Here is a 55,062-nt window from a genome sequence, read left to right as displayed (position 1 = left end):
CGAGCTCCTGGGTGATCAGCACCAGCGCTCCCGCAGGAATAGTCACGGGCGTGCCGAGGGGAATCAGCACTGCATCGACATCGCGTGTGGTTGTAATCATATCGCCCGCTCTGTTCATTCTGTCCTCGCCACCTCGCTGGAGTCCTCAACCGCCGACTTCATCGTGTGCCAGCAGAGTACGGCGCACTTGATGCGACTGGGGAATTCGCGCACGCCGGAGAGCACAGCCAGCTTGCCTAGCTTCTCGGTATCCGGCTCCTCGGAAAGATCGGCTGTTACCATATGCTGGAACGTGTCGAACTTCTCTTTGAACTCAGCAACAGGCGTGCCTTTCAGCGTCTCGGTCATCAGCGATGCAGAAGCGACCGAAATGGCGCAGCCTTCCCCTTCGAAGGAGACTCCATCAATAATCCCCTCATCGTTGATGTTAAGATAGACATGCAGCCTGTCGCCGCAAAGCGGGTTATAGCCGTCGGCATCGTGATTGTAATGCTCCAGTTTGCCGAAATTGCGCGGAGCCTTGTTGTGATCGACGATCACCTGCTGATACAGATCCCTTAACTCGAACATTAGCCGAAAATCTCCTGCGCTTTTTTCAGGGCCGTGAAGAGCGCATCCACTTCGGCCTCGCTGTTGTAGATCGAGAATGAAGCACGCGCAGTGGCCGGAACTTTGAAAAACTGCATCACCGGCATGGCGCAGTGGTGGCCGGCGCGGATTGCCACCCCCTCACGATCAAGAATAGTACCGAGGTCATGCGGATGCACGCCTTCGAGCACAAAGGATAATACACACGCCTTCTCTTTCGCCGTGCCGATCAGACGCAATCCTTTAAATGCCTCTGCCTGGGAAGTGGCGTAGGCGAGCAGCTCTTTCTCTCGCGCATGGATCGCATCGAATCCAATCTCACTGATATAATCGATCGCCGCACCAAATCCGATGGCGCCGGAGATGTTCGGTGTTCCCGCCTCGAACTTATAGGGGAGATCATTAAACTCGGTCTTCTCGAAGGTGACCATGCGGATCATGTCGCCGCCGCCCTGATAGGGAGGCATGGCATCAAGCAACCCCTCTTTGGCCAGCAGCACGCCAATGCCGGTCGGACCGTACATCTTGTGGGCACTGGTGACATAAAAGTCGCAGTCGAGTGCCTGCACGTCCACGGCAATATGTGCCGCCGCCTGTGCCCCGTCCACCAGCACCTTTGCACCCACAGCGTGAGCCCGCTCAATGATTTCGGCCACCGGGTTGATCGTGCCGAGCGCATTGGACATCTGCACAACACCCACCAGTTTCGTGCGGCCGGAGAGCATCTCGTCGAGCGCCTCCATGATCAGCTCGCCCTTCTCGTTGATAGGGAGAACCTTGAGCGTTGCCCCGACATGGTCGCAAAGCATCTGCCACGGCACGATGTTGGAGTGGTGCTCCATGTGGGTAATCAGTACCTCGTCGCCATGACGCACATTGACGCCGCCCCAGCTGTGCGCCACCAGATTGATCGCCTCGGTGGTTCCACGCGTGAAAACCACCTCGCGCACGCTTTTTGCATTGAAGAAATCGGCAATCTTCTTCCGCGCCCCCTCGTAGGCAGCGGTTGCGCGCTCGGATAGCGCATGCACGCCGCGGTGCACATTGGCATTGTCGCGGGTGTAATAATTCGTGATCGCATCAATTACACACTGCGGCTTCTGGGTCGTCGCAGCATTATCGAGGTAGGCCAGCGGCCTGCCATAAACCTGCTGATCCAGAATCGGAAAATCGGCGCGCACTGAGTGGATATCGATCGTCATACCAGTAACCCCTCAAGGCCGGAGATATTGGGCAACTTGGCAAACGCGGCGCGCTCGATATAGCGGCGCACGGAATCGCTGCCCATTCTGGCCAGAATCGCATCGGCAAAAGCGAACGTAAGCAGCTGTTTCGCCTCTTCCTCTGAAAGCCCGCGCGATTTCAGATAGAAGAGCTGGTTCTTGTCCAGCTGGCCCACCGTCGCACCATGCGCGCACTTCACATCATCGTTGTAGATCTCAAGCTCCGGCTTGGTATCGATCTCGGCACGGTTCGAAAGCAGCAGGTTGGCATTGGATTGTGCCGAGTCGGTCTTGATCGCCCCTTCGGCCACCACCACCTTGCCGTTGAATACGCCGTGCGAACGTCCATCAAGCACAGTGCGATAGTTCTCGCGGCTTCGACAGTGCGGCACCTCGTGTGCAATACGGGTGTGGTGATCGACATGCTGGCGACCGGAGAGCACGAACAGGCCATTAAGCTCGCTCTCGGCACCGGGCTCGTTAAGATCATTCACTACATCGACGCGGGAGAGCTGCGAACCCAGCTCGACTGCATGCATGGTGTAGTTTGAGTCACGCTTCTGATTCACCTCGACACGCCCGAGATGCCACTGTTTGGCACCTTCAAGCTGCAGGCGATAATGCTCACATTTGGCCCCGGCAGCCAGACGGATCGCCGTTACACTGTTGGTCACACCTTCTGCAACGTCACTGCCGGCAAAATGTTCGATGATCTCAACTTCGGCGTAGCTGCCGACAGTGATGCCGGTTCTGGTATGTGATGCACCGCCACTGCTCAGATGCAGAATATGGATCGGCCTGTCCAGCTTCAGGCTGTCGGGCACACAGATACAGCAGCCATCTGATGCTCTGGCGCTGTTCAAGGCGGTAATGCCACTGGCAAACGGTGCATCACGATCATCCAGCATCAATTCAACGACCGCATCGGGATCATCCTGCAGCAGCGATGCCAGCGGGGTAATGGTGATCGCATCCGGGATTACAGATGCGCCAAGATCGACCACGCCGTTGCAGATCACCAGACGGTAGGCATCAAGACCGGGAATGGTAACGCTATCGGCATCGACAACGGCTTTGCCTGCAGACTCCCACCACAAATCGCCCTGTACCGCTGTGATGCGTGACAGGTCGGTATATTTCCAGTCCTCATCGCGGCTAGAGGGCATCCCGTCGGATGCAAAAGCCCGCCAAGCCGATTCTCGGATTGCATTCAACACACTGCTCATGCAGCAGCCTCTTCGCGAACCCAGTCATATCCGCGCTCTTCCAGCTCCAGCGCCAGAGAGGCATCGCCGGTCTTGAGGATTTTACCGTCTGCCAGCACGTGCACGACATCCGGTTTAATGTAGTCGAGCAGGCGCTGATAATGCGTCACCATAACAATCGAGCGATCTGCCGCACGCAACGTATTCACACCCTTGGCGACAATACGCAGGGCATCGATATCAAGCCCAGAATCGGTTTCGTCGAGCAGCGCCAGTGATGGCTCAAGCACTGCCATCTGGAAAATCTCGTTACGTTTCTTTTCACCGCCGGAGAAACCCTCATTCACGCCGCGTGACAGGAATGACTGATCGAGCTCGACCAGTTTTGCCTTCGCTTTCACCAGCTGCATGAAATCGATCGCATCGAGCTCCTGTTCACCCTGATGCTTGCGCTTGGCATTAACGCCCGCCTTGAGCAGATAGGTGTTGTTCACGCCGGGAATCTCGACCGGATACTGGAAGGCGAGAAACACGCCCTCCCAGGCGCGCTCTTCCGGATTCATTTCCAGAAGGTTCTTGCCCTTATAGGTGATCGTGCCCTGGGTGACTTCGTAGCCATCACGGCCGGCTATCACATTGGAGAGGGTCGATTTTCCGGAACCGTTCGGCCCCATGATGGCGTGCACTTCACCGGCACCGATCTCCAGGTTAATCCCCTTGAGGATCTCCTTGCCGCCCACTGATGCGTGTAAATTCTCTATTTTGATCATGTTCATTCCTTGTTATCCCACTGCGCCTTCTAGGCTCACTTCCATCAGCCGGTTCGCTTCAACGGCGAACTCCATCGGCAATTCGTTAAACACATCCTTGCAGAAGCCGTTGACGATCATGTTGACGGCATCCTCTTCAGAGATGCCGCGGCTCTGACAGTAGAAGAGCTGATCCTCTCCGATCTTTGAGGTGGTAGCTTCATGCTCCATCGTTGCTGTTGCATTCTTCACTTCGACATAGGGAAAGGTGTGCGCTCCGCATTTGTCGCCAATCAAAAGCGAGTCACACTGGGTGTAGTTGCGAGCGTTCTCGGCATCCTTGCCGATGCGAACCAGACCTCGATAGGACTGGTTACCGCGCCCAGCAGAGATGCCCTTGGAGACGATCGTACTTCTGGTGTTTTTTCCAAGATGAATCATCTTGGTGCCGGTATCTGCCTGCTGGCACATCTTGGTCAAGGCCACGGAGTAGAACTCGCCAACCGAGTGATCGCCTTGCAGCACGCAGCTCGGATATTTCCATGTGATGGCACTTCCTGTCTCCACCTGCGTCCAGCTCACCTTGGAGCGATGGCCACGGCAATCGGCCCGCTTGGTGACGAAGTTGTAAATACCGCCCACGCCGTTTTCATCGCCCGGATACCAGTTCTGCACTGTCGAATACTTGATCTGCGCATCATCGAGTGCCACGAGTTCAACGACCGCAGCATGCAGCTGGTTCTCGTCGCGCTGCGGTGCTGTGCACCCCTCCAGGTATGATACATACGAACCCTCATCTGCAATGATCAGCGTACGCTCGAACTGGCCTGTATTCATTGCATTGATGCGGAAATAGGTCGAAAGCTCCATCGGGCAACGCACCCCTTTCGGGATGTATACGAACGAGCCATCGGTAAACACTGCCGAGTTGAGCGCGGCAAAATAGTTGTCACCGGTCGGAACCACGGTGCCAAGGTACTTCTGCACCAGTTCAGGATAGTCACGAACGGCCTCGGAGATCGGGCAGAAGATTACACCCGCCTCCTTTAATTTGCCTTTGAAGGTGGTTGCTACTGAGACCGAATCGAACACCGCATCGACTGCAACGCCGGCCAGCATCTCCTGCTCTCGCAGCGGAATACCGAGCTTGGCATAGGTCTCCAGAAGCTTGGGGTCAACCTCATCGAGGCTCTTGGGGCCATCCTTCTTCGATTTCGGCGCGGAGTAATAGGATACGGCCTGGTAGTCGATCGCTGGATAGCTCACATGCGCCCAGTGCGGCTCGGTCATGGTCTGCCAGTGGCGGAATGCCTCAAGCCTCCAGTTGAGCAGCCATTCGGGCTCCTCTTTCATCATGGAGATATGGCGAATCACATCCTCGTTCAGCCCCGGCGGCAGGGTGTCCGCCTCGATATCGGTAACGAAGCCCGCCTCATATTCGCGGCCTGTAAACTCTTCCGGTTTGCGCTCCTGCTTAATGTCACTCATCAGTGCACCTTCGAGATGGCAATGCCACGCTGCAGGCGGAAGATGGGCACGAAATCCTGCTCGGTCATGTCTGCCAGAGATATATCCTGCAACGCCTGACGCACCGCCTGGTTGATCCGCTTCCAGTTGTTGCTGGTGGAGCAGACATCATGCTGATCACATGAACTGTTATCGAGGTTGCACTCGGTCAGCGCAATTGAACCTTCAAACACATTGATGATGTCGCGCACGTTGATGTCAGTGGATGGGCGGGTAAGTCGATATCCGCCTTTGGCGCCACGGGTGGAATCAAGCAGCCCTTCATGCAGCAGCATCTGCAGGATTTTGCTGACAGTGGGGGACGGAATGCGGGTAATCTCGGCAAGTTCGCCCGCGGTGAAACGCTCCTGGCTTGATGCCGCCATATGCGTCATCAGAAGGATGCCGTAGTCCGTCAATTTGGTCAGTCTGAGCATGGCCACCTCTATAGAGCGACTTGCAAACAGAGCGCTCCGATTTAAAGGCGACCATTCTAGTCCGGTTTATAAACCGGAACAATATAGTATGATTTAGGGTTATTCAGAAAGCATGAAAAAAACAGTGGCGCCATAACGCCAGTTGTCCTCATCCCAGTCATCCTCATCGTCGGGGCCAAGCGGAGAGAAACAGATCAAAAACTCCAGCTCGGTAACCGGAATATGCGCATTGCGCTCGCTGACCCATTTCATGAATTCATAGCGTGCAGAAGATGGGTCCAGTGTTAGGGGAGCCATACTTATCTCCTTTTCAATCAAGTTGATGCGAATAATGGAAAGAAGTGTGGCACCGCTATGTCAGCAATATGGCAAACCCGTGACGCGCCCGTGAGAAAGAGAAGGGGGTGGCTAAATCCCTATTTCAGCTCGCAGGATACCAACTTTTGCGTTAGCCAGTGCGGGATCACCTGAGGGTGAAATGATATACTGGAAAGCCGGCTGGATAGCCAGCCAGTCAAATAACTGGGCTCGATAGGTCAGCTCGATAACAGTCTCTGCTTTTTTGAAGCCGGGATTGATCGTCCTGTAATTACTGGAAAAATCAGCCCTCGCCACAGCAATGCCGGCTTCATCATCGCCGCGCCCCGGAATCAGGCCGCTGATATGCAAGCCGCCCCCTATATAATTCTTGATACTTTCAGCAGAGCGCTGTGCAAGGCCGTACTGCAGGAACATGCCGAGCTCACCCCCGCCCCACTCCATCAAGGGTTGATCGATCACAATGTAACCGCCCGCCAGGCCGGCACCTCCGCCCTGCACTGGGGCCTTGGTGTGCCTCCAGGCACCGATTTTGTAGGCTCCTCCTGCAGTGGCATAGGCCGCTTCAGCTATATACACATAGCCCTCTGCAGCACTCAGGCCGCGCGTTGCAGGGTCACCGTCATAGCCGGCAACACGAAAAGATGCCTGATCATCCAGCTGAATAGCGACCCGGGAAGCCAGCCCCGCCTCAGGCCACAGCGAAGTACCTACATTACCACTGATTTCCGGACCGATGCCGAATGATGAGTTGGTGAAAAGCCCGCCATACTCGGAGACATAAAATTCGGAATTCAAATCATGTGCGCCAACCAGAACTGCAACCATATCATCCAGGAATCGCTGTTCTATCCATGCCTGCTGCAGTCGCGTGCGGTTGCCGTCGGCAATGTTACTGGCTGTCTGGAAGTCGCCGATAAGTGAACCACTGGGATCTCTTCCGTGGTTGACGATGAACTCAACATAAGCCGTTGCGCCACTCCAGCCGGCAGCCTTTTCAAGATCAACAGTTGCAGCCAGGGTGCCCGCCGCTTCATTTTTCACCCCTTTCTGCAATCCGCCGGAGAAATTGCGCACACTCTCGGCGATATAGCTGAGCTCTGCTGTAATGGCGCTATCGCCATCTTCAGCCAAAGCAGGAGCGGCAGCAAAACAGGCGATAATCAGGCAGGCCAGACCATGCTTTTTCATGTTTGAATTCATAAGACAACTGCTCCTGAGCCGGGATCGGCATTGACTACCAGATTGAGGACACTGGCAACACCTTAATAAAAATTATGATCACCCGGTGCCGCATATTTACCCATGCACCGGCAGGCCACCTGTCAAGAAGATCACCTGCATGTTTCCAGTCAAAGTCCTTATATCTTCACACTTACTTCATGGGTGTTCTTTTCGAAGCCCCGAAATGTAATCAATTTATCACTGGAGTTAAGAAAAAATTGAGCTGTGTCGGCGGATATGTTGTTCGACCGCCTCACGGCTGACTTCAGCGCCCAGCTGCCACATCGATGTAACAGGGCTATCCGCCATGCCGCAGGCGACAATGCCTGAAAAGTGTTTGAGGTTAGGGTTGATGTTCAGCGCTATGCCGTGATACGTGATCCACTTTCTGCAGCGCACACCGACAGCGGCAATTTTTTTGCCCTCAACCCAGACGCCAATACCGCGCTCGCTGCGCTCACCCTCGATAGCAAAATCGGCCAGTGTGCGAATCACCATCTCTTCCAGACGCCAGACATGTTTATGAAGATCCTGCCTTCGGCGCAAATCGGCAATCACATAACAGACCAGTTGGCCTGGGCCATGGTAGGTGACTTCGCCGCCACGTCCGGTCGGGAACACCGCTATTTTCTCACCGTCAATTTCGCAGGCCAGCACATCGCGCTCCGAGCCTGAGGTGCCGATAGTATAGACCGGTGCATGCTCAGTAAGAATCAGCGATGGTTCCGCCTTACCGGCCAGCACGGCGGCCACCAGGGCCTCCTGCTCGGAGACAGAATCGGTATATTCCTGCCTGTCGTGGTGAATAATCTGCATCTTCGAAGCCTAGCCGGCCTTATACGCATTGACCAAGGGGGATAGGCTCCTAGAATCGGCAATCCCCTTCCGGGGAAAGGAGCGGCCAGTTGTGAGCACCGACAAAGACATTAGCAACCTCTCATTCGAACAGGCTCTGGAGCAGATGACCCGCCTGGTCGAGAAGCTTGAGTCCGGCGAACTGCCGCTGGAAGAGAGCGTGGCCGCTTTCGAGAAGGGTGTAAAACTCTCCCGTCGCTGCGAAGCCTTGCTGGATCAGGCCGAGCAGCGCCTGCAGGTACTGGGCAACAGCGAAGACGCCAGCTGATGCAGGCTCCGGAATTTCTCGCTTCCCATGCGGCGCATGTGGAAAAGGCACTGGCCGACATGCTCAAAACCCATGGCTCGGGTGTATCCGAGCGCTTGTTTGAGGCAATGTCCTACAGCCTGCTTGGCGGTGGAAAGCGTATCCGGCCTGGCCTTGTGATCGAATGCTTCCGCGCCTGCGGCGGAAAAGATATCGGCACAGCCTTACCGGCTGCCATGGCGATCGAGTGCATTCACACCTATTCGCTGATTCATGATGACCTTCCCTGCATGGACGATGATGATCTTCGGCGCGGCAATCCGACCTGTCATACTAAATTCGACGAGGCAACTGCAGTACTTGCCGCCGATGCCCTCCAGACGCTCGCCTTTGAGCTTCTGGCCACGCCATCGTCTCCCGCCGAACTGCGTTGCGAACTGATTCGCACCCTGGCCATTGCATCTGGTGCCCAGGGCATGGTCGGCGGTCAGATGCTCGACATCCAGAGTGAAATTGACAGCTCCGGCATTGATCTTCTGGCTATTGAGCGTATCCACCTGCACAAAACCGGGGCACTGCTGCGCTGGTGCTGCGAAGCAGGGGCTCTATTAGCCGGCGCGAGCAGTGCCCAGTTCGATGCCTGCTCCCGTTACGGTAAGGCGACAGGGCTTCTATTCCAGATTGCCGATGATATCCTTGATGTTACGGCCAGTTCCGTTGCACTTGGCAAAAGTGCCGGCAAAGATGAAGCACAAAACAAGGCGACCTATGTGTCGCTGCTAGGCCTGAAGCAGGCCAGGGAGCTTGCAGAGGAGATGCGAGAGATCGCCATCAATGCCTGCGAACTATTTGATAGTGATGGCGCACAACTGAAGGCGCTGGCCAACTATATCCTGGAGCGTGACAGCTAATGCAAGAACTCCTGAGCAGAATCCACGGCACGGCTGACCTCAAAGCGCTCTACCCCGAGCAACTGCCAACGCTTGCCAAAGAGATGCGCCACTACCTGATCGAAACACTGGCCCCTATCGGAGGCCATCTCGGTGCAGGACTCGGTGTGGTCGAACTTACCATCGCGCTGCATTACCTGTTTGACTCACCCCGCGACAAGATCGTCTGGGATGTTGGCCATCAGGCTTATCCGCACAAGATCCTTACCGGCCGCCTAGACCGTATGCCAAGCATTCGCCAGTACGGCGGCCTCTGCGGTTTCACCAAGCGCGCCGAATCCGAGCACGACCCTTTTGGCGCCGGTCATGCTTCCACCTCGATCTCAGCGGCCTACGGCATTGCTGCGGGCCGCGACCTGAACAATGAGCATTATAATGTCATCGCAGTCATCGGTGACGGCGCCCTGACTGGAGGCATGGCATTCGAAGCACTCAACCATGCCGGTGCCCACAACAAGCGCCTGCTGGTGATCCTCAACGACAATGAGATGTCAATCGCGCCCAATGTCGGAGCAATGTCCTCTTATCTTGCCCGTATCATTACCGGCAAGCCCTATACGCAGGCCAAAGACACCGCCAAACGTATTCTTGAAAAGCTGCCCGGTGCTCTCGATGCAGCCAAACGGCTGGAAGAACATGTTAAAGGCATGATCACGCCCGGCACACTGTTTGAGGAGATGGGCTTTCGCTATATCGGACCGGTCGATGGCCACGATTTCGACCACCTGCTGCCGACGCTTGCAAACTGCAAGTATCTGGATGGGCCGATACTGCTGCATGTGGTCACCAAGAAGGGCCTTGGCTTCTCGCCCGCTGAGGAAGACCCTGAAACATGGCACGGCCTTGGCCCCTACAGTGTCGAGACCGGCATCCCGCACAAGAGCAACGGCAAACCACCCACTTACACCCAGGTGTTCGGCGACACGCTTGCCGACATGGCTGATCATGATGATCGAATTGTCGCCATTACTGCCGCCATGCCGGCTGGAACGGGAGTCTCCCGCTTTGAGAAACGGCATCCGGAACGCTGCTTTGATGTCGGGATTGCAGAACAGCATGCCGTCACCTTTGCCGGTGGTCTGGCGGTTGCAGGCAAGCGCCCTTATGTAGCGATCTACTCAACCTTTATGCAGCGCGCCTATGATCAGATCATTCACGATATCTGCATCCAGAATCTGCCTGTCACCTTCTGCATGGATCGTGCGGGCATCGTCGGTGCTGACGGGGCAACACACACAGGCATGTTCGACATTGCCTTCATGCGAAACCTGCCGAACATGACAGTCATGGCGCCGAAGGATGAGGCAGAGTTCAAGGCGATGCTCATCACCTCTGCCACGATCAACGGCCCGGTTGCCATTCGCTACCCGCGCGGCAACGGCTACGGTGTAGACATCTCTCAACTGCCAGCGCCGCTCTCTGTTGGCAAAGCTGAAATACTCGAAGCCGGGAATGATGGCCTGGTAATTGCCGTCGGTACCCGCGTGCGTGATACGCTGGCAGCTGTCGAAAGATTGCGCCAGGAGGATGGCAAGGCAGTGACCCTGTTAAACCTGCGCTTTATCAAGCCGCTTGATCTCGAAGCCATTCTCAAGCATCTGCAGCAGGGTAAGCTGTTGGCAATAGTCGAAGAGGGCGTTGCACAGGGTGGCATTGGTCAGGAGATCGCAGCTTTAGCCCTGAAGTCCGGCTGGAGCGGGCCATTTGTCCACATTGCCATGCCCGATATATTCCCTGCCCACGGCACCCAGCCTGAGATCCTGCGCGACCTCGAACTGGACGCGAACGGTATTCTCAAACAGCTGCGAGGCTGCTGAGCCTTGGCAAAAGCCAGAAAATTGCGGCTGGATCAGATTCTTTTTGAACGCGGTCTCTGTGATTCGGCAGATATTGCTTCCCGCCAGATTATGGCGGGGCTCGTCTATGTTGCCGGCCAGAAAGCAGACAAGCCAGGCATGCAGTTTCGCGAAGATGCCGAGATCGAGGTGCGCGAGCTGCTTCCCTATGTATCCCGTGGCGGACTGAAGCTTGAGAAGGCGCTCAAGGATTTCCCCTTTTCGCCCAAGGGCGCCATATGTCTCGATGTAGGGGCCTCAACCGGCGGCTTTACCGATGTTCTGCTGCAGAACGGCGCTGAAAAGGTCTACGCTGTCGATGTCGGCCACGGCCAATTGCACTACAAACTCCAGAACGATGCGCGTGTGATCAATCTCGAAAAAACGCATGTTCGCAAACTCACCTCCGAACTGATTCCGGAACCGATTGATGCCCTGGTGATCGACACCTCATTCATCTCCCTGACCAAGGTGCTGCCCTGCGCATGGCCATTCGTGAAAGCCGGGGGCTGGTGCGTAGCACTGATCAAGCCACAGTTCGAGGTTGAGCCGAAATATCTTGATCGCGGCGTAGTCCGCGAAGAAGAGCATCGCCAGGCAGCGATAGCGCGTGTCACAGCAATGGTCGAAGCTGAGTTGGACAGTACAGAGATCATAGGCATCACCGAATCGCCTATCCACGGCCCCAAGGGCAATGTCGAGTACCTGCTGGGATTAAAAAAGAGGTCGCCGCTTAATTAGGCCTGCGCCTCCAGATGGTCGAGCAGCTTGCCGGCGTTCTCTTTGAGCATCCAGTAGGCATCCTCGAAGCCGTCAGGCCCGCCGTAGTAGGGGTCCGGCACATCCGGGATAAATCTATCGTTCTCAAACTGTCGCATCATCAGCAGCCTAGATTCGGGCACCCCCATACGCAGCAGGTCGGAACGGTTGCTGCTGTCCATGGCGACAAACCAGTCCCAGCTATCGACATTGCGCGGCGTGATCTGCTGCGCACGATGGGCGGAGAGATCGAGCCCCTTCTCCTGTGCCTTGGCGGCAGAACGGGGATCGGCGGGGCCGCCGACATGCCAGCTACCAGTGCCTGCCGACTCGAAGTGGAACTGATCGATTCCCCGCTCCCTGGCTACGCTTTTCACCACGACCTCGGCCAGCGGCGACCGGCAGATATTGCCGAGACATACAAACAGCACCTTCGCTTTCTTACTTTCAGACATGGACATTCTTCTCCGCTTGTGAACGTTGCAGATAAACCGGATCGGGGTAACGTGGCAGCATAGCGACGTTTGCCATGTCCATTTCCGCCAGTGTTGCCGCCAGCAGAGCTTTGGCGCGAGAAACCGTAAGCGGCAGTCGCTGCCAGCCGGTTAAACTCCCCTGTGGTTCACTGTGACAGACATAGAGTCCCGGTATTATCTCAGATGCCACCTCGGCCCAGGTCAGACAACGATCTTCATCCAGTGCAACTTCTGCCTGATAGTGGCCGATAAAGGCTTCACCGGCTCGCGCATCCTCCAGCACCCAGATCGGATCGCTGCTTTCGGCCTGCCGTGCAGTAATCGCCAGCGATGAAAGATGCAGGATCGGCAAGTTCATACCGCTGTTGATACCGGCCAAAGTGGCGGCCGCGATGCGCAGGCCTGTAAATGATCCCGGCCCGGCACCAAGCGACAGAAGGTCTAACTCCTTCCAGCTCAGCCCTGCCTCGGAGAGGAGCCCGTCAAGCATCGGTATAATGCTGACAGAACGGGTTTTACCGTGATCGGCAGGCATCGCTGCCAGAAAGTCTCCCCTGGCCGTGTGGATAGCAGCCGATATCTCACCGAACGCCGTATCCAGCGCAAGAACATTCGAATCTTGATTCACAGCTGTTTTTTCAGTGCCCGGCGCAGTGATTCGCCATATTCGGGGTGCTGCAGACCGAGCACGGCGTTAGCCAGCAAAAAGCCGCCCGGATTGCCCGCATCAAAACGCTGTCCTTCGAGCAGGACGCCGTAGACCGGCTCCTCTTTTGCCAGCATGGCAATTGCATCGGTGAGCTGAAACTCGCCACCCTTGCCAGGCTTCACCTCCTGAAGCAGATCCATCAGACGCGGCGTAAAGATATAACGGCCAATCATTGCCAGGTGCGATGGTGCCTCATCAACATCCGGCTTCTCGACCATGTCGGTCAGGCGCAGCAAGCCGTTCTCTTCGGCCTCAAAGGCGACAATGCCGTATTTTGAGACGTCACTCTCAGCAACCTGAATCAGGCCGATTACTGAGCAACCGGTCTGTTCATGCACTTCGCGCAACTGCTGCATAGCGCCTGTCTCATGGATAATCAGCTCATCGGCTAGCGACACACCGAAAGGCTCATCACTTACCCAGTGGCTGGCACATAGAACAGCATGACCCAGACCCAGCGACTCTTTCTGGCGCAGGTAAACCACCTCCGCCATGCGCGCTACACGGGAGACCTCCTGATAGAGATCACTCTTACCCGCAGCCTTCAGATTGGCTTCAAGCTCTGCCGAAATATCAAAATGATCCTCAATGGCGCGTTTGCCGCGTCCGGTTACCATGATGATCTCATCCATGCCTGCGGCAAGCGCCTCTTCAACGCCGTACTGAATCAGAGGTTTATCGACAATGGTAAGCATCTCTTTGGGGCTCGCCTTGGTTGCAGGCAGAAAACGCGTGCCCATTCCGGCGGCCGGAAAGATAATTTTGCGCAACGGTTTCATGAAAGACTCCCTCTCAACTCAAACTGTTACGCAAGCATAGCATAGTTTTGTGCCGATCAGCTTAGGCGGCCGTAGGAGTGCAATCCGGAAAGATACATGTTCACACCCAGGAAGCAGAATATGGTTACGAGGAATCCAGCCACAGCCCACCATGCCAGAGCCTTACCGTGCCAGCCATGTGAAACGCGGGCGTGCAGGTAGGCGCCGTAAACCAGCCAGACGATCAGCGCCCAGGTCTCTTTGGGATCCCATGACCAGTATCCACCCCAGGCCTCAGCAGCCCAGACGGCGCCAAGAATGGTAGCCAGGGTGAAAGCAGGGAAGCCGACCGCAACCGATTTGTAGGCCAGCTGGTCGAGTTGTTCGAGTGTCGGGAAAATCTTCAGCATTTTTGAACTGCTGTTGTTGGCCTCAATCCGATGGCGCAGCAAATAGGCCATGCCGGCGCCACATGCCACCGCAAAGGCACCGTAACCGACAAAGTTCATCGGCACGTGAATCTTCATCCAGTAGGACTGCAGGGCGGGTACCAGCGGCTTGATATCGCCCTGGCCAATCGAGTCGAGCCAGATACCGAAGAATACGCCGGCAGAAACCAGCAACATCACAAATGCGCCCATCGCTTTGGCCTGATAGCGACGCTCAAAGGAGAGGTAAACGGCAGCCGTGATCATGAACAGCAGGATGAATACTTCATAAAGATTGGATACAGGAGCATGGCCCATCCCCATATCGAACAGGTATGACTCGTGCCAGCGCAGCAGCAGGGCGGTTCCGCCAGCATAGGTGGCAAACCATGCAGACCATGTCGCCACGCGACCAATAAATGACTCGGGAGCGAAAAGATACGCGATATAGGCAACAGCCGAGAAGATGTAGACAACATTCATCGCCATGATGATCTTGGCAGCGATCAGGTTGGACTGGTCTTCGTAGGAAATCTGTGCGGCTGCAGGCTCAAACTGCGCGGCCACAACGGCCAGCACGACCATCAACAGTGAGCCGTCCAGCCAGGGCACGGTATTGGGAGCAACGCGACCGTTAAGCAGTGCAGGCTTGATGGCAGAGAGAACTGCCGCAACTGCGCAGCCAAGAAGAATACCGGTTCCGCCCCAGATCAAGCCCTGACTGCCGAGAATCTGATAGAGAAAGGCATCCTCGTCGTAACCGCCCTGTCCATACATTGCCATGGCAGATATGCCGAGCGACAGTCCGATGTAGGCGTAGAAACGGACAAATGCCCAGCGCCCCTGATTTAGTGTTTCCCATATCGATGATTCAGCAGTCGTTGCAGTCATGAGTTCTCCTATTAATTGTCCGCTTCAGAGGGCGCAGCAGGTTTTGCGCAGATTCAGTTGGTGCGGAAATCTTCATCGAGTTTTGTGAACAGATCGTGAAAGGTCTGTTTAAACGACATCATATTACGATTGGTGTTACCGGCCAGCTGCACTTCGGTGGCATCGCCATTCTGGCGAATTACCAGCCACAGCTTGCGATGCGGCACATAGAACATGATGCAGAGACCAATAACCAGGATCGCGCTTCCGGCCCAAACCACATTCATTCCGGGGTCTTTTGCCAGCTGCAGGCCGGTGTAATAGACATGCTCAAAATCCTCAAGCATCGGAATAACGGGCCAGGGAAGCTGTGGAATCAGGTTCATAGCCTGAACTGCACGCATGGCGATGTTCTGCACATTTTCTGGCGGATTGTCGCCATACACTTCCTTCATGGCATCCTTGAATGCCTGGAAATTCTCTTTCTCATTCTGCTCCCCTGAAAGTCGGGAAAGGTTTCGGCCAAAGGCATTGAACAGGCGCCACTCATCTTGATTGGTGAAATCGAGACCAAGGGCTACCGGCTGGTAATCCTTGGTGTCGCCGGAGAGTGACACCATCAGCCAGGAACCCTGATTGTGGCCATCGCCATCAATGTACGGATTCATGTAGGCCTTCACCTTCACAGGCTTGATACCGGGGCCGCGAAAGACAAACTCGACTGACGGGCCTATGTCCTTGAATTTGCGTGGCTGCCCCTCATGGGCGACATTTTCCACGTTATATGGCCTGAAGTCGGTCACCTCAAGTGAGATGCCGCTCTCCTCATCCTTCCAGGTATTATAAACCTTGGTTTTGACGAAGGATGTCTCTTCACTGCCATTCATATGATACAGCTTGAAGTAAACATCGGAGCCGCCGTCGCCAAAGCTCGCCTGGTAGATATAAACACCCTTATAGAAAAGAGGCTCGTTCACAATGATGTCAGAGGTAAGAACCTCTTTGCCCTCATCGATAATGGTCAGATTACTGCGGAACTCCTTCGGTGCGCCTGTCGGGAAGAAGTCAATTTCGAAAGAGTTACAGCGCACCTGAAACGGCATATCAAGTGTTTCGGTTGCAGTACCTTTCAGGAAGAATATCTCCTGCTCAACTGCCCCCTCAGCCACCGACATGTTGCCGCGAAAACCGAACTGCACACTTATCCATCCGCCAACAAGAATAACCAGGATCGCGGCATGCACGGAGATATAACCCCACTTATGTCTACGCCCTTTATCGGCGCGGACATAGTGTACCCCGCTCTCCTCCTGCGTTTTGAATTCCCAGCCATGCAGGTGCTTCTGGAATGTCTGTTGCAGCTGATCGACAGAAGTATCCGCCTTTAGCTGCCACTGCTGCAGAAGCTCCATGCGCCCCAGCGAACGATCGTTTATGGTCACCTTGCGGCTGCGCATCTCTTTGAGCATCTTCGGAACGTTGCGCCAGAGGCAGGCGGTCAACGAGAGCATCAGGAAAGCAAGCAGCGTCAGGAACCACCATGTGTGATACATGTCGAACAGGCCGAGTGAGCGGAACACCCAATACCAGAGGGGGCCGAACTGCTGCAGGTAATCGGTCTGCTGCTGGTTCTGTAGCAGAACCGTACCGATAACCGATGCGATCGAGAGTACCATCAAGAGAACAATTGCGAGCGACATTGAACCCAGCCGCTGCCAGAGCAATTTCAAAAAGTCAGAGAATGAATTCATGGCGGCATGTTAGCCATTCAAGCCTGCGCCGTCATGGCCGAATTATGGTGGAATCATTGCGCCATACACGCAACAGAACTGAGGCTTTGCCTGAACTGACCGGGCCGGGGAGCGCGGCAGACAGATAACTGTGCCAGCGCATCCTCACCTTTCGGTTTACATCGGCAGTCGTGCGACCCCTTCGATTCAGGCTGGATGAGAGCAACAGGCCTCCGCAAGCTGAAGCCAGCTGGCGGGTCTGCAGACTGGCATCAACACGAATCGCTGCCATGCCTCCTCGATAACAGACAGGCGTCAGCCCCGGTTTTGCCGGGACAACCAGCGTATAGGGACCTGGCCACGAATCGCGAATAATCCGCCTGAGTTCCGGAGAGTAGTAGCGGATAAGGCCTGCAGCCGTCTTTACTGAATCGGCCAGCAACAGGAAGGGCCCTTTGCGCTGCTTGAAGTTTATCAGTCGCGCTACAGAGGCTGGAATACGGGGGTTGGCCGCAGCACCGGGAAGGGTGTGCGTGTAATGGGCGATCGCCCCGCCGCGGTTCAGGATAGTGGCAGCCCTCAGGGCTGCCAGCTTATCCTTTGTCCGGGCGCGCCCCTCAGTCTTCCGCGAGGATCGCCTCTGCCTGCGCAGCACGGTCGGCCTTCAGCTTTACACTGAGCTCGTCGTCGTTCTGAGCCAGCATTTGAACAGCCAGCAGGCCGGCATTCTTGGCGCCATTGATGCCCACGGTCGCAACCGGTAGTCCTGGCGGCATCATGACAGTAGAGAGCAGTGCGTCTTCGCCGTTCATCGGTCCTGATGCAATCGGCACGCCAATCACTGGCTTTACCGTCTTGGAACAGACTACGCCTGCCAGATGCGCGGCCATGCCGGCTGCACAGATGAACACCTTGCACCCTGCCGCCTCTGCCTCTTTGACCGCCTGAACCGTTGCTTCAGGCGTACGGTGCGCCGAACGAACCATCGTTTTGTAGGCAACACCGAACTCATCCAGCACAGCTTCAGCCTTCTGCATCACCGGCCGGTCATTGGCGCTACCCATCAGAATCAGAACTTTAATTGCTTCCATAGACATCTCCTATCCACAAAAGAGCATCCTGCCTTTTGCTTGTCTTACGCTCATCAACTCCGTGGAGTTGATTCGCTTACACGTTGCTCCAGCCATCTATGGCCGGAGAACGGGTGCACTTCTACACCCTTTAACTATTTTCCCTCTTCTCTTGCTACGGCGCGGTAACCGATATCCGTTCTGTAAAATCCGCCCGGCCAGTCAAGGTGTTCAAGCGCAGCATAAACAGTTTGCTGAGCCTCTTTCACGGTCGGAGCTACGGCGGTTACGCCTAGCACGCGGCCGCCTGCATTTACAATAACACCATCCTTTTCAGCAGTGCCGGCATGGAAGACTGTGGTACCCGCTGCCTCTACAGCATCAAGCCCGCCAATTGCCTGCCCCTTGTCAAAGTCAGCCGGATAGCCCTCCGAAGTTACAACCACGCAGAGCGCGGTTCCATTCTCCCACGCAAGCGTAACACCTTCGAGCTGTTTTGTGGCAGCTGCAAGCAATACCTCTCCCAGGTCCGATTTCAACCGACTCATCAATGGCTGGCACTCAGGATCCCCAAAGCGCACATTGAACTCAAGCGTCTTGGGTCCCTCTTCCGTCAGCATCACGCCGGCATAGAGAGTACCGATAAATTCAGCGCCGCGCTTCTTCAATGCTGCAATGATCGGGCGGGCAATGGTTTCCAGAACCTCACTGGCCACTGCATCGGTAACGCAGGGTGCTGGTGAATATGCACCCATGCCGCCTGTGTTCGGCCCCTTGTCACCATCGAGCAGCGCCTTGTGATCCTGCGAAGAGGCCAGTGGCAAAATCGTATCGCCGGATACGATGAACAGGCAACTCGCCTCCTCTCCGACAAGGCACTCCTCAATCACCACCTGAGAACCTGCTTCGCCAAAACTGTTGCCGGCCAGCATGTCGCGTACCGCATCGATCGCCTCTTTCTCATTCTGCGCCACAATCACGCCCTTGCCCGCGGCAAGACCGGAGGCCTTCACCACAATCGGTGCGCCCCAAGAGCGGATCGTTTCGATCGCCTCTTCAACATCGACATGCACCTCGAAACGTGCTGTAGGCACGCCTGCGTCATACATCAACCGTTTGGAGAATGATTTGCTTCCCTCAAGATTGGCCGCAGCTTTATCCGGCCCGTAAACCGGGAATCCCTCTTCGCGGAGACGGTTGGCCAAACCAAGCACGAGAGGAACCTCCGGACCAACCACGACCAGATCAGGCCTTTCTGAAAGAGCCAGATTAACCAGTCCGTCAACGTCCTCGGCACCAACCGCCACACAGCGCGCCTCGCGCTGAATGCCGGGATTGCCGGGCGCACAAACCACCTCGCTTACACTCGGGCTGCGCTTCAGTTTCCAGCAAAGTGCATGTTCGCGGCCACCACCGCCGACCACCAGTACTTTCATCAACTGCTCCTTAATGCCTGAAGTGGCGAATGCCGGTGAAGATCATCGCCAGGCCGTGCTCATTGGCTGCGGCAATCACCTCGTCATCACGAACCGAGCCGCCCGGCTGGATCACCGCCTTGGCCCCGGCCTCGGCAAGCGCATCAACCCCGTCACGGAACGGGAAGAAGGCATCGGATGCCACAGCAGAGCCCTTGATCGCCTCGCCGCCATGATGTGCCGCAATGCGTGTAGAGTTAACACGGTTCATCTGGCCCGCTCCGACACCAAGGGTGACGCCATCCTTGGCGAAGACGATGGCGTTCGATTTCACATGCTTGGCCACCGACCAGGCGAAGAGCATATCGTTCCATTCATCTTCCGTCGGCGCACGATCGGTAACCACCCTGCAGGCATCGCGGTTGAGGATATGCGCATCGCGCTCCTGCACCAGCAGGCCACCGTTGACACGCTTGAACTCCAGACCACCGGTCACCGGATCGGCACTCGGAGCCAGCAGCAGGCGAAGATTCTTCTTGGCAGCCAGAACTTCACGCGCTTCATCGCAGAAGCCCGGTGCGATCACCACCTCCATAAAGGTCTCGGCGATCAGTTTCGCTGTCTCGCCTTCAAGCGGGCGGTTAAATGCCGCGATGCCGCCAAAAGCGGAGACAGAATCGGCCGCACGGGCACGCTCGTACACTTCAGCCTGCACACCACCCACGGCAACGCCGCACGGATTGGCATGCTTGACGATCACTGCCGCATTATCGGCGAAATCGCGAACGCAACCGTAGGCCGCATCGGCATCTGCGATATTGTTATAAGAGAGCGCCTTGCCCTGCAGCACTTCGCAGTCTGCCAGAGAAAGACCCTCGTCCTCGATATCGGCATAAAAGGCGCCGTCCTGATGCGGATTTTCACCGTAACGCAACTCATCAGCAGTTTTGATAAACTGGCGGGTAAAGATATCCGGAAACTTGCGCTTCGACCCGTCGCTGTTTAGTGCTGAAAAATGGTTGGCAATCGCGCCGTCATAGGCTGCGGTATGAGCAAACGCCTTGGTTGCCAAGGCGCGGCGAATCTCTTCGTTCAGGGAACCGTTATCAATCCCGTCGATGATCATATCATAATCAGAGGGATCAACGACAATGGTGACAAACTTGTGGTTTTTGGCCGAGGCACGAACCATGCATGGGCCGCCGATATCGATATTCTCGATCGCATCCTCGATCGTGCAGCCCTCCTTGGCCACCGCTTCGCGGAAGGGGTAGAGATTCACACAAACGAGATCAATCTGCTCAATGCCATGCTCGGCCATCGATGCCAGGTCGCCTTCATTATCGCGGCGGGCGAGGATGCCGCCGTGCACCTTCGGGTTCAGCGTTTTCACGCGACCGTCCATCATCTCGGGAAAACCGGTGTAGTCAGAGACATCGCGGCACGCGATGCCGGCATCGCGCAGCAGTTTGGCAGTGCCGCCGGTGGAAAGAATCTTTACGCCGCGCTCGGCCAGCGCCCGGGCAAAGCCCTCTACGCCTGTTTTGTCTGAAACGCTGATCAGCGCCTGTTTGATCGATGCCATCTTAAGCCACTCCGAAAGGGAAATAAAAAAGGGAACGAAAGGCTACGCATTGATGGATGCGAAGCAACCATAACCGACCCGCAGGATAAGTTGGCGCTATATGTTGCCAAAGCATGAGGCAAAAACGGGGTGGTAGTATTTAAAACCGGCATGGAGAGAATAATAATCCGCCGGCGTTTGTCTGGGAGTGCATCCGGAAATCCTGCTTATTCGCCTCCGCTTTCACTGTGACAGATCCGGTTCCCCCCATCGCTTCTGGCTCTGTAAGACGCCTCATCGGCTGCAAGAATCATCTGCTCCATCTCCAGCTCATCGCTGCTGCAGACACCAATGCTGCAGCTTACCCGAATCATTTGACCTTTATTTTCGACCGCTAGTGAAGCGATATCGTTAAGAAACCTTTCTGCGATACGCATCGATTGATCCTTGCCGCAATCCATCACCACGATGGCAAACTCTTCGCCACCAAAGCGAATCAGAAGGTCATAAATTCGGCTGTGCTTCTGCAACGCGTGGGCCACTTCAATCAGCACCCGGTCACCCGCTGCACGCCCGTAGCTTTCGTTCACCTCTTTGAAATGGTCCAGATCGAGAATCAGCACACTAACGGTAAACTCTTCGCGACGAGCCATGGCCATTAACCGCTCACCCTCGAGGTAGAGGTGGCGACGATTGTGGATACCGGTCAGGTGGTCGTGGCGGCGACTGTCATCCAGGTGACCCGAGAGCTTCGAGAGCTCCTGCTGCTGATTGCGAACCTCTTTTTCGGTGGCGATCAACACACGAGACAGTCTGCCCACCTCGTCGCTGCGCAGAGGCAGGTTTAGCCGCACTTCCCGGCCAGACCCTATCTGGGATGCGAACGCTTCCATCGCCTTCATGGGATGCAGAATCAGTCGCCTTAAAAGAATCCATAGTGTCAGCAGCACCAGCACGATGACAACAATGCCACCGATAATCGTGACCATGCGGCCGGCTGCTGTCATTTCAATAGCGCTATGCATAGGCAGATCGATGGCAAGGCCACCACGAATGTCGCCAAGCCTGTAGCCCTGGAATCCGTGGCAATTGAGACAAGACCTCTCCACCTCCAATGGCGCCATGTAGCGAAAACGTTCCCCCTGCACCTCGTAAAGTTCCGTTGTTCCGGCCTGAAATGCTTCAAGTGCCCGCTTCTCAAAGGGGTCAGGGATGTTATTCGGGTTGATTGGCTTAAGGCTTGTTAAATGAAAACCGATATCACTTCTGGCCCTGCTCAGTTCAGAGAGCTCGCGGGCCATCAGGGCAGGATTTTTAAGCGTATACACGTTGCCGTCCAAGTCGATGATCTCCGGCTTGATTGCTGCCTTCTCGCCCTCTTTCGGCCCTACTTCATAGAGATAAGGGTTGGTCTGCATCCCCTGACGCTTGAGAACATATACCCCACCATAATTGGCGTTCCAGTGGCGGGTCAGCTGGATCTGACGAAACAGCGCCTTCGACTGCGCAAGCATCAGCGAGACTTCAGCGTCATGTTCAAACCGGTGATAGAAGGCGCCAAATGCCGCCCCGCTGAGGAGGAATATAGCAACCAGAATGAGTACAACCTTGGCATTAAGCGACTGCTTGATCATAACGCTACTATTATATCACATAAACGGCCCCCTTGTGCAGTTCCGGGTTAGCCATGCGCAACGGTTGCACCTGAAATGCAACTTTCCCGATTTGCACCTCTTCCCGCTTTGAATCATGATCGCCACCCTGACAATTCCCTCCCTGGAGAAACCATGATCAAGCTACTACTGACATTGCTATTGCTGATCTGTCTGATACCCGCCTCCGAAGCAGCACAACTGCAAGAGACCAGCTTCAAGAATGGTGTTAAATTGATCGTCGAAGAGGATCACTCAGCACCCGTTGCCATGGTCCAGATCTGGCTGAAAGTGGGTGGGCGCGACGAGTTGCCGGGAAAAACAGGGCTGGCGCATGTCTTCGAGCATATGATGTTCAAAGGCTCGAAAAAACTCGGCCCCGGCGAGTTCAGCAAGCGTATCTCGGCCATGGGCGGTAACGACAATGCCTTTACCTCCACTGATTTCACGGCCTATTTTGAAACCGTACCATCTGAGCGAGTTAACGAAGTGCTGGAAATGGAGGCTGAGCGCTTCGCCAACCTTAAACTGCGTGATGAGGATTTTCAGAAAGAGATTCGGGTGATCATGGAGGAGCGGCGCATGCGTACCGAGGATGATCCCAACAGCCGCATGTTCGAAGAGCTCTCTGCTGCATCCCTGCGTCTGCACCCTTACCGCAATCCGGTCATTGGCTGGATGCAGGATCTCGAGAAACTGACCATCGAGGACGTGAAATCTTTTTACGAAAAACATTACGTTCCGGGCAATGTCATCGTGGTCGTAGTAGGTGATGTTGATTTCGGGCAGATGAAAGAGACCGTAAGCCGCACTTTCGGACGCATGCAGGCGCGGCCGGCACTCGCCCGCTTCAATCCTGTCGAGCCACAACCCTTTGGCCCCAAACGCATCCAGGTGAAACTTCCGGCCCAGCTTCCGATGTTGGCGGTAACCGTGCCAGTTCCGGTCTGGAAGCCGGCTGAAAATGATCGTGAGGCGGCAGCTCTGGCACTGGCCACCCAGATTCTGGCAGGTGGCCGTGCCGCCCGCCTGACGCGAGAAATTGTCGATGAGCAGCGCAAAGCATTCGGCGCCGGAGCTGGTTACGATGCCCACGGCATGGGGCTCGATCTCTGGTATGCCTACGGCATGCTCGGCCCCGACCAAAGCGCCGAAGCATTCGAGAAAAGCCTGTGGGCGCTTCTCGATGAGATGGGGATGAAAGAGGTCGATGAAAAGCGCTTGAATGCGGCCAAACGCAATATCATTGCTGCCAATGTCTTTGCCCAGGACTCGCTCTACCTTCGCGCCAAGGATATTGGCCGCATGGAGGTTGTAGGCATCGGGGCCAGCAATCGTGACCGCTGGATCGAAGCTGTCAGGGAGGTTACTGCTGCCGACATCAAAAACACAGTCGGCCGCTGGCTGAAGCGTGAACGCTCCACCACCGGCATTCTGGTACCGGAGGTGACCCCGTGAAACAGCGCCTGTTTGCAATTATCCTGTTGATGCTTCCCTTCACAGCCCAGGCCGTGCCATCGATTCAGGAAACGCGTCTTGATAACGGCCTGCGTATCCTGCTCATGGAGGCACACAATGTGCCAATGGTGTCGATGAGCCTGGTCGTACCGGCCGGTTCCCGTTTTGATCCTGAGAAGCGGGGAGGCACGGCATCGATGCTCGCCGCGATGCTCGCGGACCACACAGCCAGGCACGAGCATAAGGCATGGGCGGATATGCTCGATGCCGATGCGATGATGCTTGGAAGCGCCGTAGACAATGACGGAATGACCCTGTCGCTTACCGTACTTAAGGATGTGCTTGAGCCCGGCATTGATGCGCTCACTGAAGCGCTGTTGATGCCCGGCTGGAGCGAGAAGCGTTTCACCATACTCAAAGAGGATTCAATTGCCGCAGCCCGCAAAGAACTGGAGGAGCCGGGTATACGCGCCGCCGAAGCGGCTGCCGAACTGATTTTCTCGAATCATCCCTACGGCCATCGCTCCGAAGGCTCGCTTGCATCACTTCAGGCAATCGGACTGTCAGACCTGAAAGCGCTCTACCAGCGTCAGGTTAAGCCTGATGGAGCGGTGCTTGCAGTCAGTGGCGATATCACGATGGATGAGCTCAAGCCACTGATCGCAAAAGCGCTTTCCAACTGGAAGGGAACACCTGAAACAGGACTGTACGATATCGTCCGGCCGGTGAATGTTATCGGCCAGCAAGCCGATGTCGAACTGCCGACCAGCCAGACTCAGCTGCAACTGCTGCGTTTGGGGCCTGAGCGCACAAGCCCGGACTTCTTCCCTGTTTTTGTGCTTAATCACATGCTCGGTGGTGGTGGCTTCGGATCAAAGCTGATGGAGGAGGTGCGCGAGAAGCGCGGGCTGGTTTACGGCGTCTACTCCTACTTCGTGCCACTGGCGACGAATGGCCCTTTTGTCATCAGCCTGCAGACCCGCGGTGATCAGGCAGCTGAAGCGGAGAGGGTGGTTCGCAGCGTACTCTCCACGATGGCTGAGGGGAAAATCAGCGCCAAAGCTCTCAAAGCGACCAAAGAGAACCTGACCGGAAGTTTTGCGCAGCGCATGGACTCCAATCGTGAACGTGTGGCGCTGATTGCCATGATCGGCTTCTATGGCATGCCGCTCGATTATCTCAGCCAATGGACCCGCCGGGTGAAAGAAGTATCGCTGCAAGAGGTAAAAGATCAGGCGGCCATCTACCTTGATCCTGAGCAGTGGAATCGTATACGGATCGGCTCTGACCTGAAGTGAGAATAACTGCAGGAGTCTTGCGCGGGCGCATTCTTAAGGTTCCCGATATCACGGGCCTACGCCCTACGCCATCCAAGGTGCGCCAGGCCATGTTCAATATCCTCGGCCCTGTTGAAGATATGTCCGTTCTCGATCTCTTTTCCGGTTCAGGTGTCATGGCGCTCGAAGCGCTCTCCCGCGGTGCCGCCAATGCTCTCTCCATTGAAAAAAACCGCAGTTTGACGCAGCGGCTATCGGCTATTCGAATGGCCTGGGGCCTTGAATCGCAGTGGCAGATTAAAACGGCCAGCGTTGAAAAAGGGCTGGCCGCGCTGGCCGGCAATAGCTTCGACCTGATCTTTGCCGATCCCCCGTATCAGCAGGGCTTTTGTGAGAACATCCCAACATGGCTGGACAGCTTTGAGATTGGTTGTGCGCAGCTGATCATCGAAGAGTCCTCTCGCATGCAACCGGTCTGGCCCACAGGCTGGCAATGCGCACAGAGCCGCCGTTACGGCGATACGACGCTGCATTTCCTATCCCGCCTTCCCTAATATAGAGATCGCCGTTACCGTTCGCACCCGATCAGGAGGTTCCCGTGACACATATCCGCATTGCTACCCGCCGTTCTCCGCTCGCCCTCTGGCAGGCAGAGCACGTATCTTCCGAGCTGAAAAGACTCGACCCGGATGTCACCACTGAACTGGTTAAGATCGTCACCAAGGGCGATAAAATTCTCGACGTACCGCTGGCACAGGTAGGTGGAAAGGGACTCTTTACCAAAGAGATCGATGAGGCCCTGCTTGACGGGCGCGCCGATATCGCTGTTCACTCAATGAAGGATGTGCCAACCGTGCTGCCCGAGGGAACAAGTATTCGAGCACACCCGAAACGCGAAGATCCACGCGATGCGATCGCCACGATCACCGGCGGCGGCCTCGACACATTGCCGGAGGGGGCGAAGATCGGCACCTCCAGCCTGCGCCGCGTTGCACAGATTCGCGCCAAACATCCGAGTTTCGAATTCACCTCGATCCGCGGCAATATCCAGACCCGCCTCTCCAAACTGGGAGATGAGGTCGATGCAGTTATTCTTGCCGCAGCCGGCATCCGTCGCATGGGCATGGAAGCTCAGATGCATGACTTCATTGATACTGAAGAGCTGTTGCCTGCCGTGGCACAGGGAACGCTCGGCATCCAGACCCGCGATGCCGATGATCTGATCAATGCACTGGTCGACCGGCTCAACGATCCGGAAACCGTTCTGCGTACCAGAGCCGAGCGCGCATTTCTTGCCACACTCGAGGGGGGGTGTCAGGTGCCGATTGCCGCCTACGCCACGCTTCACGGTGACTCACTACATCTGAAGGGGCTGGTAGGTTCCGTTGATGGTTCGGTTGTGATCGTCCGCGAAGCGACCGGTTCATGTGCTGATGCAGCGCAGATCGGCACCGATCTTGCCAACGAAGTACTTGATGCCGGTGCGCGTCCGATTCTTGAAGCGCTCTACGCTGAAGGACACGCTAAGATCTGACGTTTTTCGCCTCGATCCAGCGTGACATAAACTCTGTACTGCGCTGATGGTGATGGCGCAGCATGGCGCCGGTAAAGTTCTTCAGCCGGTGTGCTTGCAGATCTTCTCTAATCCCGGTTATGCGAGAGATCAGTGCTGCGCCGTTCGTCTCCGCATCGAACAACCTCTTCAGAATATCAAACCCATGCTGCCTGGCCGATTGCCACGCGGCCCCGTCCCGGTAGAGCTTCACCGCCGCATCTGCAAATGCATCCGCACTGTCCGCCACAATGCCGCTCCAGGGCAGCTCTCCGTGCATACCCTCCGCTCCAACCGAGGTTGTGACATTCGGCGTACCGTTTAACATCGCATCGGCAAGCTTCGTCTTGATTCCGGCTCCGAAGCGGAGCGGGGCAAGACATACGCGTGCGCTTTGCATCACCTTATGCACATCTTCTGCTCGACCTAGAACCCTGAAGCCGCTTTTAGGATCGTCGAGCGCGGTCGCCTTGGGCGGCGTATAGGCGCCGTAGATATGCAGCTCGGCATCGGGCAGCGCCTTTCGGATACGCGGCCAGATCTCGCTTTTCAGCCAGAGCACCGCATCCCAGTTCGGTGCATGGCGAAAATTGCCTATGGTGATGAAATGGCTGCGATCAGTGAAAGCCGGCGCATCCTCGGCGATCTGGGAAGCATCGAACATGAAAGGGCAGCAGTGCAGCAGCGAAGCATCAATGCCGAACACCTTTTCGAGCAGGTCCATTTCATAACCTGAGACCAGAATCGAAAGATCGGAGCGCAGCAACGAGGCAATTTCACGCATTGCCGTCTCGCTGAAAAGCTCCTCTCTGGATAGCTCGCAGGCGACACCGTGACTCTGTTTGAAGCGGCTATGGCGTGCATTGCGAAGCAGGTGCAGGTCGATCGTCTCAACGATTCGCACGGCTTCAGGACAACACCTCTCCACCCGCCAGCCAAACTGCTCCTCCATCGAGAAGCGATCGAAAAGCACGATGTCCGGGCTCAGTTCGCTAACAATGGTATCGAAACTGCTGTCATTCACCCTGATCTCGACAGCGGCTATGCCGAACTGTTTGATATCCAGCGAATATTCGCTCGCGGCGGCTGTCGCGGCATAGGTGACTCGCCAGCCCTGCTGCACAAAGAGGCGTGAAAGCTCCATCATGCGCAGGCCGGCGCCGGATGAAGCTGGCTCAGGCCACAGGGCACTGATGATCAGCACATGCATCTCTCTCTCCGGCAACATGGGCGGGATATCAACAGCGGCGGCCACTGCGGTCAATAGCCCCAACGCGTTTGCGTTGAATTGCATTGCCATACGGTCAGAATGTCGTGATCTTCTCAGCAGGGAGTATCCATGCCAATCATCACCTATCAGGGTAAAACCTATGAATGCAGCTCCGAGGAATCCTTAGTGGATGGCATGAACCGGCAGGGTGCCAACATATCTTACGGCTGCCGTGGTGGCCTCTGTCAGGCATGTATGGTCAAAGCAGTTAAGGGTACGCCACCTGCTGCCGCACAGGCTGGCATCAAACCCTCCCTGCAGAAGAAAGGTTATTTTCTTGCCTGCCTCTGCAACCCGGAATCCGATATTGAGATAGCCCTGCCGGACAGGAGGGATGAGTTTTCCCCCGCAACCATTACCACCATCGATCACCTGAATCCGAGCGTCTTACGTTTAATGACAACCCGCCCGGATGGATTCAACTACCGGCCGGGTCAATTCGTCAATTTTATCCGCGCTGCAGATGGCCTGTCGCGCAGTTACTCGCTGGCCAGCATTCCGGATGATGACAGGCTCGAATTTCATATCAGGCTGCTGCCAGGCGGAAGAATGAGCGGATGGCTGGCCAGTGAGCTGAAGCCCGGTGATGAATTACTGTTAAGCGATGCGATGGGGGACTGCTGCTATCGCGACAGTTATGGTGACCAGCCGCTTCTTCTGGCCGGTACCGGCACCGGTCTTGCCCCGCTCTACGGCATATTACGCGATGCGCTCAGCAGAGGTCACACGGGTCAAATCCGGTTGCTTCACGGTGGTCTAAGCGGTGGCGATCTCTATCTGGACCATGATCTGCGCGATCTGGCAGCTGCACATGCCAACCTCACCTATATCCCATGTGTCCTGAATGGTGACACGCCTTCAGGTGGTGTGAGTGGTCCGATCAATTCGCATCTTGGCAGGCAGCTTGCGGGCGGCGAAAACTGGATCGCCTTTCTATGCGGTGACTCAGGCATCGTTGAGGCCATGCGCAGCAGCTGCATCAGTAGCGGCCTGGATGAATCAGCCATCCATAGCGATGCATTCGGCTAAATTCACCAACCCATAAAAAAGCCGCCGGCGATAACCATCGCGGCGGCTTTATATTAATTGGACTAACGGTCGATCAATCCCTGTCTTTGCCTGAACCCTCTTGCTGGCTCTTTTTAAGCTCTGCCTGCTTGCGCTCCCAGAAGGAAACCACCTCTTCACGGGTAATCTTTTTATCCAGATCACGGTCAATTCGCATGAAATCATTGCGGACCGGCTCGAGCTTTTCATCCATGCTGATCTGACCGTCCTTGTTCGCATCCCAGCGTTTCATAATATTGGTGATGATGCTCTTTTTAACCTCTGGCGACTTGATATCCATTTCAGATCTGCCTGCATAACGGTGCGCGAACATCTCCTCGCCGCTGATCATGCCGTCGCCATCGATATCGATCTTGTTAAACTGTATCACCGCCACATGTTCATACTCTGCAGGATCAATCACACCGTCACTGTTGGCGTCTTTTACTTTCATTGTGCGGTCAGCAGATGCCTGTGGATCGTAGGCTGGCTCGGCCTGGAGTGGCGAGGCAAGCATCATACATGCTGCAAGTAGTACCAGTTTCTTCATCAAACATTCCCCTCTTCTCGGTAGATAGTCTTCACGCTTCAGAGCCCGCAAAGCCTAACGCATGATGCGTGCTTCACCAACAGCGCTCCTGAAAAGCGGGCCCAAACCCTAGCAGCAATGATTTATTAGTGAATTAATATATAATAAAAAACCTCTAATGTTTTCGGCCTTCTATTACATGGGAAGTAATTGGCCAGGCAGCGGTAGCTGCATTGCACCAATCCCTACAGCTGCATAGAGCAGCAGATAGGAGAGCCATGCCTTACCGCTGAACAGGGTGAGCGCACTGCCAAATGACTCTTTCAGGACAGCCCCGGTAAAATCCACACTGTAGAACTCATCAAGCAGCAGGTGCAGCAGGTAACCGCCGCTGACAAATCCGGCAGCCAGCCAAGCAAATGAGATCTGCCAGGCAAACAGGTGAATGCCTGCTGAGAACGTGGCCATACCGAACAGCAGGGCAGCCGGCAACGAGTGAAACAGCCCGCGATGTTCGGTAGTTGCCGCAAAAAGCGGGCAGAGCAGGAACCTCACCGCCAGTGCCGCTACACCTGCAGCAAAGAGCAGTGGAACAATCAATAACTTGTCGTAGTAGAGAAAAACCACTGCGATCGCAGTAACAAAACTGAGGATCGTAAACAGAAGCTGCGCAGGAATGGAGTGGTCTGAATCGATATCGGGAAGAATGCCGGCATGCAGCCCAAGCAGGAACAGCAGCAGGGCTTCCATATGATCTGTATGAGAGGTCTGCATCACCACGGCTGTAGCTGCCAGAGAGCCTGCCGCCGCGACGGTGAGATGTGTTCTGAAGTTTGCCATACCGCCTCCTGTGCGGGGAAGTCTGGCGTATATAACCATCAGGGCAGTGAGCCGGCTCACCCGAATGTCTCAGGTCTCGAGATGACCCGTCTCTTCCTGCTCGGGCAGGAATGGTTTTAAAAGATCCTCAAACCACCGTTCCAGTTTCTCCATTCCCTCTCGAACATCATCAAAGTCCTTATCCGAAATCACGCCATCTTTATTCCGGTCCATCGCGTCAAAGGTGGCTCGTGCAGATGTCTCCAACCGCTGCATCACCTCTTCAAAGGTAATCTGGCCATCGCCATTGGCATCGAATGCGCTGCTGTTTTCATCAGCCAGTGCGGGCGTGGAAACAAGCAGCAGGGCCAGAAGGGGGGCAGTATAGAATGTTGCTAATCTCATGTGACTCCTCCTGATGCTGATCAGGTCAATGCTGTAGCGATGTGATCTCCTTTGCAGTCGGGATTGCAGCCCCCAATCTCGCAGATATTCCCCTCAGCGCTTCACTGCCAGCGTTACACCATCAGCTATCGGTAGCATGGAGAGATCAACGCGCGCATCCACTTTCAGCTTGCTGTTAAATATTCGGATCGCCTCGGTTGCTGCCGAATGGTCCTGCTCATCAATCACGCTTCCTCCCCACAATACGTTATCGATAACGATCAGGCCGCCCGGTCTGATCAGTTTCAGACAGCGTTCAAAGTAGTGGTCGTAATTTTCCTTGTCTGCATCAATAAAGGCGAAATCAAAACACGCCTCCTCACCCTGGTTCAGCAACGTATCAAGTGTTTCCAGAGCAGGCCTCAGATGCAGATGCACTTTCGCTTCTACACCTGCCATCTCCCAGAAGCGCCGCGCGACAAAACTCCAGCGTTCGGAAACATCACAGGAAACGATCTCGCCATCTTCAGGAAGGGAGAGGGCCATCCATAGCGTGGCATAACCTGTATAGGTGCCCACTTCAATGACCCGCTTGCTGCCGCTCAAACGAAGCAGCAGGGCCATCATCTGGCACTGCTCGGGTGCCGAACGCATGATGGAGAGCTCCTCTTTTTCAGTCGCCTCACGCAGCTGCTGAAGAACCTCTGGTTCGCGCACCCCCATCTCCAGCAGATAACCGTATAGATCCGCGTCAAGGCCTATCGTGCGGTTAGCCATGGCTGGACTCCCTCTGCCTCAGATGCGCTTCCGCCGCATCAAGCTGCTGCTCGCTGAAAACGTGAACTCCATGACGCACCAGTAGTCTTGCGGTCACTCCCAAGCCATCGATTTTCCTGCCTGAGAAACTGCCATCGTTGACTCGTGTGGCACCGCAGGAGGGGCTGCCCTCTTTCAGGATGGCAATCCTGATCCCGTGACGCATGCATTCGGCCAGTGCCCGCTCCGCACCATCGACAAAAGCGTCTGTCACATCATCCCCATGCTGCGTACAAATCATGCCACAGCCGCGCAATACGAAATCGGCATCGCCCAGAACAATCTCGGCCGGAGCTCTGGGCACCGTCAAGCCTCCGGCCACCTCTGGACAGAACGGGACCAAACGTCCATCGCTCTGCCATGCGTCTAGAAGACCGTGCTGCAGGCAGTCGCCACCGTCATAGCGCACCTTTTGGCCTAACAGACAAGCGCTAACGAGGATCTTCTGCATGCTTAACCATGATGAGCTGATCCGTATCATAACCGAGGGCTTTGGCCCGTTTAATAAAGCGATCCATCAAAGCGGGTGAAACTGACGGATTCCGGCTCAGCAGCCAGAGATATGAGCGGTCGGGGCCAGTGACAAAAGAGTGCTGGTAGTGCTCCTGATCCAGATCGAACACCACATACGAGGCATAAAAAGGACCAAAGAAAGAGACCTTAAGATGCCCCTTATTCGCACCATCCACAAAATAGGCTTTTCCTTCGGCCTGCTTCCACGCTTCTCCATCGCTCAGGTAGCCTCTATTGATAACCCTGACACCACCATCCTCTCGCAGCGAATATTCCGCAGTTACCTGCTCCAGGCCGCGTTCAAACGAGTGGTCCAGGCGTGCAATTTCATACCATTTTCCCAAATAACGGGGCAGTTCAAATCCCTGAACAGGCTGTATCCCTTCCGGCAGCCTGGTGCAGCCGACTGCAAAAACGGAGAGGAAAAAGCAGAGGAGCGTACGCTTGAACATAGTCCTAGATTAGACCCATACTGCCAATTCGGAAAGGGCGGTGGAGTGAAGCAGGTATATTCTATCTTCCTTGATCGCCGCTGACTGTATTGTCGCGAGCAACTCTTCTATATTGGAGGGAGGCGACCCGGCCTCTTGCACATATCCCCACATATGCTGCAGGGCATTGAGCAGGTGTCCCGGTTCAGGTGGTTTTCTAAGTGTCGAAATCATCAGACATGCAAGTGCATTCATATTATTTCGGAACTTCCCATGCGCCACTTCAGGGCCCAGCTCCCTATAAAGGTTAGGGTCATGCGCCATCACCGAGTACTTATGGTGAGCCCACAGCTCCTGGCAATTGTCGGGCAACGGTATGCGACCACTGCGGCCATCGCCTGAATATTTGCCTGCCAAAAGCTCAAGCTGGCGTGCCGGGGGATCGATATATTCCCCGGGCCAGGAATCCATATCGGTAGAATCAGGCAATGGTGATTGATGCCTGTAGCCCCTCAGCGCCATCTCGCAGAGCAGCTGTTTATGACGTAAAACCAGTGCATCGACATGGCCAATCCAACGTACTGTTTCGGGATGTTTGGCATAGCCTTTTTTGTTCATGGTAAGGATATTGAAAAGGCCGTGCAGTTCCCTGTGTTCACCGAGCAACTGCTGCCGGGCAAGGTAACCTGGATCAATATCCCATATCCTCATATCTGACAGGGTAGCGTTTACCATTGCCATGTGAAATGATTTTGCCATGCAAAAGAACCTTCGCCACCACATAACATGTCTGGCTTTAACACTTGTGCTGATGCATCCGGCATCGGTATATGCAGATGATCTGCCTGAAACCGCGCTTCCGCTTTGGGAGGTTGGCATCGCAGTTGGCATCGCAAGCCTGCCGCAATATATGGGTAGCGATGAACGCTATCTCTTTGGCGCACCGATTCCCTATGTGATTTACCGCGGCGATCGACTGAAGGTGGATCGCTCCGGCATCAGGCGTGAGCTTTTTGGCATCAACAACCTGAACCTGGATCTCTCGCTCGGATTCGGATTGCCCGTACGCAATTCAAACCGTGCCCGGGCCGGCATGCCTGACCTCAAATTCAGTTTCCAACTGGGTCCGCGGCTGAATTGGAGTATATACAAAGACAACCAAAACAGCTTGAAACTGAGGTTGCCGTGGCGTGGCGTCATCAACACCTCCGGTAACTGGCTGGGCTGGTTATCGGAACCGGACCTTCTGCTGGAGCATCAGGCAAATGACAAATTAAAGGTGACACTTGCTGCCGGCCTCCTTTACGGATCAAAGGGATTTAATGACACTTACTACGGTGTTGCGCCGATCTACACTACAGCCTCGAGGCCTGCCTATACTGCACATGCCGGGCTGCACTCATTGTCGCTGACGACAAGCATCCGCTATCAGTACAGTGATTCACTTTCGTTTTTTTCTGCGCTTCGTTACCGCAATCTGGCAGCAGGTGTGGTCGCCGCCAGTCCGCTGGTAAAAGATAACAATTATATCTCGGCTGCCATTGGCATGGCATGGAGCTTCTGGATGTCAGATGCGAGAGGTGCCGACTAATCCCCCTCTGCATTTTCCTCCCGCATCTGCTTTTTCAGGTTTTCCGGCATGGTCAGGGTCTCCATATCCCACCCTTCCAAACGAAGCACTTCTCCCAGGCATGCTTCCATCACCTCATGGGATTTTCTAACATCTTCTGAAATGCGTTGATGTACCATTTCATCAGTGCCTGACAAATTCAGGCACCTCAGCTGATATTGATGCACCCGTCGCAACTCCCGCATTACCGACGCCACCTGGGCAGGGCAGGCGCACTGGTAGACCATTGCCTGGTCAATGATGCGTAACAGCTGTTCGTCACTGTAATTTCTATCCATTACCGCTCTCCTTCATTCTCAGCAACGCTTGTACTTCATCCATATCAGGCAGCGCAGGGCGAGCACCAAGCTTGCAACAGGTTAGCGCCCCCGCCGCGGAGGCGAACGAGAGCAGATCTCTCCAATCCAGAGCCAGTGTCAGTCCGTAAGCGAAGGCGCCGTGGAAAGCATCGCCCGCACCGGTCGAATCGACTTCCTGCACGCTGAAGGCGGGTGCTTTTCCGTACTCCCCGTCCCTGGTCCAGATCAGCCCATGTTCGCCGAGCGTAATCACCACGCATTCAGATACTGCCGCCAGTTCATCAAGCGCCTGTTCCATATCACTGCTTTCACACCACTGGCGTGCGAACTTCTCAGAGGCGACCAGATAGTCGACCATGCCTGCGAGCTCCAGGGTCCCCCTGTGTAGTGATCCCGCATCGAGTACAGTCGGGATTTCATGCTCAGCAGCCCGGCGGCAGAGGCGAGGCGAAAGCAGCGGTTCGTGGCCATCGAAGAGCATGACCTTTGGCATCTCATTCAATGAGATGGCATCTGCATCAAGCCAGGGCGTATTGCCCTTGAAGTTTACCAGTGAACGCGCCCCATTTGGTTTAGCTATAATCTGGGAGACGGGGGAGGGATATAATCCACGGATAACGAAATCGGTATTTACCCCTTCTGAACCGAACTCTCGCATCTGCATATCACCGAATGGATCGTTGCCTAAGTATCCACAGAATCCGGCTTTGCCGCCCAGACGTGCCGCGCACACCGCCGCATTGGCGGCAGGCCCTCCTCCGGCCAACTGCATGGCATCGGCGAACACTTTTTCATCCGGTCCCGGATGAGTGGCAGTTGCCATCGTGATATCAAAGGAGGCGTGCCCCACACAAAGAAGATCAAGCATGCCGACAGCTTACCCCACAGGATTGCTTTTATGCCACCGTCTGAGCAACCATAAGTAGATAGCAAGGTTGATTAACAGCACAAAAAATCCGACATTCCACTGCATGGTCTGTGTCAGACCTGCCGGATAGATGAGCGGCTCGATGTAGTGGTCGAGAAAGCTTCCGCTATAAGATCGTTCGCCGGCCAGATTTCGCAGCGCTTGTTCCAGAGGCGTAAGCGGGCAGATAGCGCCGGAAAATGTGATCCAGAGGGCCCAGCCGACAGCCGGAAGATGTAGCCATGCCAGCCTTGGCCATTTAAGTGACAATAGGCCGCCCAGCCCCACAAACAGTATAAAAATCAGATGCAACAGGAGAATCGTATCGGCAAATATGCTGTAGATCATACCTGTGCCTTACCTGAGCAGAAAGCCGCAAATCGTGTATTATTCACTGCCCTGATGCTCGACATCAAGCGGCGCAGGAACCGGAATATGTACGCTTACATTCGGAACAGGCCTGACATGAATAGAGCAGGCGGCCAGCATAAATATCAGTGCCATCGCAATATACTTCATAACCACACCCGCGCTGAACAAGAATAACTCACTATAAACACAGGAGGGCTGGATTAACCAGAGCTTATAATCCGGTGCAGATCTCCATCAAAGCAGATCTCCATCAAAACAAAAGGGGAAGCAACTTTCGTTGCTTCCCCTTTCTTGTTGGTACCGAAGACTGGACTCGAACCAGCACGGCTTGCGCCACTACCCCCTCAAGGTAGCGTGTCTACCAATTCCACCACTTCGGCTTTCAGACTCTCTATGAGACCGGAGAGTCTAACTTATTCCGCACCCGGCAGGCCATCCGCCGGTGCAGTTGTATCTTTCAGTTTGGATGGATCAAATCCACCCTGCTGTGGCTGAGTCTCGGCTGGAGCCTCAACCGGAATCTCATCGACAACAGTACGTTCTACTACGGAGCCGGTCTGCTGCTGGGAGAAAAAAGCCAGCGTCAGACTGGTCACCATAAATGCCGCTGCCAGGCCGCCGGTCATCTTGCCCAGGAATGAACCCGAACCACGGCTACCAAACAGGGTCTGAGCACCGCCGCCACCAAAAGAGGCGCCGATATCCGCACCCTGCCCGCGCTGAACAAGGATCACCCCGATCAGCAGCAGTGCGATAAGCACGTGAATAATGATAAGAACTGTTGTCATCTGTTCTTGTTCTCCTTAGCCCGCCACTTTCGCGGCAGCCTGTACAATCTCCATAAACGACTCGGCCTTCAGACTCGCGCCACCTACCAGCGCACCTTCCACGCCAGGGCAAGCCATCAACTCTTCAGCATTTCCCGGGTTTACACTGCCACCGTAAAGTACACGGCAGTCATGCCCCAGTCGCTGCAACTCAGCATGCACGAATGCATGGGTCTCCACCACCTGCTCAGGCGATGCGGTGACACCTGTACCAATTGCCCATACCGGCTCATATGCCACTGTAAGCGGCGCACTCTTCGGTGCTCCCTTCAAAATGGCAAGCTGTTCTGCAAGCACATGGTTGGTTACACCCTTTTCGCGCTGCTCCAGCGTTTCGCCGATGCAGAGAATCGGCTCAAGTCCGTGCAGCCATGCCGCATTCATCTTCGAGCGGATCTGCGCATTGCTCTCGCCGATAATACTACGGCGCTCGGAGTGGCCGAGAATTACATAATGACAACCGGCATCACGCAACATAATCGGACAGATGGAACCGGTGAAAGCACCCTTGTCCTCGTAGTATACATTCTGTGCACCAAGGGCCACACCCATCTCCGCCAGACGCGCCGACATCGAATGCAGCAGTGTAAATGGAGGCATCAGCGCCACCTCAACAACATCCGGTGCAGGATTGCCACCGAAGGCATCCATGAAATCATTGGCCTCCTGTAACAGTCCGTTCATCTTCCAGTTCCCTGCTATCAACTTGCGCTTTTCATTGCTCATCTCAGACCTCCCGGAATTTGAACCAACGGCTCGAAAAAGGACGCGGATTCTATGAAGCCTCCCATATAAGGCAAGGGAAAATCGGAGGGGCTGTGATTGGAGCCGTTATCGGCTACGCTTCGGCCATGTCATCACACCTTGAACAGCAAGCCAAAAAATCGCTCGGCCAGCACTTTCTTCGCGATTTTAGTGCCATTCGCCGCATTGTTTCTGCAATCCCCGAAGGGGCAACTGCGATTGAAATAGGGCCTGGGCCCGGAGCACTCACAGAGTCACTGCTGAAGCGTGTCAGCCACCTCACTGTTATCGAGATGGATAACCGTTTTGCAGCCCAGTGGCAGGGCGAAGCAGAAGAAAATCCTGCTCTCTCTGTCATACACGGTGATGTCATGCAGGAGCTGGATGGAGCCATCGTATCATGTGCTCCACAGTGGATTGCCGGCAACCTGCCTTACAACATCAGCGGGCCGCTGACCGCCAAGCTGGCCGGCTTCAGCCTCTCCGGCGGCATGGTGCTGATGTATCAGCGCGAAGTGGCTGAGCGCATCGCTTCCGAGCCCGGCAGTAAGGTGTACGGAGGTCTCTCCGTACTTGTCCGTCACTATTATGATGTGAGGCGCTTACTGACACTGCCTCCGGGTGCCTTCAGTCCGCCACCCAAGGTACACTCAGCTGTGATCCTGATGACGCCGCACGGCAAAACGCCGCCATGCAGCTACGAATCGCTGCAGAAGGCGGTTCGTCAGGGTTTCGCCCACCGGCGCAAGACGATTGCCAATAATTTCAGGGGAGATCTGTCAGCCGAACAGTTTGAGTCGATCGGAATCGATCCGCGCAAGCGGCCCGAACAGCTCGATTACGATGCCTGGAGCCGGATCACCCTTGCTCTGTCGCGGAGAGACTAGCTCGATACCGGCCAGGAACTGTATTCCATGCCGGTGACACGGTAGAGCGGTGCCACATCCTTCGGTGAGCGCTTGGTCACTTTGAGATCGCGCAGGATTCCATCCTTCAGGCGGTAGATCCAGCCATGCACGGATAGCTCATCACCACGCTCCCATGCATTCTGAACGATGCGCGTATGACAGATATTATCGACCTGGCGCGCCACATTAAGCTCGCAAAGGCGATCCATACGCTCCTGCTCCGGCAACTGCTCCAGATCTTTCTCGAAGAGCATATAGGTGTCGCGAATACTTCGGATCCAGTTATCGACAATACCGTGATGCTGCCCTGCCATCGCTGCGCGAACACCGCCGCAACCGTAGTGGCCAGTAATGACAATATGTTTCACGCCAAGAACATCCACCGCGTACTGCGCTGCAGAGAGGCAGTTCAGATCGGTATGGTGCACCTGATTGGCAACATTTCGGTGCACAAACACCTGTCCGGGCTGCAGGCCGGTAATCTCGTTGGCGGGGACACGGCTGTCGGAGCAACCGATCCAGAAAAAACGGGGATTCTGAAATCCGGCCAGGCGATCAAAAAACCCGGGGTCTTCCTTCAGTGTTTGCGCTGCCCACGCCTTGTTATTTTCAAGCAGTTTTTCAGGACTACACATAATCCCCCTCAGCCAGCAAGCAACGGGTCAAGTTTGCCCTGACTATCGAGCGCATATAACTCATCACAACCACCGACATGCCTTCCATCAATAAATATCTGCGGAATGGTACGGGCTCCACCAGCCCTCTCAAGCATCTCGGCCTGGCGTTTCATATCGCGCTGCACATTGTATTCGGTGAATTCAACACCCTTTTTTTTCAGCAGACTCTTGGCCCGTACGCAGTAGGGGCAGAAGTCGCCCGAGTAGATCTCTATATTTGCCATGGGTAAAATCTATCCTCTGTTTAAAGTCCGCGCCAGCGACAACACCTTGACCTCGCATCCAACTGGCTTAATCGCCCTGGCAGCAAAGTGAAGTGTAGATCCTGTCGTCATAATATCATCGACAACCCAGACCACGGAAGCCTCGCCTCTGCGCGCACGGAAGTCGTCAGACAGGGAAAAAGCCTTACGCAGATTTCTTCTGCGCGCCTGACCAGAGAGTGAGGACTGGCGCGGCTGCTCTCCCACCCTTCGCAGAAGCTGCCAATCCCAACGGCAGCCTGCTCCACCAGCCATCCATCTGCACAGGTCCGCCGCGTGGTGGCTCCCGCTTTTGCGCATCCTCGACAGTGGCATAGGCACCGGCACAAGCAGGTCTTGTTCGCTGATAATCTCCTTCAAACCCGGAATAGCCGACTCAAGTAGCCAGCGTACAGCGCCATCCTGCCCCTGCAGCTTCCAGCCCAGAATCGCATCGCGAACAGGTCCGCGATACGCGAAAAGGCTTCGGCTCTCAATTTGCGCAGGCGGATGATTCAGGCAGTGGCCGCATGGCCCAGGAGCCATCACCTCGGGCAGTTCGGTTCCGCAGCGCATGCAGGTGGATCGTGGCCAGACAGCAATCTTTTCAAAGCAGTCACGGCAACAGCCTGTCGACAGAGAGGGGGTATCCAGCAGTTGCTGGCAAAACAGGCAGGTCGGAGGAAACAGAAGCCTCTGCACCCCGTTAACCATCCTGAAGGCTTTGGTTGACAGGCTCTTCATGCCTACCAGCATGCCGGACATGCCAGATTCGCGCAATTGGTTTTCCGACATCTCCGACAGCCGGCGCCGTCACTTTCTCGCCTCACGGCGCGAAGGCGTCTTGATCCATGTCGGCGGCAACTCGCTGGTTAACTTCGCCAGTAACGACTATCTCGGTTTAAGTTTTCACCCTGCAGTCTGTGACGGGGCGCGCGGGGCACTTGATGAAGCGGTTGGCAGCGGTGCTTCGCGCCTTGTTTCCGGGGACGATCCGATGCTGCACCGGCTGGAGACAAAGCTGGCCGAATGGAAGGGGTACGAGGCGTGCCTGATCGCAGGCTCCGGCATGCTGGCCAATATCGGGCTGCTGCAGGCACTGGCCGATCGCCACACCCATATCTTTGGCGACAGGCTCAATCACGCTTCACTGGTCGATGGTACCCGGCTATCGGGCGCAAAGTCACACCGTTTTTCCCACCTCAATTACACCGCCCTTGCCGCGCTGCTTGAGAGGCATGTCTCTGAAAAACGCATCATTGTGTCCGATGGTGTCTTCAGCATGGACGGCGACAGCGCCAATGCCGCTTCACTTCTGTCGCTGGCTGAAGCGTTTGACACGCTTTTGGTGATTGATGATGCCCACGGCACCGGCACGGTTGGGCCAGAGGGCAGGGGAGTCACGGCAACAGCCGGCATCGCAGGCCATCCTCGGCTGATCGAGGTGGGCACCTTCGGCAAGGCATTCGGAAGTTATGGCGCTTTTATCCTTGGTACCCGGGAGTTGATCGAAGGTTTAAGGCAGCGCCAGCGCACGGTGATCTACTCCACAGCCCTTCCCGTCGCGATGATTGCTGCGGCGGAGAGTGCACTGACCCTGATCCGGAAGGGCGAACTGGTTGAGCAGCTGAACCAAAACCTGGATCTGTTCAAACAGAGAACAGCCGACATCGGTTTCATGGAGTCGGAGAGCCCGATTCAGCCGTTACTCGTCGGAACAGATGAGAAGGCGTTACAGATTGCAAATGCACTTCGGGAAGCAGGATTCTTTGTGCCGGCGATTCGCCCGCCAACGGTTCCCGAGGGAACCGCAAGGCTGCGTTTCACGATTACTGCAGCCCACTCGCCTGAGCAGATTGAGGCGCTTGCCGCCACATTGAGGCGTGTGCTGTGAAGCCCTCTCTGTTTATACACGGCTGGGCGCAGTCGCGACAGATCTGGTTCAACCAGTTTGAGACATTCGCGGCGACTCGGTTTCTAAATCTGCCGGGTCACGGTGGTGCGGCCGATATTCCGGCCGATCGCTGGCTGGACAGCATTGTTGCCCAGCTGCCTGAAGAGCCTGTCCATCTGGTCGGCTGGTCGCTCGGCGGCATGCTGGCCATGCAGGTTGCCGCAGCCTTTCCAGAGCGGGTGGCATCGCTTGCCCTGGTCGCAACGACCCCGCGTTTTCGCGCTGCTGATGGCTGGCCGCATGGCAGCAGCGAGGAGATTTTCGAAGGCTTCAGAGACGCCGTTGCATCCGGTTCGCCGAAAGCCCTCAATCGCTTCTTCATGCTGATGCTGCACGGCGATGACCTGAGCCGAAGCGATTACAACGCGTTGGCCAGAGAATCAGTGGACCGTGAAAACAGGCCTGGTGCAGCAGGTCTGGCTGGCGGCCTTGAATTGCTTGAGCGGCTCGACCTGCGCACGCTTGCCGAAGAAGTCAGCTCTCCAACATTGATCCTGCACGGAGAGGGTGATGCCATTGTTCCTGTTGCAGCTGGAATCTGGCTGGCCGATACGATTACCGGCGCAGAACAGCACATATTCCGGGCATGCGGACATGCGCCGTTCCTGACGCAGCCGGAAGAATTCAACACAACACTTCAAAGATGGTGGCAACAACTGTGAAAAATGCACATATCCATATCGACCGGGTAAAACGCTCCTTCTCCTCGGCCTCCGACAGCTATGATGAGCACGCCGTCCTGCAGCGTGAGATCGGCGACCGCCTGATTGCCCACCTTAACTTCACCAGGATCGAACCGATGCGCATCCTCGATATCGGTTGCGGCACCGGTTATTTCACACGCCTGTTGCGTGGCAAGTTCAAAAAGGCGGAGATCACCGCCTTCGACCTCTCCGAGTCGATGGTGGCCACAACCCGCAAGGGGCATGCGCGCAGGCTTCCCTGGCATGGACGCCACCAGCATGCATCAGGAGACGCGGCAGCATTGCCGTTCAAGACCGGGAGTTTTGACCTGGTCTGCTCGAACCTTGCCATGCAGTGGGTTCCCGAACCTGAAAAGATGCTTGCCGAGATGCGTCGCGTATTGGCACCGGGCGGCCTGATGCTTTTCTCAACCTTCGGACGCCGCACACTCTCAGAGCTCAGACAGGCTCTGGCTGAGATCGATCCGGGCAATGCAGGGCATGTACTGCCATTCCCCGATGTGATGAGCCTTGGCGATGCCATCATGAAGCTGGCCGTCGAAACACCGGTAACCGATGCCGACCTCTTCACGCTCACCTACCCGGACACCATCAGCCTTGTGCGCGAACTCAAGGGGCTGGGCGCCTCCGCCTCCGCCATTCGCGGTCGCAAGAGCGGCCTCTACGGTCGCTCCCTGATCAAAAAGCTCGAAGCACGTTACAGTGAGCGTTACCGCGATGAGAATGGCCGCATCCGCGCCACCTTCGAGGCGCTCTATGCACAGGCGTGGTACAAGGAGGGTGGTTTCGAGCACCGAGACGGCATTATCCCTATCAAGGCGGAAGGGGATCTGAAAATCGATGGCATCTAAAAGGGTATTTATATCTGCCACCGACACCGAGGCCGGCAAAACCTGGGTAACGGCATCGGCCATCCGTGCACTTTTGAAAGAGGGTAATCGTGCTATAGCGCTGAAACCGGTCGCCTGCGGGCTCGATGATCATGGCCGCAACGAGGATATCGACGCGCTGCTTGCCGCCCAGGGTTTAACCGACCCGGACCAGATCAGCCTCTACCGCTACGCACTCCCTGCAGCACCCTCACAGGCTGCGGCTGCCGAAGGAGCCACGATTGATGCCGATAAACTGGTTGAGTGGTGTGAATCGCAATCAGCCGATGTGGATACCTGCCTGATCGAAGGGGTAGGTGGCCTGATGGTCCCGATCACCGACAGCTGGCTTGTCTCAGGCTGGGTCGAGGCGATGCCCGATGCGGAGATATGGCTGGTTGTCGGCTGCAAGCTTGGTGCCATCAACCAGACCCTGCTGACGCTGGAAAAACTGAAACAGATGGGACGAACTCCCTCCCGCATCTTTTTCAACGCCACCAAAGCAGAGCAGAACGACTGGCTCAATCCTACTCTGCGCTCTGTCAAACCATTCCTGAACAAACATTGTGAAGTCCATACCCTGAAATTCACCGAAGAGGTTGCGCTCGGCTCCTAATCTTCTTCGCCAACCACGCCCTTCCAGCCGAAGGCGAGGAGAAGGGCGAGCATCGGAGCGCCGGAGGCGATGCGCCCCTCATCGAGCATATCGAGCGCCTCTTGGCGCGAAACCCATGCAAGGCGGATATCCTCATACTCATGGTCACAACCACCACCATCACCGACCGGACTGTTCTTATCCACCAGCCCGAGAAACAGATCAATGCGCTCGGAGCAACCGCCGGGTGTGGTGTAGTAACGGCCGAGAAACTTTGTTTCATAGGGAATGAAACCTGCCTCCTCCCTGGATTCGCGGATCACCGCCTCCTCTGCGTTCTCCCCCTTATCGATGATGCCGGCCACGATCTCGACCAGCCACGGGTTGTCATTGCGCAGGACCGGGCCGATTCGGAACTGCTCAAGCAGCAGCACCTCGTCCGCATTCGGATCGTAAAGAAGCAGGGCTGCGGCATCGCCGCGCTCCATGTTTTCCCTTGTGACCGTAAGGGAGCCACCGTCAAAACGGTCGTGCTCGACGGTGTGCCTGTCCATGGCAAAAAAGCCCTGATAGACCCTCTCGCTTTTCTTGATGTGGTACTCCATGGCCGACCTCCGAATCCCTGCTTCACGTATCATAGCATGAGTTCCGCCGCGAATAAGTATAATCCCGCTTTTTTAGCTTATTCTTAACTGCTACAGTAAGCCGCATGAAGATACTGGTGGTTGAAGACGAAGAGCGAGTTGCACACTTCATTCAGAAGGGGCTGAAGGAGGAGGGGCACGCCGTCGATGTCTCCTACGACGGTGAAGATGGTGAATTTCTTGCCGAAGTGAACGACTACGACCTGATCATTCTCGATCTGATGCTGCCTAAAAAGAACGGCATTGTTGTCTGCCGCGAACTACGCGCCAGCGGTGTTGCCACACCTGTTTTGATGCTGACCGCCCGTGATTCGGTCGAGGACAAGGTGCGTGGCCTTGATGCAGGCGCCGACGACTACCTGCCAAAACCGTTCGCCTTTGAAGAGCTGCTCGCACGTGTGCGCGCACTGCTGCGCCGCCAGTCCGACAGCAAGTCCCCGATCCTCAAGCTGGCCGATCTGGAACTTGACCCGATCAGCCGCCGCGTCAGCCGCCGTGGCAAAGCAATCCGCCTGACCACCAAGGAGTATGCGCTGCTTGAGTACCTGATGCGCAACCCGGACAAGGTGCTCTCGCGCACCCTGATCGGTGAACATGTATGGGACATGAACTTCGATCCCGAGAGCAACGTCATTGATGTTTATGTCAGCCACCTGCGCGCCAAGATCGATAAGGGTTTTGAGCCGGCTCTGCTGCACACCCTGCGCGGTCAGGGCTACCTGCTCAGCGACGACTCGCCCCCGGTTTAACGGGGGCTTCTCCTGACCCTTAACCCCTTCGCTTTGCTCAACTCGATTCGCTCCAACCTCTTCCGCACCTTTCGAGGCAGGCTTGCGCTTCTCTATATCAGTCTGGAGCTGGGCATTCTCATCTTTGCCGCCGGCGTCCTCTATGCGGCTCTGGCCAACCGGGTTTATTACGAGGTGGACGAGCAGCTTACAAGTCAGGCCACATCCCTCTCCAATGAGCTGGAGAGCTCTCCTTTCTACTTCTGGTCCGGTCACCTGAGCAGCTTTGCCAACCACTATCCGGGTGCAATCCAGCTGATTGGAGCCAACGGGCTGATTCTGTTCCGCTCCGATCGTTCGCTGATAGACAAGGGTGGCAATGATGTCAGCCGCGCACTCGGCCACGCCTTCCGTGCCGGTGCGCCCGCTTTTGCATCCACAGAATCACTGCTTAACAAGGATAATATCCGTGTTATCGCTTTTCCGATTCATCGTGACGGACAGGTCGTCGCCACCCTGATGCTGGGCCACAGCACACGGGATATCCGTTCCGTGTTCAACCTGCTCTATCTTCTCGGCGGCATCCTTGGCGCCATATCAATCGTAATCAGTGCCGGAGCCGGTTACTACATGGCCAAGCGGGCACTGGAACCGATTCAGGAGATTACCACTACAGCGCGCGGCGTTGCTGCCGGCGATCTCTCCCGCCGTCTGAAATCCGAATCGCAGGATAAAGAGATCCGCGTACTGGTGCGGGTGCTGAACAAGATGTTCACCGACCTTGAGGCAAGCTTTCAGGCGCAGAAACGATTTACAGCCGATGCATCGCATGAACTGCGCCTTCCGCTAACGATCCTCAAGGGTGAAATCGAGGTGGCTCTGCGTCACCCCCGAACTGAAGAGGAGTATGAACAGATCCTGCACCAGCAACTGGGTACCATCGACCGTATCCAGCGGATTGTGAACGACCTCTTAACTCTAGCCCGCTCAGATGCCGGTCAACTTGAGCTGACCCAGTCACCGGTTGATCTCTCACTTCTGCTGCAGGAGGTGGGTCAACAGCACCTGATCCTGTTCGACAGCCATAATGTGAATCTCAACATGGATATTGAAGATGATATCGAGGTGATGGGCGAGGCAAGCCAACTGGAGCGCACCATGATGAATCTGCTTTCCAACGCTTTTAAACATGCCCCAGAGCACTCCGCCATCCAGCTTTCTGCCAAAACTGAGAACGGATATGCTGTCATCTCCGTGCGTGATGAAGGTCCGGGTATTGCCGAGGAACAGCAGGACCGCCTGTTTGACCGCTTCTTCCGCGCCGATGATGCACGCTGCCGCAAAGAGGGCGAGGGGGCCGGTCTGGGACTGGCCATCTGCAAGCGTATCGTCGAAGCCCATGCCGGCAAGATCAGGGTGAAGAGTAAGCCTGGCGAGGGAGCAACCTTTATTGTCCGCCTGCCGCTGCGCGGTGCAGACCCCAGCCATCTCAAAAGACTGGATAATATTCTCATCGACCCTGAGTCAGGAAAAGTTTAAGCAGCAAAGCTCCGATCCTTACAAATTGACAAATTTACCCAGTATCAGAAAGATAAGCTTGATCACTTGCCGGGAGGGGCTGTTTGGCTCTGATGAGAGGCGTATTATATGAGACTGGTTTTTATCACTTTGCTTATTTTACTGGCTGGCTGCGAAACAACCCATAAGCTCACGGGTTCAACGATCTACCTGCCTGAGATGGATCCGGATGAACGGTATAATGCAGATGATTATGATAATGGTATGGATGATGCCATGATGTCCGGCTCGTAGCCGCTGGCCCCAGATCAGCGGATGCAGGGTATCTTCACATCGCTCGTTCAGATGTGCTCTGCTCAGGAACTCTCCTGCAATCGATGCCTTTACTCTCCAGCCACAAGAAACGGCCTCACCTGATGTTCTACACGCCTGAGAATTATGAATTCCTCCTCTACGCTCAAGGTGGTTTCTGAGGAGAGTGATAACGCCAGCCCTTTTCTGTTGCGTTCCGAATTGATCACCCATTTTATCTATTCACGCCACCGTTTAGCCCTGAGTGCGGCGGTGCCATAGAGGCATATTTGAAACCAATCCGAATGAATCCAGACAAGCCCCTCTTTGAGACCGGAGTACTCGCTTTTCAATAGTGCCAAACTGGCTTGATTATCTGATGGCTGTCGAATGTTAGTGATAGGGCTTTACGCGTCCCATCCCCTGAAGGTACGGAGGCGCTCCAGGGAAACTTATGAGGCCCAGATCACCCTGCGCCCTTCGATGGTGAATCCATCTTCAACCATACGTTTCAAAGTCGCCGGATAGAGCTTGTGCTCTTCGATCTGGATGCGCGCATGCAGTGAATCCCGGTTATCGTCATCGAGTACCGGGACTATAGATTGTGCCAGTATCGGACCACCATCAAGCACCTCATCTACAAGATGAACGGTACATCCGGAGAGCTTTACACCGTATGCAAGCGCATCCTCAACCGCCCTGGCACCCGTAAAGGCTGGCAGGATGGATGGGTGGATATTGATGATGCGGCCGCGGAAGCGTCGTACGAATGATGAGGAGAGAATGCGCATGTAGCCGGCCAGTACGATCCACTGGCAGCCATGTCTGTCCAGGAGGTCGGCACACTCGGCATCGAACTGTTCGCGGCCGTCATAATCCTTCGGATTCAGGTATATCACATTCGCCACACCAGCAGCGCGGGCAATATCCAGGGCTTTTGCATCGCCACGGTCACAGATCACCAGGCGCACATCGACCGGGCATTCGCCTGCCGCAACAGCATCAAGAATAACCTTGAGGTTGGAGCCACGGCCGGAGGCCATCACCGCGATGGATTTGGAACTCATCTGTACTCGCTTGGATCAGCCGATCAGCGTGACCGGTTCACCACTGCGCTTGTGAACAGAACCGATACGGAAGGTGGTTTCGCCTGCAGCATTAAGAACGGCTTCCGCCTTTCCGGCTTCGCTCTCCGGCAGGATCACGGCAAAACCGATCCCCATATTGAAGGTGCGATAGCGCTCGTCGCGCTCAACATCCGCAAAGCTGAGCAGGTATTCAAATGCAGGCGGTACAGGCCAGCTGCTTACATCAATCGTTACTGCCAGATCTTCACTCAGCAGGCGCTCAAAATTATCGAACATGCCTCCGCCAGTAATGTGGGAAAACCCGTGAATCTCGGTATCGCTCTTCATCAGTGCGTTCACAGCCGGAACATAGAGCCGGGTCGGTGAAAGCACGCCCTCGATTGCCTTACGGCCATCGGAAAGGGTATCGCTGTTGAGGTCGGCATCACCAAGTTCGAGCAGTTTGCGTACCATGGAGAAACCGTTGGAGTGCGGACCATTGGAGGCCACGCCAACAATCACATCGCCAGCGGAAATCTTGCTGCCGTCAACCATCTTCGGTCGATCCACCACACCGACACAGAAGCCGCCGATATCGTAATGGCCCGGCGCATACATGCCCGGCATCTCTGCAGTTTCTCCGCCTACCAGGGCACATTCGCAAGTACGGCATGCATCGGCAATGCCTTCCACCACTCCGGCCAGTGTTTCACCGGCCAGTTTTCCGGTTGCCAGGTAATCGAGGAAAAAGAGTGGGTCTGCTCCAAGTGCAGCCAGATCGTTTACACACATGGCCACGGCATCAATACCAGCCACATGCGGAAGATCATACTCCTGCAGCAGCAGCAGCTTGGTGCCAACACCGTCGGTACCCGATACCAGTACCGGCTCCTGCATACCCTTGAAATCAGGCTTAAACAGGCCGCCGAAACCACCCAGTCCGGATAGAACCTCCGGACGCATGGTGCTGTTTACAGCCTGCTTGATCCGGCCGACGAAGGCATTTCCAGCATCGATATCCACACCGCAATCGGCGTAGCTCAGTTTACTCTTTTCTGTGGCACTCACGTTACTTTCCTTAAACGTCCAGATTTTTCACTTTCAGCGCATTGTCCTGGATAAAGCGGCGACGCGGTTCAACTGCATCTCCCATCAGGGTGGAGAAAGTTTCATCGGCATTGACGACATCCTCAAGCGTTACCCGCTTGAATACGCGGTTCTGCGGATCCATGGTTGTCTCCCACAGCTGCTCTGGATCCATTTCACCCAATCCTTTGTAGCGCTGGATGTTCATCCCCTTGCGACCATCACTCTCAATCGCACTCGCCAATTCATCAAAGTGGTTAATCGGCCAACTCTTGTCACCATGGGTAAGGTGAGCGCCCTCATCCACCAGATTCTGCATCGACTCACATAGCTTCTGCGCCTCGGCAAATTCGGCAGTGCCGACCAGATCCTTATCAAGCCGGGAGATCATCACGCGGCCGTGGTCACGTCTCTGGAACTGAACCCAATAGCTTCCATCCTCGGCATCTTCCATAATCTTCCATGAAAGCGTCTCGTCAACACGCGAGGCCTGTCTGAAGGCGTAATCGAGTGCATCCATACGCTCTTCCAGCTGATCCTTGTGGCGCATCATCTTGACTGTCGTCTTGCCACTTTCGATCAGGAATTTGAGTACCTTGATATCGATACGCTGGGAGAGCCTGTTCTGAAGCCGCTGCAGGCGGTTGATACTGCGAACGGCAGTCTGCAGACGATCACCATTCATCGCTTTGGCTTTCTTATAACTGAAGTACTCTTTCCCTTCACTGCCATGCTCGAGCAGGAATTCGAACAGCTCATCATCGTTGGCGATATAGCGTGCCTTCTTGCCGCGTGTTACGCGATAGAGCGGTGGCTGTGCAATATAGAGGTGGCCGCGCTCGATCACTTCAGGCATCTGGCGATAGAAGAAGGTAAGCAGCAAGGTAAGAATATGCGCACCATCCACATCCGCATCGGTCATAATCACGATCTTGTGGTAACGTAGTTTGGCGATATCGAAATCTTCCTTCCCGATTCCGGTGCCAAGTGCAGTGATCATGGTGCCGATCTCCTGACTCGAGAGCATCTTATCGAATCGTGCCTTCTCCACATTCAGGATTTTACCCTTGAGTGGCAGGATCGCCTGCGCCTTACGGTCACGTCCCTGCTTCGCTGAACCACCCGCGGAATCACCCTCCACCAGGTAGAGTTCGGAAAGAGCAGGATCTTTCTCCTGACAGTCGGCCAGCTTGCCCGGCAATGAGGAGATGTCGAGTGCACCCTTGCGGCGTGTCAGGTCGCGTGCTTTGCGTGCTGCTTCTCTCGCCGTTGCTGCTTCGGAGACCTTGCCGACAATGCGCTTGGCCTCTTTCGGATTCTCCTCGAACCATTCGGCCAGTTTCTCATTCACGACACTTTCCACAATCGGTCGCACTTCAGATGAGACCAGTTTCTCCTTGGTTTGCGATGAGAATTTCGGGTCGGGAACCTTGACAGAGAGCACTGCAGTCAGCCCCTCACGGCAATCTTCGCCGGTCAGGCTCACCTTCAGTTTTTTCATCAGGCCATTGGCGGTAGCATAGTTATTAACAGTACGGGTTAGTGCGCCGCGAAGACCTGCCAGGTGCGTACCGCCATCTTTCTGTGGAATATTATTGGTGAAACAGAAGACGTGCTCCTGATAGGAGTCGGTCCACTGCATGGAGAGCTCTACAGTAACATCATCTCTTTCTGCACTCATGGCTACGCACTGGCCATGCAGCGGCGTGCGGGTTCGATTCAGATGCTCCACAAATGCGGAGATGCCGCCTTCATAAGCAAAAACCACCTTCTTGTTGTCACTGCGTTCATCATGGACTTCGATATGCACACCGCTGTTGAGAAAAGAAAGTTCACGCAGGCGGGTGGAGAGAATATCAAATGACATGTTTCGGTGGGAGAATATCTCCAGACTCGGTAGGAAACGTACCTCCGTACCAGTTCCCTTGGCCGTTCCGATCTCCTTGAGCGGCTCCTCAGGAACTCCGAGGTGATACTTCTGGTAGTACACCTTGCCGTTGCGTCGAATGACCAGCTCAAGCGTTTCGGAAAGCGCATTCACCACCGATACGCCCACACCATGCAGACCGCCGGACACCTTATATGAGTTACTGTCGAATTTTCCGCCTGCATGCAGCACGGTCATAATCACTTCGGCAGCCGAACGCTGCTCCTCTTCATGCATATCAACCGGAATTCCGCGACCGTTATCGCGAACGGTTACCGAATCATCGGAGTGGATAATGACTTCAATCTTGTCGCAGTGGCCGGCGAGTGCCTCATCGATGGCGTTATCCACCACCTCGAAGACCATATGATGCAGGCCTGTTCCATCGTCAGTATCACCGATATACATGCCAGGACGTTTGCGTACCGCATCAAGCCCTCGCAGTACCTTAATACTATCCGCACCATACTCCTCCGGATGCTCCGCGCTCATGCTGCTTCCTCCATTACCACTGTTGTATCCTCTTGCATCGAAACCTTCGAGCCGGTTGCACTGTCACATAAACCCTGCGTATCCAGAAGTTGAATTCTGATATTGAGATCAGATGCGATCTCTACACCCTCGGGTGCCGTCATCAGAATCTGTGCTGGACAATTTTGCAGACGATTAAACAGTCGCTGCTGCCGAGTACGATCCAGAGCCTCCAGACAGTCATCGAGTAACAGAACCGGAATCAGCCTGCGGTAGCGGCTCCAGATCGCGCATTCTGCCATCTTTATGGCAATGGCCGCCAGTTTTTGCTGTCCGCGTGACCCGGCACTGCGGATTTCTCGCTGCTGAAAGTGAATATTCACCACATCACAGTGGGGACCATAACGCAACCCAACCCGTAAATCTTCACTGCGTTTCTCCTGTAAACGCAACAGCCAGTTCTGCTGATTGTATTCAGGCATGGTCATTGAGATCATCAAAGGGTGCTCAGTAAGCCCTACCTCTTCAATAAGCAGCTGGTTCAACTCTGTAATCATCTTCTCTCTGGCCTGCACAATCGGCATTCCGTAGTGGACAATCTGCTGCTCCCACACTTCCAGCTCATCCGATGAGACCCTCCGTCTTAACAGGCGGCCACGCTGCATCACGGCCCTGAGATAACGCTCATAATAGGTCGCTATATTCTGAAAACAGGTGATGATCAGTCCATCCAGCCAGCGCCTGCGCTCTCCCGATGCACCATCAATGATTTTTCTGCCCTGTGGGGCTTCAACCAGAACAGGAAAGCTCTCACTGACATCCTTGCGCCGCTGAACATCACGCCCCTGCAGGCGTAGCGTGGTTTTTCCCTTGCGGCCGGCAACCGAAAGGTTCATCGGTCCATAGCGCTGCCACTGCCCATGGATAAAGAAGCGGTCTGAATCCCGCTTCACCAGAAAAGGGTCACGGGCCTGGCGAAATGAGCGGCCAAAGGCCATCAGGTATACGGCTTCAAGAAGGGTGGTTTTTCCGCTTCCGTTAGCGCCGACAATTAGATTCATGCCGGACTCACACTGCCAGACGACTTCATCGTGACAGCGCAGATGCCTGACCTTGACCTCGCGAATATATAGAGGGGTTGCAGACAACTCTTGTCTAGATCCTCATCGGCATGATGACATAACGTGATCCGTCATCGTCATCTCCACGTACCAGAACAGGCGATAGCTCATCCTTAAGCTCGATACGGACAGCTGCCGAACGAATTGCACCGAGCGTATCCCTCAGATAGCGACCATTAAAACCGATTGCTACCTCCTGACCGTTGTAGTCAGTTGCAATATGTTCTTCAGCCTCTTCCTGTTCCGTGTTGTGCGCCGAAATATCGATTCCATTCTCTTTAAAGGTGAGCCGGACGTCGTGGGTAAATTCGTTCGCCACAATCATGCTGCGGCGCAGAACCTGATCAAACTCTCCTCTGGTAACAACTGCCTGAGAAGGGTTTCCGCTGGGGATAACATCCTGATATACGGGAAAACGGGCATCGATAAGTTTAGAAGTAAGGATATTGGAGTCGGCGACCATGCGGATCTGACGTTCTCCGAGAAACAGTTCAACCTGACCCTGACACTCGTCACAAAGCTTCCTGATCTCCATCACCGCCTTTCTCGGTACAATACATTTTACAGCATCGGTTGCCTGTTGCAGACGCACCTCCGAGAGAGCCAGCCTGTGGCCGTCCGTGGTAACAAGTCTGAGCATATGCTGATCATCGACCTCGAACAGAGTGCCGGTGAGGTATTTACGTGTCTCATCGGTGGACATGGCAAAAGCAGTAGCCGCCACCATATCGGCGAGGGTTGAACTGGAGAGCGTGATCGAGCTTCCCCCCTGTTCCTCTGTCAGGGCCGGATATTCGCCTGCTGCAAGTGACGCGAGACGGAATCGGGATCGGCCACTGCGAATCAGAACAAATGTATCCCCTGCTTCAAGCGTGACATCCTGATCAGGATCCAACTCTTTAATGATATCGAATAGCTTCTTCGCAGATACGGTAATCGAACCTGGCTTGGTGACAGTGGCGGGGGCCTGACTGCGAATACCGACTTCAAGGTCGGTCGCTGTAATGTGCAGGGTATCGTTGTCTGCCTGCAAAAGAATATTGGCAAGAATCGGGATGGTATGGCGCTTTTCTACAATACTCTGACAACGCTGCACTGCCTGCAACAAAGATGCTCTGGACAATGTAATGTTCATATCTACTACCTGATCCCCTTTAATTTATAAAAACTCATCATCATCATAGGTGTTGTGAGTAACGTGAGTAACCCTAGAAAAACCTTTGTTCACGTTCTTTTCGACTCTCTCTGAACTGTTTGCGAGTTCAGGAAAGCCTGTGTACAGGATGTGAATAATTGATCATGGACAGTCGAATGGTACCGGTCAATCACTTTATACTCAAATCATCCACAGGCTGTGCGGGGATGCATTCACACCTTTCAAAACTCATTAAAACATCTCATTTTTACTGTTTAAGGAGTCTCATGATCCTACCCATCTCTTCATCAAAATCTTCATCTTCCTGCCGCATTTTATCAACCTTTCTTACTGCGTAGAGGATGGTGGTATGGTCCTTGTTGAAACTTGCCCCGATTTCAGGAAGTGAGCGGGTGGTCAACTCCTTGCAGGCGTACATGGCAATCTGACGAGGAAAGGCCACGGTACGACTTCGCTTGGTAGAGGACATCTCCCTTACATTAATATTGAAGTAGGAGGCAACCTTCTTCTGGATATCCTCAATGGAGATAGCACGCACCTCTTCATGCAGAAGGTCTCGCAGTACATGGCGCGCAAAGGCAATATCGATCATGCGACCGGTCAAAGTGGCATGCGCTGTCAATCGCGTCAGTGCACCCTCAAGTTCTCGTACGTTATTGGTAATTCGTGATGCAAGAAGATGAGCCACATCCTTGTCAAGCTGAATACCTGCCAACTCTGCTTTACTTGAGAGAATAGCCAGTCGGGTTTCCAGATCGGGTGGTTGAATATCCGCAACCAGCCCCCAGTTGAAACGGGAACGCAGTCGCTCCATCAGATTGGTCAGATCACGAGGGCTGCGATCAGAGGTTAGAATAATCTGTTTCTTTACCTCGTAGAGGGCATTGAAGGTATGAAAAAACTCCTCCTGCGTACGATCCTTTCCGGCAATAAACTGAATATCGTCGATGATCAACACATCCACCTGGCGATACTGGTTGCGGAATGCATCGGTAGAGCCGTTACGAATCGCCTGAATCAGCTCGTTGGTAAAACGTTCACCGGTGCGGTAGGCGATGCGGGTGTGATCCTTCTGAAGAAGTTCATTGGCGACTGCATTTATCAGATGGGTTTTGCCTAGTCCCACACCACCGTAGAGATAGAGAGGGTTATATATTTCTCCCGGTTTATCTGCGACGGCCCGGCTGGCGGCATGGCAGAATTCGTTACCTGAACCAACCACAAAGTTTTCAAACGTAAAACGGGGGTCGATATATCCATCGACATTGGATTGTGTACCACTCTCTTTCAGCTCTGACTGCGCAGTTTCATTTTCCGGAGGAGGATTTGCATCCACTTCATAGAGAACAACACATTCATCCCCCACCAATGATTTCGCGAGCTCACCAATTCTTTTTCCATAGCTGGCCTTCAGGCCATCAAGGAAAAATCGATTGGGAACTTTAATGGTAAGCCCATGGCCATCACACAGTGCGGTTAACGGACGAACCCATGCATCAAAACGTGATGCCGGTACTTCGTCCATCAGCGCATCCTTGATTTGGTTCCAGTATGAATCATCATGGGTTATCGTCATCGTCTGAATAGTACATGCTTACCCAGCTTCATCCAGTCCATTGATTGATGTGCGATGATTCCTTGACAGCAAGATGGTGGGATTT

63 protein-coding genes and 1 tRNA gene (1 of these 64 only partly in view) are annotated in these 55,062 nt (G+C 55.1%); 19 read left to right on the top strand and 45 right to left on the bottom strand.

The features are described from left to right. The 10 genes from sufT to lipB form a co-directional block, all read right to left on the bottom strand. Positions 1–118, bottom strand: the 5' portion of a protein-coding gene (sufT, locus tag Ga0123462_RS00305) for a putative Fe-S cluster assembly protein SufT (RefSeq protein WP_100264476.1). It extends 452 nt beyond the left edge of the window; the window shows 118 of its 570 coding nt (coding positions 1–118); the start codon lies at positions 116–118; the stop codon falls past the left edge of the window. Beyond that, positions 115–570, bottom strand: coding sequence for a Fe-S cluster assembly sulfur transfer protein SufU (sufU, locus tag Ga0123462_RS00300; RefSeq protein ID WP_100264475.1), 456 nt, complete (start codon positions 568–570; stop codon positions 115–117). The genes sufT and sufU overlap by 4 nt, the downstream gene beginning before the upstream one ends. Continuing rightward, positions 570–1,790 (bottom strand): aminotransferase class V-fold PLP-dependent enzyme, encoded by a 1,221-nt coding sequence (locus tag Ga0123462_RS00295; RefSeq protein WP_100264474.1) that lies wholly within the window; start codon positions 1,788–1,790, stop codon positions 570–572. The genes sufU and Ga0123462_RS00295 overlap by 1 nt, the downstream gene beginning before the upstream one ends. After that, positions 1,787–3,037 (bottom strand): Fe-S cluster assembly protein SufD, encoded by a 1,251-nt coding sequence (gene sufD / locus Ga0123462_RS00290; protein WP_100264473.1) that lies wholly within the window; start codon positions 3,035–3,037, stop codon positions 1,787–1,789. The genes Ga0123462_RS00295 and sufD overlap by 4 nt, the downstream gene beginning before the upstream one ends. Continuing rightward, the gene (gene sufC / locus Ga0123462_RS00285; protein WP_100264472.1) at positions 3,034–3,786 is read right to left on the bottom strand and encodes a Fe-S cluster assembly ATPase SufC; all 753 of its coding nucleotides are present in this window, start codon (positions 3,784–3,786) and stop codon (positions 3,034–3,036) included. The genes sufD and sufC overlap by 4 nt, the downstream gene beginning before the upstream one ends. Positions 3,787–3,798: 12 nt before the next feature. After that, positions 3,799–5,253, bottom strand: a complete 1,455-nt coding sequence (gene sufB, locus Ga0123462_RS00280; RefSeq protein ID WP_100264471.1) for a Fe-S cluster assembly protein SufB — start codon at positions 5,251–5,253, stop codon at positions 3,799–3,801. Beyond that, on the bottom strand, positions 5,253–5,708 hold the full coding sequence (locus tag Ga0123462_RS00275) for an SUF system Fe-S cluster assembly regulator (protein ID WP_100264470.1): 456 nt from the start codon (positions 5,706–5,708) through the stop codon (positions 5,253–5,255). The genes sufB and Ga0123462_RS00275 overlap by 1 nt, the downstream gene beginning before the upstream one ends. Before the next feature lie 99 nt (positions 5,709–5,807). Then, positions 5,808–6,005: a hypothetical protein gene (locus Ga0123462_RS00270; RefSeq protein WP_100264469.1), complete on the bottom strand. Its 198-nt coding sequence runs from the start codon at positions 6,003–6,005 to the stop codon at positions 5,808–5,810. A 111-nt stretch (positions 6,006–6,116) separates the two neighbouring features. Beyond that, positions 6,117–7,229 (bottom strand): carbohydrate porin, encoded by a 1,113-nt coding sequence (locus Ga0123462_RS00265; RefSeq protein WP_100264468.1) that lies wholly within the window; start codon positions 7,227–7,229, stop codon positions 6,117–6,119. A gap of 228 nt (positions 7,230–7,457) precedes the next feature. Further along, positions 7,458–8,066 (bottom strand): lipoyl(octanoyl) transferase LipB, encoded by a 609-nt coding sequence (gene lipB / locus Ga0123462_RS00260; protein ID WP_100264467.1) that lies wholly within the window; start codon positions 8,064–8,066, stop codon positions 7,458–7,460. 145 nt (positions 8,067–8,211) lie between these two features. Between lipB and xseB the strand changes: the two genes are divergently transcribed. From xseB to Ga0123462_RS00240, 4 genes are read left to right on the top strand one after another with little or no spacing between them, the layout of a single operon-like run. Next, positions 8,212–8,373, top strand: coding sequence for an exodeoxyribonuclease VII small subunit (xseB, locus tag Ga0123462_RS00255; protein ID WP_232726710.1), 162 nt, complete (start codon positions 8,212–8,214; stop codon positions 8,371–8,373). Further along, a complete protein-coding gene (locus Ga0123462_RS00250; RefSeq protein ID WP_100264465.1) occupies positions 8,373–9,263 on the top strand; it encodes a polyprenyl synthetase family protein in 891 nt (296 codons plus the stop codon). Before xseB ends, Ga0123462_RS00250 begins: the two co-directional genes overlap by 1 nt. Then, positions 9,263–11,119 (top strand): 1-deoxy-D-xylulose-5-phosphate synthase, encoded by a 1,857-nt coding sequence (gene dxs / locus Ga0123462_RS00245; protein WP_100264464.1) that lies wholly within the window; start codon positions 9,263–9,265, stop codon positions 11,117–11,119. Before Ga0123462_RS00250 ends, dxs begins: the two co-directional genes overlap by 1 nt. 3 nt (positions 11,120–11,122) lie before the next feature. Continuing rightward, a complete protein-coding gene (locus tag Ga0123462_RS00240; RefSeq protein ID WP_100264463.1) occupies positions 11,123–11,878 on the top strand; it encodes a TlyA family RNA methyltransferase in 756 nt (251 codons plus the stop codon). Here the strand turns inward: Ga0123462_RS00240 and Ga0123462_RS00235 are convergent. From Ga0123462_RS00235 to Ga0123462_RS00190, 10 genes are all read right to left on the bottom strand, one after another. Continuing rightward, a complete protein-coding gene (locus tag Ga0123462_RS00235) occupies positions 11,875–12,351 on the bottom strand; it encodes a low molecular weight protein-tyrosine-phosphatase (protein ID WP_100264462.1) in 477 nt (158 codons plus the stop codon). The genes Ga0123462_RS00240 and Ga0123462_RS00235 overlap by 4 nt on opposite strands. Then, positions 12,344–13,000 (bottom strand): tRNA (adenosine(37)-N6)-threonylcarbamoyltransferase complex dimerization subunit type 1 TsaB, encoded by a 657-nt coding sequence (tsaB, locus tag Ga0123462_RS00230; RefSeq protein WP_100264461.1) that lies wholly within the window; start codon positions 12,998–13,000, stop codon positions 12,344–12,346. The genes Ga0123462_RS00235 and tsaB overlap by 8 nt, the downstream gene beginning before the upstream one ends. Beyond that, positions 12,997–13,860, bottom strand: coding sequence for a UTP--glucose-1-phosphate uridylyltransferase GalU (gene galU / locus Ga0123462_RS00225; RefSeq protein ID WP_100264460.1), 864 nt, complete (start codon positions 13,858–13,860; stop codon positions 12,997–12,999). The genes tsaB and galU overlap by 4 nt, the downstream gene beginning before the upstream one ends. 56 nt (positions 13,861–13,916) lie before the next feature. Beyond that, positions 13,917–15,158: a c-type cytochrome biogenesis protein CcsB gene (gene ccsB, locus Ga0123462_RS00220; protein ID WP_100264459.1), complete on the bottom strand. Its 1,242-nt coding sequence runs from the start codon at positions 15,156–15,158 to the stop codon at positions 13,917–13,919. A 53-nt stretch (positions 15,159–15,211) separates the two neighbouring features. After that, positions 15,212–16,888: a cytochrome c biogenesis protein ResB gene (locus Ga0123462_RS00215; RefSeq protein ID WP_232726468.1), complete on the bottom strand. Its 1,677-nt coding sequence runs from the start codon at positions 16,886–16,888 to the stop codon at positions 15,212–15,214. A gap of 31 nt (positions 16,889–16,919) precedes the next feature. After that, positions 16,920–17,522, bottom strand: coding sequence for an L-threonylcarbamoyladenylate synthase (locus Ga0123462_RS00210; RefSeq protein ID WP_232726467.1), 603 nt, complete (start codon positions 17,520–17,522; stop codon positions 16,920–16,922). Continuing rightward, complete coding sequence (purE, locus tag Ga0123462_RS00205; protein WP_100264458.1) at positions 17,485–17,958, bottom strand: 5-(carboxyamino)imidazole ribonucleotide mutase; 474 nt, start codon at positions 17,956–17,958, stop codon at positions 17,485–17,487. The genes Ga0123462_RS00210 and purE overlap by 38 nt, the downstream gene beginning before the upstream one ends. A 134-nt stretch (positions 17,959–18,092) precedes the next feature. Next, positions 18,093–19,373, bottom strand: a complete 1,281-nt coding sequence (purD, locus tag Ga0123462_RS00200; RefSeq protein ID WP_100264457.1) for a phosphoribosylamine--glycine ligase — start codon at positions 19,371–19,373, stop codon at positions 18,093–18,095. A 10-nt stretch (positions 19,374–19,383) separates the two neighbouring features. Then, positions 19,384–20,937: a bifunctional phosphoribosylaminoimidazolecarboxamide formyltransferase/IMP cyclohydrolase gene (gene purH / locus Ga0123462_RS00195; protein ID WP_100264456.1), complete on the bottom strand. Its 1,554-nt coding sequence runs from the start codon at positions 20,935–20,937 to the stop codon at positions 19,384–19,386. A gap of 206 nt (positions 20,938–21,143) precedes the next feature. Further along, complete coding sequence (locus Ga0123462_RS00190) at positions 21,144–22,550, bottom strand: diguanylate cyclase (protein ID WP_100264455.1); 1,407 nt, start codon at positions 22,548–22,550, stop codon at positions 21,144–21,146. Between the two features lie 153 nt (positions 22,551–22,703). Between Ga0123462_RS00190 and Ga0123462_RS00185 the strand changes: the two genes are divergently transcribed. From Ga0123462_RS00185 to hemC, 4 genes are read left to right on the top strand one after another with little or no spacing between them, the layout of a single operon-like run. After that, entirely contained in the window at positions 22,704–24,026 is a 1,323-nt protein-coding gene (locus Ga0123462_RS00185; protein ID WP_100264454.1) for a M16 family metallopeptidase, read from the top strand. Next, on the top strand, positions 24,023–25,324 hold the full coding sequence (locus Ga0123462_RS00180; protein WP_100264453.1) for a M16 family metallopeptidase: 1,302 nt from the start codon (positions 24,023–24,025) through the stop codon (positions 25,322–25,324). The genes Ga0123462_RS00185 and Ga0123462_RS00180 overlap by 4 nt, the downstream gene beginning before the upstream one ends. Positions 25,325–25,341: 17 nt before the next feature. Next, positions 25,342–25,857, top strand: coding sequence for a 16S rRNA (guanine(966)-N(2))-methyltransferase RsmD (gene rsmD / locus Ga0123462_RS00175; protein WP_232726466.1), 516 nt, complete (start codon positions 25,342–25,344; stop codon positions 25,855–25,857). Positions 25,858–25,901: 44 nt separating this feature from the next. Then, positions 25,902–26,837 (top strand): hydroxymethylbilane synthase, encoded by a 936-nt coding sequence (hemC, locus tag Ga0123462_RS00170; RefSeq protein ID WP_100264451.1) that lies wholly within the window; start codon positions 25,902–25,904, stop codon positions 26,835–26,837. Here hemC and Ga0123462_RS00165 read toward each other — a convergent pair. Then, on the bottom strand, positions 26,827–28,155 hold the full coding sequence (locus Ga0123462_RS00165) for a glycosyltransferase (protein WP_198507346.1): 1,329 nt from the start codon (positions 28,153–28,155) through the stop codon (positions 26,827–26,829). The genes hemC and Ga0123462_RS00165 overlap by 11 nt on opposite strands. A gap of 39 nt (positions 28,156–28,194) precedes the next feature. Here Ga0123462_RS00165 and Ga0123462_RS00160 point away from each other — a divergent pair, with 39 nt between their 5' ends. Next, positions 28,195–29,154, top strand: a complete 960-nt coding sequence (locus Ga0123462_RS00160) for a 2Fe-2S iron-sulfur cluster-binding protein (RefSeq protein WP_100264449.1) — start codon at positions 28,195–28,197, stop codon at positions 29,152–29,154. Positions 29,155–29,227: 73 nt separating this feature from the next. Here the strand turns inward: Ga0123462_RS00160 and Ga0123462_RS00155 are convergent, their stop codons facing one another. From Ga0123462_RS00155 to Ga0123462_RS00125, 7 genes are all read right to left on the bottom strand, one after another. Beyond that, positions 29,228–29,722: an EF-hand domain-containing protein gene (locus Ga0123462_RS00155; protein WP_100264448.1), complete on the bottom strand. Its 495-nt coding sequence runs from the start codon at positions 29,720–29,722 to the stop codon at positions 29,228–29,230. A gap of 174 nt (positions 29,723–29,896) precedes the next feature. Beyond that, the gene (locus tag Ga0123462_RS00150) at positions 29,897–30,541 is read right to left on the bottom strand and encodes a metal-dependent hydrolase (RefSeq protein ID WP_100264447.1); all 645 of its coding nucleotides are present in this window, start codon (positions 30,539–30,541) and stop codon (positions 29,897–29,899) included. A 69-nt stretch (positions 30,542–30,610) separates the two neighbouring features. Further along, entirely contained in the window at positions 30,611–30,925 is a 315-nt protein-coding gene (locus tag Ga0123462_RS00145; RefSeq protein WP_100264446.1) for an EF-hand domain-containing protein, read from the bottom strand. A 93-nt stretch (positions 30,926–31,018) separates the two neighbouring features. Next, on the bottom strand, positions 31,019–31,681 hold the full coding sequence (locus Ga0123462_RS00140; protein ID WP_100264445.1) for a class I SAM-dependent methyltransferase: 663 nt from the start codon (positions 31,679–31,681) through the stop codon (positions 31,019–31,021). After that, complete coding sequence (locus Ga0123462_RS00135; protein WP_100264444.1) at positions 31,674–32,171, bottom strand: 2-thiouracil desulfurase family protein; 498 nt, start codon at positions 32,169–32,171, stop codon at positions 31,674–31,676. The genes Ga0123462_RS00140 and Ga0123462_RS00135 overlap by 8 nt, the downstream gene beginning before the upstream one ends. Continuing rightward, positions 32,152–32,685, bottom strand: coding sequence for a lipocalin family protein (locus Ga0123462_RS00130; RefSeq protein ID WP_100264443.1), 534 nt, complete (start codon positions 32,683–32,685; stop codon positions 32,152–32,154). Before Ga0123462_RS00130 ends, Ga0123462_RS00135 begins: the two co-directional genes overlap by 20 nt. Positions 32,686–32,694: 9 nt before the next feature. Beyond that, entirely contained in the window at positions 32,695–33,405 is a 711-nt protein-coding gene (locus Ga0123462_RS00125; protein ID WP_232726465.1) for a DUF1722 domain-containing protein, read from the bottom strand. A gap of 16 nt (positions 33,406–33,421) precedes the next feature. On the opposite strand from Ga0123462_RS00125, the gene Ga0123462_RS00120 reads away from it, so the two are divergent. Further along, positions 33,422–34,255: a MipA/OmpV family protein gene (locus tag Ga0123462_RS00120; RefSeq protein ID WP_100264442.1), complete on the top strand. Its 834-nt coding sequence runs from the start codon at positions 33,422–33,424 to the stop codon at positions 34,253–34,255. On the opposite strand, the gene Ga0123462_RS00115 is transcribed toward Ga0123462_RS00120, so the two are convergent. The 7 genes from Ga0123462_RS00115 to tpiA all read right to left on the bottom strand — a co-directional run bounded on the left by Ga0123462_RS00115 (position 34,252) and on the right by tpiA (position 37,425). After that, positions 34,252–34,572 carry a hypothetical protein gene (locus Ga0123462_RS00115; RefSeq protein ID WP_100264441.1) on the bottom strand — a complete coding sequence of 107 codons (321 nt, stop codon included), beginning with the start codon at positions 34,570–34,572 and terminating at the stop codon, positions 34,252–34,254. The two genes, Ga0123462_RS00120 and Ga0123462_RS00115, sit on opposite strands and share 4 nt — an antisense overlap. Beyond that, positions 34,565–35,461, bottom strand: coding sequence for a carbohydrate kinase family protein (locus Ga0123462_RS00110; protein WP_100264440.1), 897 nt, complete (start codon positions 35,459–35,461; stop codon positions 34,565–34,567). Before Ga0123462_RS00110 ends, Ga0123462_RS00115 begins: the two co-directional genes overlap by 8 nt. 9 nt (positions 35,462–35,470) lie before the next feature. After that, positions 35,471–35,848, bottom strand: a complete 378-nt coding sequence (locus Ga0123462_RS00105; RefSeq protein ID WP_100264439.1) for a DUF2784 domain-containing protein — start codon at positions 35,846–35,848, stop codon at positions 35,471–35,473. Between the two features lie 39 nt (positions 35,849–35,887). Continuing rightward, on the bottom strand, positions 35,888–36,019 hold the full coding sequence (locus tag Ga0123462_RS11565; protein ID WP_257790527.1) for a hypothetical protein: 132 nt from the start codon (positions 36,017–36,019) through the stop codon (positions 35,888–35,890). 148 nt (positions 36,020–36,167) lie between these two features. Beyond that, positions 36,168–36,252: transfer RNA gene (locus Ga0123462_RS00100), tRNA-Leu, on the bottom strand. Positions 36,253–36,285: 33 nt separating this feature from the next. Further along, positions 36,286–36,660 (bottom strand): preprotein translocase subunit SecG, encoded by a 375-nt coding sequence (gene secG / locus Ga0123462_RS00095; RefSeq protein WP_100264438.1) that lies wholly within the window; start codon positions 36,658–36,660, stop codon positions 36,286–36,288. A gap of 15 nt (positions 36,661–36,675) precedes the next feature. Further along, entirely contained in the window at positions 36,676–37,425 is a 750-nt protein-coding gene (gene tpiA / locus Ga0123462_RS00090) for a triose-phosphate isomerase (RefSeq protein ID WP_100264437.1), read from the bottom strand. Positions 37,426–37,517: 92 nt separating this feature from the next. Here tpiA and rsmA point away from each other — a divergent pair, with 92 nt between their 5' ends. Then, the gene (rsmA, locus tag Ga0123462_RS00085) at positions 37,518–38,330 is read left to right on the top strand and encodes a 16S rRNA (adenine(1518)-N(6)/adenine(1519)-N(6))-dimethyltransferase RsmA (protein ID WP_232726464.1); all 813 of its coding nucleotides are present in this window, start codon (positions 37,518–37,520) and stop codon (positions 38,328–38,330) included. Here the strand turns inward: rsmA and can are convergent. Genes can through Ga0123462_RS00070 form a run of 3 tightly spaced genes read right to left on the bottom strand, consistent with a single transcriptional unit; the run spans position 38,327 to position 40,050 of the window. After that, on the bottom strand, positions 38,327–38,986 hold the full coding sequence (gene can / locus Ga0123462_RS00080) for a carbonate dehydratase (RefSeq protein WP_100264436.1): 660 nt from the start codon (positions 38,984–38,986) through the stop codon (positions 38,327–38,329). The genes rsmA and can overlap by 4 nt on opposite strands. 8 nt (positions 38,987–38,994) lie before the next feature. Continuing rightward, positions 38,995–39,252: a glutaredoxin 3 gene (grxC, locus tag Ga0123462_RS00075; RefSeq protein WP_100264435.1), complete on the bottom strand. Its 258-nt coding sequence runs from the start codon at positions 39,250–39,252 to the stop codon at positions 38,995–38,997. Between the two features lie 9 nt (positions 39,253–39,261). Continuing rightward, positions 39,262–40,050 carry a ComF family protein gene (locus Ga0123462_RS00070; protein ID WP_232726463.1) on the bottom strand — a complete coding sequence of 263 codons (789 nt, stop codon included), beginning with the start codon at positions 40,048–40,050 and terminating at the stop codon, positions 39,262–39,264. Between Ga0123462_RS00070 and Ga0123462_RS00065 the strand changes: the two genes are divergently transcribed. Genes Ga0123462_RS00065 through bioD form a run of 4 tightly spaced genes read left to right on the top strand, consistent with a single transcriptional unit; the run spans position 40,034 to position 43,413 of the window. Then, the gene (locus tag Ga0123462_RS00065) at positions 40,034–41,164 is read left to right on the top strand and encodes an aminotransferase class I/II-fold pyridoxal phosphate-dependent enzyme (protein ID WP_100264433.1); all 1,131 of its coding nucleotides are present in this window, start codon (positions 40,034–40,036) and stop codon (positions 41,162–41,164) included. The two genes, Ga0123462_RS00070 and Ga0123462_RS00065, sit on opposite strands and share 17 nt — an antisense overlap. Further along, positions 41,161–41,886 carry an alpha/beta fold hydrolase gene (locus Ga0123462_RS00060; RefSeq protein WP_100264432.1) on the top strand — a complete coding sequence of 242 codons (726 nt, stop codon included), beginning with the start codon at positions 41,161–41,163 and terminating at the stop codon, positions 41,884–41,886. Before Ga0123462_RS00065 ends, Ga0123462_RS00060 begins: the two co-directional genes overlap by 4 nt. Then, positions 41,868–42,779 carry a malonyl-ACP O-methyltransferase BioC gene (bioC, locus tag Ga0123462_RS00055; protein ID WP_232726462.1) on the top strand — a complete coding sequence of 304 codons (912 nt, stop codon included), beginning with the start codon at positions 41,868–41,870 and terminating at the stop codon, positions 42,777–42,779. Before Ga0123462_RS00060 ends, bioC begins: the two co-directional genes overlap by 19 nt. Further along, positions 42,769–43,413 carry a dethiobiotin synthase gene (bioD, locus tag Ga0123462_RS00050; RefSeq protein WP_100264431.1) on the top strand — a complete coding sequence of 215 codons (645 nt, stop codon included), beginning with the start codon at positions 42,769–42,771 and terminating at the stop codon, positions 43,411–43,413. Before bioC ends, bioD begins: the two co-directional genes overlap by 11 nt. Here bioD and Ga0123462_RS00045 read toward each other — a convergent pair. Beyond that, entirely contained in the window at positions 43,410–43,997 is a 588-nt protein-coding gene (locus Ga0123462_RS00045; protein WP_100264430.1) for an NUDIX domain-containing protein, read from the bottom strand. The two genes, bioD and Ga0123462_RS00045, sit on opposite strands and share 4 nt — an antisense overlap. Before the next feature lie 104 nt (positions 43,998–44,101). Between Ga0123462_RS00045 and Ga0123462_RS00040 the strand changes: the two genes are divergently transcribed. From Ga0123462_RS00040 to Ga0123462_RS11560, 4 genes are all read left to right on the top strand, one after another. Beyond that, complete coding sequence (locus Ga0123462_RS00040) at positions 44,102–44,785, top strand: heavy metal response regulator transcription factor (protein ID WP_100264429.1); 684 nt, start codon at positions 44,102–44,104, stop codon at positions 44,783–44,785. A gap of 33 nt (positions 44,786–44,818) precedes the next feature. Next, entirely contained in the window at positions 44,819–46,303 is a 1,485-nt protein-coding gene (locus tag Ga0123462_RS00035; protein WP_100264428.1) for a sensor histidine kinase, read from the top strand. 108 nt (positions 46,304–46,411) lie between these two features. Then, positions 46,412–46,576 carry a hypothetical protein gene (locus Ga0123462_RS11295; RefSeq protein ID WP_157821224.1) on the top strand — a complete coding sequence of 55 codons (165 nt, stop codon included), beginning with the start codon at positions 46,412–46,414 and terminating at the stop codon, positions 46,574–46,576. 144 nt (positions 46,577–46,720) lie between these two features. After that, on the top strand, positions 46,721–46,855 hold the full coding sequence (locus Ga0123462_RS11560) for a hypothetical protein (RefSeq protein ID WP_257790526.1): 135 nt from the start codon (positions 46,721–46,723) through the stop codon (positions 46,853–46,855). Positions 46,856–47,025: 170 nt separating this feature from the next. On the opposite strand, the gene purN is transcribed toward Ga0123462_RS11560, so the two are convergent. The 6 genes from purN to dnaA all read right to left on the bottom strand — a co-directional run bounded on the left by purN (position 47,026) and on the right by dnaA (position 54,977). Next, positions 47,026–47,640 carry a phosphoribosylglycinamide formyltransferase gene (gene purN / locus Ga0123462_RS00030; protein ID WP_100264427.1) on the bottom strand — a complete coding sequence of 205 codons (615 nt, stop codon included), beginning with the start codon at positions 47,638–47,640 and terminating at the stop codon, positions 47,026–47,028. Between the two features lie 15 nt (positions 47,641–47,655). Further along, complete coding sequence (gene purM / locus Ga0123462_RS00025) at positions 47,656–48,708, bottom strand: phosphoribosylformylglycinamidine cyclo-ligase (protein ID WP_100264426.1); 1,053 nt, start codon at positions 48,706–48,708, stop codon at positions 47,656–47,658. A 10-nt stretch (positions 48,709–48,718) separates the two neighbouring features. Further along, complete coding sequence (gyrB, locus tag Ga0123462_RS00020) at positions 48,719–51,145, bottom strand: DNA topoisomerase (ATP-hydrolyzing) subunit B (protein WP_100264425.1); 2,427 nt, start codon at positions 51,143–51,145, stop codon at positions 48,719–48,721. Then, positions 51,142–52,272: a DNA replication/repair protein RecF gene (recF, locus tag Ga0123462_RS00015; protein WP_100264424.1), complete on the bottom strand. Its 1,131-nt coding sequence runs from the start codon at positions 52,270–52,272 to the stop codon at positions 51,142–51,144. The genes gyrB and recF overlap by 4 nt, the downstream gene beginning before the upstream one ends. A gap of 7 nt (positions 52,273–52,279) precedes the next feature. Next, a complete protein-coding gene (gene dnaN / locus Ga0123462_RS00010; protein ID WP_100264423.1) occupies positions 52,280–53,380 on the bottom strand; it encodes a DNA polymerase III subunit beta in 1,101 nt (366 codons plus the stop codon). A 268-nt stretch (positions 53,381–53,648) separates the two neighbouring features. Next, on the bottom strand, positions 53,649–54,977 hold the full coding sequence (dnaA, locus tag Ga0123462_RS00005) for a chromosomal replication initiator protein DnaA (protein WP_100264422.1): 1,329 nt from the start codon (positions 54,975–54,977) through the stop codon (positions 53,649–53,651). Positions 54,978–55,062: the final 85 nt, after the last annotated feature.

This window comes from Mariprofundus ferrinatatus (genome assembly GCF_002795825.1).
Taxonomy (GTDB): domain Bacteria; phylum Pseudomonadota; class Zetaproteobacteria; order Mariprofundales; family Mariprofundaceae; genus Mariprofundus; species Mariprofundus ferrinatatus.
This window is presented reverse-complemented; position numbering and strand designations above follow the sequence as displayed.

What these genes read in the sequence shown, in the direction of transcription:
- Ga0123462_RS00045 (WP_100264430.1), bottom strand. Translation starts at nt 43,997, where the DNA reads ATGGAGTACCACATCAAGAAAAGCGAGAGGGTCTATCAGGGCTTTTTT.
- lipB (WP_100264467.1), bottom strand. Translation starts at nt 8,066, where the DNA reads ATGCAGATTATTCACCACGACAGGCAGGAATATACCGATTCTGTCTCC.
- Ga0123462_RS00140 (WP_100264445.1), bottom strand. Translation starts at nt 31,681, where the DNA reads ATGGCTAACCGCACGATAGGCCTTGACGCGGATCTATACGGTTATCTG.
- xseB (WP_232726710.1), top strand. Translation starts at nt 8,212, where the DNA reads ATGACCCGCCTGGTCGAGAAGCTTGAGTCCGGCGAACTGCCGCTGGAA.
- sufU (WP_100264475.1), bottom strand. Translation starts at nt 570, where the DNA reads ATGTTCGAGTTAAGGGATCTGTATCAGCAGGTGATCGTCGATCACAAC.
- Ga0123462_RS00250 (WP_100264465.1), top strand. Translation starts at nt 8,373, where the DNA reads ATGCAGGCTCCGGAATTTCTCGCTTCCCATGCGGCGCATGTGGAAAAG.
- Ga0123462_RS00105 (WP_100264439.1), bottom strand. Translation starts at nt 35,848, where the DNA reads ATGATCTACAGCATATTTGCCGATACGATTCTCCTGTTGCATCTGATT.
- grxC (WP_100264435.1), bottom strand. Translation starts at nt 39,252, where the DNA reads ATGGCAAATATAGAGATCTACTCGGGCGACTTCTGCCCCTACTGCGTA.
- gyrB (WP_100264425.1), bottom strand. Translation starts at nt 51,145, where the DNA reads ATGAGCGCGGAGCATCCGGAGGAGTATGGTGCGGATAGTATTAAGGTA.
- Ga0123462_RS00120 (WP_100264442.1), top strand. Translation starts at nt 33,422, where the DNA reads ATGCAAAAGAACCTTCGCCACCACATAACATGTCTGGCTTTAACACTT.
- Ga0123462_RS00275 (WP_100264470.1), bottom strand. Translation starts at nt 5,708, where the DNA reads ATGCTCAGACTGACCAAATTGACGGACTACGGCATCCTTCTGATGACG.
- Ga0123462_RS00040 (WP_100264429.1), top strand. Translation starts at nt 44,102, where the DNA reads ATGAAGATACTGGTGGTTGAAGACGAAGAGCGAGTTGCACACTTCATT.
- Ga0123462_RS00270 (WP_100264469.1), bottom strand. Translation starts at nt 6,005, where the DNA reads ATGGCTCCCCTAACACTGGACCCATCTTCTGCACGCTATGAATTCATG.
- Ga0123462_RS00190 (WP_100264455.1), bottom strand. Translation starts at nt 22,550, where the DNA reads ATGATCAAGCAGTCGCTTAATGCCAAGGTTGTACTCATTCTGGTTGCT.
- ccsB (WP_100264459.1), bottom strand. Translation starts at nt 15,158, where the DNA reads ATGACTGCAACGACTGCTGAATCATCGATATGGGAAACACTAAATCAG.
- Ga0123462_RS00065 (WP_100264433.1), top strand. Translation starts at nt 40,034, where the DNA reads ATGCCAGATTCGCGCAATTGGTTTTCCGACATCTCCGACAGCCGGCGC.
- purD (WP_100264457.1), bottom strand. Translation starts at nt 19,373, where the DNA reads ATGAAAGTACTGGTGGTCGGCGGTGGTGGCCGCGAACATGCACTTTGC.
- Ga0123462_RS00115 (WP_100264441.1), bottom strand. Translation starts at nt 34,572, where the DNA reads ATGGATAGAAATTACAGTGACGAACAGCTGTTACGCATCATTGACCAG.
- Ga0123462_RS00155 (WP_100264448.1), bottom strand. Translation starts at nt 29,722, where the DNA reads ATGAAGAAACTGGTACTACTTGCAGCATGTATGATGCTTGCCTCGCCA.
- Ga0123462_RS11565 (WP_257790527.1), bottom strand. Translation starts at nt 36,019, where the DNA reads ATGAAGTATATTGCGATGGCACTGATATTTATGCTGGCCGCCTGCTCT.
- Ga0123462_RS00110 (WP_100264440.1), bottom strand. Translation starts at nt 35,461, where the DNA reads ATGCTTGATCTTCTTTGTGTGGGGCACGCCTCCTTTGATATCACGATG.
- purE (WP_100264458.1), bottom strand. Translation starts at nt 17,958, where the DNA reads ATGGAAGCAATTAAAGTTCTGATTCTGATGGGTAGCGCCAATGACCGG.
- sufC (WP_100264472.1), bottom strand. Translation starts at nt 3,786, where the DNA reads ATGATCAAAATAGAGAATTTACACGCATCAGTGGGCGGCAAGGAGATC.
- Ga0123462_RS00235 (WP_100264462.1), bottom strand. Translation starts at nt 12,351, where the DNA reads ATGTCTGAAAGTAAGAAAGCGAAGGTGCTGTTTGTATGTCTCGGCAAT.
- Ga0123462_RS00185 (WP_100264454.1), top strand. Translation starts at nt 22,704, where the DNA reads ATGATCAAGCTACTACTGACATTGCTATTGCTGATCTGTCTGATACCC.
- can (WP_100264436.1), bottom strand. Translation starts at nt 38,986, where the DNA reads ATGTGTAGTCCTGAAAAACTGCTTGAAAATAACAAGGCGTGGGCAGCG.
- purH (WP_100264456.1), bottom strand. Translation starts at nt 20,937, where the DNA reads ATGGCATCGATCAAACAGGCGCTGATCAGCGTTTCAGACAAAACAGGC.
- sufB (WP_100264471.1), bottom strand. Translation starts at nt 5,253, where the DNA reads ATGAGTGACATTAAGCAGGAGCGCAAACCGGAAGAGTTTACAGGCCGC.
- Ga0123462_RS00150 (WP_100264447.1), bottom strand. Translation starts at nt 30,541, where the DNA reads ATGGCAAACTTCAGAACACATCTCACCGTCGCGGCGGCAGGCTCTCTG.
- tpiA (WP_100264437.1), bottom strand. Translation starts at nt 37,425, where the DNA reads ATGAGCAATGAAAAGCGCAAGTTGATAGCAGGGAACTGGAAGATGAAC.
- Ga0123462_RS00215 (WP_232726468.1), bottom strand. Translation starts at nt 16,888, where the DNA reads ATGAATTCATTCTCTGACTTTTTGAAATTGCTCTGGCAGCGGCTGGGT.
- Ga0123462_RS00295 (WP_100264474.1), bottom strand. Translation starts at nt 1,790, where the DNA reads ATGACGATCGATATCCACTCAGTGCGCGCCGATTTTCCGATTCTGGAT.
- Ga0123462_RS00165 (WP_198507346.1), bottom strand. Translation starts at nt 28,155, where the DNA reads ATGGCAATGCAATTCAACGCAAACGCGTTGGGGCTATTGACCGCAGTG.
- Ga0123462_RS00130 (WP_100264443.1), bottom strand. Translation starts at nt 32,685, where the DNA reads ATGTTCAAGCGTACGCTCCTCTGCTTTTTCCTCTCCGTTTTTGCAGTC.
- Ga0123462_RS00125 (WP_232726465.1), bottom strand. Translation starts at nt 33,405, where the DNA reads ATGGCAATGGTAAACGCTACCCTGTCAGATATGAGGATATGGGATATT.
- Ga0123462_RS00135 (WP_100264444.1), bottom strand. Translation starts at nt 32,171, where the DNA reads ATGCAGAAGATCCTCGTTAGCGCTTGTCTGTTAGGCCAAAAGGTGCGC.
- galU (WP_100264460.1), bottom strand. Translation starts at nt 13,860, where the DNA reads ATGAAACCGTTGCGCAAAATTATCTTTCCGGCCGCCGGAATGGGCACG.
- Ga0123462_RS00145 (WP_100264446.1), bottom strand. Translation starts at nt 30,925, where the DNA reads ATGAGATTAGCAACATTCTATACTGCCCCCCTTCTGGCCCTGCTGCTT.
- Ga0123462_RS00160 (WP_100264449.1), top strand. Translation starts at nt 28,195, where the DNA reads ATGCCAATCATCACCTATCAGGGTAAAACCTATGAATGCAGCTCCGAG.
- secG (WP_100264438.1), bottom strand. Translation starts at nt 36,660, where the DNA reads ATGACAACAGTTCTTATCATTATTCACGTGCTTATCGCACTGCTGCTG.
- dnaN (WP_100264423.1), bottom strand. Translation starts at nt 53,380, where the DNA reads ATGAACATTACATTGTCCAGAGCATCTTTGTTGCAGGCAGTGCAGCGT.
- dxs (WP_100264464.1), top strand. Translation starts at nt 9,263, where the DNA reads ATGCAAGAACTCCTGAGCAGAATCCACGGCACGGCTGACCTCAAAGCG.
- Ga0123462_RS11560 (WP_257790526.1), top strand. Translation starts at nt 46,721, where the DNA reads ATGAATTCCTCCTCTACGCTCAAGGTGGTTTCTGAGGAGAGTGATAAC.
- Ga0123462_RS00265 (WP_100264468.1), bottom strand. Translation starts at nt 7,229, where the DNA reads ATGAATTCAAACATGAAAAAGCATGGTCTGGCCTGCCTGATTATCGCC.
- bioD (WP_100264431.1), top strand. Translation starts at nt 42,769, where the DNA reads ATGGCATCTAAAAGGGTATTTATATCTGCCACCGACACCGAGGCCGGC.
- dnaA (WP_100264422.1), bottom strand. Translation starts at nt 54,977, where the DNA reads ATGACGATAACCCATGATGATTCATACTGGAACCAAATCAAGGATGCG.
- bioC (WP_232726462.1), top strand. Translation starts at nt 41,868, where the DNA reads ATGGTGGCAACAACTGTGAAAAATGCACATATCCATATCGACCGGGTA.
- sufD (WP_100264473.1), bottom strand. Translation starts at nt 3,037, where the DNA reads ATGAGCAGTGTGTTGAATGCAATCCGAGAATCGGCTTGGCGGGCTTTT.
- Ga0123462_RS11295 (WP_157821224.1), top strand. Translation starts at nt 46,412, where the DNA reads ATGAGACTGGTTTTTATCACTTTGCTTATTTTACTGGCTGGCTGCGAA.
- purN (WP_100264427.1), bottom strand. Translation starts at nt 47,640, where the DNA reads ATGAGTTCCAAATCCATCGCGGTGATGGCCTCCGGCCGTGGCTCCAAC.